The sequence below is a fragment of the Micromonospora sp. URMC 107 genome, from assembly GCF_051386315.1.
Taxonomy (GTDB): Bacteria; Actinomycetota; Actinomycetes; order Mycobacteriales; family Micromonosporaceae; genus Micromonospora.
Window position 1 is genome coordinate 55,827 of the sequence record NZ_JBPQTK010000004.1, and the last position, 53,166, is coordinate 108,992.

Consider the following 53,166-nt stretch of genomic DNA (forward strand, 5'->3'; position numbering starts at 1 on the left):
CACCACCTGCGCCTCCCGGGCGACCGGGCCGCGCCGGGACGGCTCAGTCGCCGACGCGGCGCAGCAGCCCCTCCTGCACGGCGCTGGCGATGTGCCGCCCGTCGGTGGTGAACATGCGGCCGGTGGCGAGCCCGCGCGCGCCGGAGGCGGACGGGCTCCAGCAGTCGTAGAGGAACCAGTCGTCGGCGCGGAACGGCCGGTGGAACCAGAGCGCGTGGTCGAGGCTGGCCCCGACCACGCCGCCCGGGCCCCACACCTCGCCGTGCACCGAGAGCACCGAGTCCAGCAGCGTCAGGTCGGAGGCGTAGGTCAGCGCGCAGGCGTGCAGCAGCGGGTCGTCGGGCAGCTTGCCGTCGATGCGCATCCAGACCCGCTGGTGCGGGTCGGCGGGGCGGTCGCCGGGGCGCACCCAGCCGGGCTCGCCGACGTAGCGGACGTCGATCGGGCGCGGGATCTGCGCCCAGATGCCGAGCCGCTCCGGATAGCGGGCGAGCCGGTCGGTCATCGTCGGGACCTCGTCGGGACCCGGCACGTCCGGCGGGGTGGGGGCCTGGTGCTCCAGGCCCTCCTCCGTGCGCTGGAACGACGCCGACATGAAGAAGATCGGCTTGTCGTGCTGGAGCGCCACCGAGCGGCGCACCGAGAACGAGCGGCCGTCGCGGACGTTCTCCACCTCGTACACGATCGGCTCGGCCGGGTCGCCCGGGCGGACGAAGTAGCCGTGCAGGGAGTGCACGAAGCGGGCCGGGTCGACGGTGCGTCCGGCGGCGACCAGGGCCTGGCCGGCGACCTGGCCGCCGTACACCCGCTGGGGACCGACCGGGGGGCTCATCCCCCGGAAGGTCATCCCGCCGGTGTGCTCCAGGTCGAGCACCTCCAGGAGCTGGTCGACCGCGGCCTGCCCGACCGCGACGTCCGCGTCGCTCACTGCAAGGCCCGCGCCGACGCCGCGTCGACCAGCGACCCGAGCTGGTGTACGCGCAGCGTGTTGGTCGAGCCGGGGGTGCCGGGCGGGCTGCCGGCGACGATCACGACGTAGTCGCCGGGGTTGGCCCGGTCGAGCCCGAGCAGCGCCTGGTCGACCTGGCGGAACATGTCGTCGGTGTGCTCGACGAACGGCATCAGGAACGTCTCCACGCCCCAGGAGAGGGCGAGCTGGTTGCGCACCTCGGGCACCGGGGTGAAGGCGAGCAGCGGCAGGTCGCAGTGCAGCCGGGACAGCCGCCGCACGGTGTCGCCGGTCTGTGAGAAGGCGACCAGGGCCTTCGCGCCGATGGCCCGGGCGATCGAGGAGGCGGCGACGGTGAGCGCGCCACCGTGCGTACGGGGGTCGTGCTGCAGGCGCGGCACCCCGATCGAGCCGGACTCGGTGGTGGTGACGATCTTCGCCATGGTGCTGACGGTGAGCACCGGGTACTTGCCAACGCTGGTCTCACCGGAGAGCATCACCGCGTCCGCGCCGTCGAGCACGGCGTTGGCCACGTCGGAGGCCTCGGCGCGGGTCGGCCGGGAGTTCTCGATCATGGAGTCGAGCATCTGGGTGGCCACGATGACCGGCTTGGCGTTCTCCCGACAGAGCTGCACGGCACGCTTCTGCACCAAAGGGACCTGGTCCAGCGGCAGCTCCACGCCGAGGTCGCCGCGGGCGACCATGACGCCGTCGAAGGCCAGCACGATCTGCTCCAGGCAGTCGACCGCCTCGGGCTTCTCCACCTTGGCCAGCACCGGCCGGTGCACGCCCTCCTCGGCCATGATGCCGTGCACCAGCTTGATGTCGTCCGCCGAGCGGACGAAGGAGAGCGCGATCAGGTCGACGCCCAGGCCGAGCGCGAAACGCAGGTCCTCGGCGTCCTTCTCGGACATCGCCGGCACGCTGACCGCCACGTTCGGCAGCGAGACGCCCTTGTTGTTGGAGACCGGACCGCCCTCGGTGACCAGGCAGCGGATGTCGTTGCCGGTGACGTCGGTGACCTCGACGGCGACCCGGCCGTCGTCGATCAGCAGCCGGTCGCCGGGCTTGACCTCCTGAGGAAGCTTGCGGTAGGTGCAGGAGACCCGCTCCTTGGTGCCGAGGACGTCGTCCCCGGTGATGACGACCGAGTCGCCGGTGCGCCACTCGTGCGGGCCGTCGGCGAACCGGCCGAGCCGGATCTTCGGGCCCTGCAGGTCGGCGAGCACGGCCACCGGTCGGCCGGCCGCGTCCGCGGCCTCGCGGACCAGCCGGTACACCGCCTCGTGGTCGGAGTGGCTGCCGTGGCTGAAGTTGAGTCTCGCCACGTTCATGCCGGCCTCCACGAGGCCCCGGATGCGCTCCGGCGACGAGGTGGCGGGACCAAGAGTGCAGACGATCTTCGCGCGGCGTGTCACGCCCATCAGGCTAGTCTCTCCTCCGGGTCGGGCTGTGGGCCGACCCCTTGCGGACTGCGGAACATTGTCCAACGACGCGCGGCACGCGCGCAGCCGGCGGGCGGAACCCACGCCGGAACGTTGAGGCGGCGGGCATCGGCGACCGCGCGCCGGAATCGTACGCCCCCGGCGCGAACGGACAGCCGGGTGCTCCCCGCCGGCCGACCCGGCGCCCGGGTCGACGGCGTCCTCGGCACCGCCCCGAAGACGCCGCGGGGGTCGGGTCGGCGCCGGGTCGCGGGTGGCGGCCGCCGACGGCTCAGCTCTGCGTCTTGACCAGCGGGAAGTCCAGCGAGCCCTCCGGGCAGAGGAAGGTCATCACGTCCACCCGGTAGAGCCCGGCCTGCACGGCCGGGTCGGCCTCCATCACGCTGCGCACGTCGTCCACCGATCCGGTGCGGGCCAGGCCGAAGCCGATCGGCGGGTCGGGTTCACGGGCCGGGCCGTCCACCGAGCCGGCGACCAGGATGATCCCCCGCCGTTGCAGGGCCTGCATGTGCGCGAGGTGCTCGGCCTGCAACCGCTGCACCGTCTCCGCCGGCAGCGCCCGCCCGGCCGCGCCGGGATACAGCACGATGCACTCGTACGTGTCGAGCGCGAAGTCGACCTGCGGCACTCCCGTCATGGCGCTCCCTCCCGCGTCGCGCCGCCCGCGACGACCCGCGGTCGACGCCGAGCCGGCACGGGCCCAGCGTCGCACGGGCGGCCCGCCGGCACGGGCGCTCCGGTCAACTTCGTCGGCGGCGCGGCCCGGTTGCGGCCCCGTCGCGCCGTTTTCGCCGGCGGGGCTGCGGAGGCACCGGTCTCGGCGGCCGGACGCTGTCCCACCCCCGGCCTACGCTGCCGGCGTGGGCACGAGCTACCAGACGATCCTGGCCGTGGGCGGCCTGGCGGAGATCCGCAGGGTGCTGACCGACGTCGGCACCGAGGCGTACGTGACGGAGGTCGGCGAGCGCCGCTGGGCGGTCGCTCCACGCGAGGAGGAGGGCGGCTACGCCGAGGTCGACGACCTGGCGCAGCTGATCACCCTGCTCACGGGCGAGCCGGCGATCGCCTTCGACGTCTTCGACTCCAGCGTCATGCGGGCCAGCGTGCACGCAGGCGGCCGGGAGGCGCACCGCTACCTCTCCGACCGGGGCTGGGTGACGGAATACTGGGACGACGACAACGAGGTGCTCGCCGGCTTCGACGGCACGATCTACCCGCTGGACGCCCCGCCGCCGCCCGGCCCGAGCGGCGACGACCCGGGCGTCTTCGCCCCGCTGGGCGTCGGCGCGGTCGACACCGTGGGCCTCGGCGCGGCGCTGCGCGGGGAGGTCCCGCTCGACGGCGTGCCCCGCCTGTTCGCCGAGTGCCAGCACCAGGCCATCCTCGAAGCCCTGCGGCTCGACCCGTGCCCGCTGACCCGGCCCTTCCGGCACACCCACCTCGACCACGTGCCGGCCCCGGTGCACGTACGGCCCGACGGCGGGTGATCCCGGTCTCGGTCCGTCCCGGCGGTGGTGCGGGCGACGATCGGCGGGAAAGCCCCACCGGTGGTGGCTAGATTGGCCGCTGGGGACGAAGAGAGACAGGATGGGGAATCCACGCATGGCGAACGACGCCGGCAAGCAGCCCGCCAAGGCCTCGGGGACGTACCGGATCGGGGGCGACCTCCAGGTCGACCGGCTCGGCTACGGGGCGATGCAGATCACCGGCCCCGGCGTGTGGGGCGACCCGAAGGATCCGGCCGAGGCCGTACGGGTGCTGCGCCGGGCCTACGAGCTGGGCGTGACGTTCATCGACACGGCCGACTCCTACGGCCCCTTCGTCAGCGAGCTGCTGATCCGGCAGGCCCTGCACCCGTACGCCGACGACCTGGTCATCGCGACCAAGGCCGGCCTGACCCGCTCCGGCCCGGGCGACTGGCGGCCGGTGGGGCGCCCGGAATACCTGCGCCAGCAGTGCGAGCTGAGCCTGCGGCACCTCGGCCTGGAGGCCATCGGGCTCTACCAGCTGCACCGGATCGACCCGCAGGTGCCGCTCGCCGACCAGCTCGGCGAGCTGGCGCTGCTCAAGCAGGAGGGCAAGATCCGCCACATCGGCCTCTCCGAGGTGACCGTCGAGCAGATCGAGGCGGCCCGCGCCGTCACCCCGATCGTCTCGGTGCAGAACCTCTACAACCTGGCGGACCGCGGCGCGGAGTCCGTGCTGGAACACTGCGAGCGCAACGACCTCGCGTTCATCCCCTGGTTCCCGATCGCCACCGGCAACCTGGCCCGGCCGGGCGGCCCGCTGGACGCGATCAGCACCGGGCACGGGGCGACGCCCGCCCAGCTCGCCCTCGCCTGGCTGCTGCGCCGGTCGCCGGTGATGCTGCCGATCCCGGGCACGTCGTCGGTGGCGCACCTGGAGGAGAACGTGGCCGCCGCCGAGGTGCGGCTGACCGACGACGAGTACGCGGCCCTCACCAGGGCCACCTGACGTGGCGCGGGGACGGACGACGCCCGGCCGCCCGCCCGCGACCGGCGCTACAGGGCGAGGCAGTGCGGGCGGACCGCCTCCCCGCGCAGCGCCTGCCGCACGATCGAGTACGCCGTGCCGTCCAGCACGAGGCCGAGGTGGCCGACCGCGCGCAGCGGGCACGCGGCCTGGATCAGCACGTTGGTCGCGCCGTCGGCCAGCGTGGCGTTGTCGACGGGGCGGACCAGCTCGTCCTGCCACGACCGGACGGTGGTCCAGCGGACCGCGCCGGGGGTGTCGTCGCCGGCGTTCAGGTCGGCCAGGAAGCCGGAGCCGATGGACATCTGCTGGCAGGCGACGACTCCGGCGCAGCTGCCGAGCCCGACGACGCGCAGGATGTTGGCCACGTAGGTGCCCTGTTGGGGGCTGCCGAGGCTGACGTAGCGCGCGACGGCGTCCGCGCCGCCGAGGAACTTGACGTACCAGCGGGAGACCAAGCCGCCCTCGGAGTGGGCGACGACGTCCACCCTGGCCGCCCCGGTGGCCGAGCGGACCTGGTCCACGAAGCCGGAGAAGGCGCGGGCGGAGTCGCGGATGTCGCCGAAGCCGAGCCCCGGCAGTTGGTAGACGTAGACCCGGTGGCCGTCGGCGCGCAGCCGCGCGGCGATCGGCTCGTACGCGATGGAGACGCCGATCAGGCCGCCGACGACGATCACGGGATTGCCGGCGGCCGTGGTGGTGGTCGTGGCGGCGGCGGACGTGGCGGCGGCGGGGCGGTCGGGGGCGGCCGTCGCGGCGGTGGCCGGCACGAGCAGCGCGGCGACGACGGTGGCGGTGAGGACGATCTTTCGGAGCAGCATGGCTGCACCTCCGGCGGGAGGTACCCGGTGGGCCGGGAACGGCGGGTGGGGATCCGATCGATCGTGGGACGATGATGCTGTCCGTGATCCATCGTCGTCAATGACAAGTTACGGGCCGGTAACCTCTTGTCGCGCCAGGGGCACGAACCGGCAATCCCGGCGGTCGCCGTCCATGAGGGACGGTGCCCCACGTCGGGCCGAGCGCGGTGGCATGCTGTGACCCGTGCGTCCGACACCACCCCGCGAAGAGCCGCTGCGGGTGATGCCGTGGTGGCTGGTGCTCGTCGGGCTGCTGGTCGCCGGGCTGCTCGGCTGGCTGGTGCTCGACTGGCTGCTCGGCGAGGCCGACCGCGCCGCCCAGCCGGACACCCGCGCGACGCTGCGCATCGACGCCATCCGCACCGGGCTGACCGTGGTCGCCGGCACCGGCGGCGGGCTCGCCCTGCTGCTGGCCGCCCGGCGACAGTGGATCGGCGAACGCGCCCAGCGGCACCAGGAGGCCGTCGCCGCGCAGGACCAGGCACACCGGGAACGGGTGCAGGCGCACGCGGAAGCAGTCGCCGAGGCCGGGCAGCGCCACCAGGAACGGCAGGCCGAGGCCGCCGAGCACGACGCCGCCGAGCGCCGGCTGACCGAGCTGTACACCAGCGCCGTCGAGCTGCTCGGCAACGACAACGCCGCCGTACGCCTGGGCGGCCTGCACGCCCTGGAGCGGCTCGGGCAGGACAACCCCGCCCAGCGGGAGACGATCGTGGCGGTGCTCTGCGCGTACCTGCGGATGCCGGCGCCGGAGGACGACGCGCGCGAGGCGGAGGTGCGCCGCACCGCCCAGCGGGTCCTGACCCGGCACCTGCGCGCGGACGACGACGCCTACTGGCCGGGGGTCAGGCTGGACCTGACCGGCGCCCGGCTCGACGGGTTCGACGCGACCGGCTGCACCCTGCACGACGCGGACCTCACCGGCGCGGTCTGCGCCGGCACCACCAGCCTTGTCGGCGCGACCGTGCGCGGGCGGCTCTCCCTCGGCGCGACCTTCGCGGACCTGGCCTGCGACGACCTGCGCGGCGACGCCGAGATCGTCCTCGACCACGCCCGGGTCACCGGCGGGGTCAGCTTCGAGGGGGCCGACCTCGCGGGCGGGCTGTCGTGCCGGCAGGCCACCATCGCCCGGGCCTCCTTCCGGGGCGTCACCTTCCACCGGACGGCGAGCTTCGACGCGGCCCGCTTCACCGACAGCGCGACCTTCCGCGAGGCGGTCTTCCTGAGCGGCGTCTCGATGGACCACGCCGCGTTCGCCGGCTACGCCGGGTTCCGGCAGGCCCGCTTCGCGGACCTGGCCCTGTTCCGGTGGACCGAGTTCGGTGACCAGACCTGGTTCGAGCGGGCCCGCTTCGAGGGGGCGGCCAACTTCGGCCGGGCCCGCTTCCACGGCCCGGTGACCTTCGAGGGGGCGACGTTCGCCCGCCGTCCCCTGGTGGACCAGGCGCGGGCGACGACCGCCGGCTCGCACGTCTGGCCCGAGGGCACGACCGTCGCCCCGCTCGACGACGACTGGCTGCTGCTCACCGATCCCTGACCGGCGCCCTTCCCCCTGCTTCCGCGCCGCCCGACGGGCCGACGATCACCGCGGGGAGGCCGCTAGGCTGGCCGGATGTCGGAGACCATCGAGGACAGCCCGGTCGAGTGGGTGGCCAGCCACGTGCGCCGCTACGTGGCGAGCGACGGCGCCGACGGCGGGAAGTACCACGGCTACGACGCCCTGCTGATCACCACCCGGGGGCGCCGCTCGGGCACGCTGCGGCGCACCGCGCTCATCTACGGCCGCGACGGCGACCGCTACCTGCTGGTGGCGTCGAATGGCGGCGCGGCGCGGCACCCCGCCTGGTATCTCAACCTGTGCGCCGACCCGCAGGTGGAGGTGCAGGTCGGGGCCGAGAAGTTCCGGGGCACGGCGCGCACCGCCACCGCCGAGGAGCGGCCCCGGCTGTGGCAGGTGATGACGCAGGTCTTCCCGACGTACGCCCGCTACCAGAAGGAGACCGAGCGGGAGATCCCGGTGGTCGTCGTCGAACGGGTCTGACCGCTGCCAGCGGGGCGCCGGCCTGGCCGCACAGGTCCTGCTGGCGACCGTACTTCTCGGCGATGTGCGGGTCCGCTGGCAGACGCTGATCGTCGGCGGCCTACAGGTTGTTGATCCGGGCCAGTAGCTCTGCCTCGGTCAGGTTCTCCAGTACCGCGTCCTGCTTGCGGGCCAGGGCCGCCAGCAGCTTCTCCTTCTCCAGCTTGTTGGCCGCCGCCGCCTTCGCCGCCTGGTCCTCTGCGAGGCGGACGGCGATGACGTGCTTGACGACCTCCAGCTTGGTTTCCAAGGTTGCCTTGGCCGGATTGGCCTCGGTGGCCACGAACGACTCGGTGTCGACGGCCTTGAGTTCGGCGTTGACCGCCTTGGCCACATCATCGAGGCTGAAGCCGGACTTGGCGGTCAGCGGAAGCTCCCACAGCTGTTCCGTGGTCAGCAGTCCCTTGGCCGACGGGTAGCGGAACTTCTCCCGTGTGGCCTTCTCGAAAATGGTCACGGTAGCCTCTCTGAAATATCTGGGTAGGGAATCAGAACTGGATGCTGATGAGGCGGCGCCGGCCGCCGGTCATGGTCACCTTGGCGACCACAGAGTTGCGGACCGTGGAGCTGAAGCCGAGGCCGGACAGCTGATCCGGAGACGGCTCGCACTTGGTGCGGTCGCCGAGAACCTCGAACACCTTGCGGTGCGGTTGCAGGTCGCTGCGGAGGAATTCGTTGTAGATCCCCCGCGTCGGCTGGTCGTTCACGCACCCCTTGAGGATGAAGAAGTAGTGCCGGTTGCCGACCTCGTTGTCGTCGAAGTGGTTCGGCGAGTACATGATGGTGGACACCGGTACGAACTGTTCGGTGGCGATGCCCCACAACTCCTTGCCCGCACTGCCCGGCTGCACGTCCCTACCCGGCCGGAAAGCGGTGATCACCCCGCCGGCAACCGTCATCCGGCCCACCTCGACGGTCTCCTTGTGGCCGACTGCGCGCTCGTGGCTGTAATGCTCGATCTTCCCGTTGCTCTCGGTCTCGATCACGAAGCCGACCTGGGCGCTGTCCCGCTTGCGGTACTGGTTCACCTCGATCCGGTACTCACCGTCGGGGACGCGGTCGGTCCAGGTGACGTTCTCCACCGGCTCGCGGGAGAGCGGCCCGCTGGCGTTCATGTCGACATCCAGCTTGTCGCGCTTCTCCTGGTACCAGATGTGGTCGCCGTTGGGTTCGTACACGTGCAGGTCCAGGTCGTCGTGGTTGAACCAGGACAGGCTCACCCGCAGCTTGCCGGTGACGTTGCCGCCGGCCCGCTTGACCTTCTCCCTGATCGAGTCGGTGACGTTGCCGCCGTACGACCAGCCGAAATCGTTGTCCCACTTGAACAACCGCGGTGCAGTCGGGTGCCGGCCGGTCGTGAGACTGACGAGGTGCGGCTCGTAGGTGTTGGCGACCCACAGGTCGATGGTGGCGGCGCCGGGCAGGATGTCCTTCATGAAGGAGACCACGGGAATCTCCTCCGGCTTGGCGTCACGAAGGCGCGCACCTGCCGAATTAATGGTGGCCGCCTGCATGAGCAGCCCTTCGAGGCCGTCCTTCATCCGTGCCTGGGTGTCGTTGTCGACCCACAGCACGTTGGTGACCGACAGGTCGGACAGCCGGGCGAACCGTCGCTGCAACGACTCCTCGATACCCAGCTCGGCAATGGTCCTCATGGCGGCCTTGACCATGCCCGGGGTGATCAACGCCGTGGGGCGCTGGTAATTCTGCGGCGCCACCTTCGCCTCGAACGACCGGACCGCCTGCTCCAGGTCGACGCCTGCGGAGAGATCCTGGACGAGGGTGCCGATCACCGTGTTGCGGAACCGGGCCGCCGGGTTCATGGCGTTGGCGAAGACGAAGGCACGTCGGTCGGTCGCCTGGGTCCACCCGTTTTGCAGCGAACGGAACTCGGTCACCGCCCGGCGATGCTCCGCGCCACGGTAGAGGGCGTTGTCGTCGACGAGGTCGACGACGGTGTCCAGAGCGTGCCGGGTCAGCTCGGCCAGGCCACGCTGGAAGACCTGCACCGCGGCGTCAAAGTTGCCCTGTGCCGCGCCGACGTCTCCGGTGCGATGCCGCTTCTCGACCCGGCCGTGCAGGTGGTGCCACACCTCGACCTGGCCGTCGCGCAGCGTTCGGGTGGTCTTCGTCCCGTACTGCGCCTGAGTGGACCGGAAGATGGTGGACAACGGCAGCGAAAGAACGAACTCGTCCAGAGCGGCGGCGACGACGGAGAAGACCGGGTCGGATGCCGACACCCCGGACCAGACGGTACGGACCCGCCCGTCGTGGATCTCGACGACGTTGCCGAAGTGCTTGATGAAACTGCGGCAGGTCGAGCAGTCGTACTCGGATCGCTCACGGAACCGCAGATTGGTGCCGGCGGGGAAGGAATCGAGAAAGGTGAGCCAGAGTGAGTCCCGGTCGAGACCGTCGCCGACGACGTACAACTCGCCCCTGGACATCGTGGACAGACGCGAAGTCACATCCGTCACGAACTGCTGGAAACCGCCCACCGTTTCATCCCCCTTGATCGCCGGAGATCCTACGCAGGCGACGCCAATCGAAGAAACGCGTTTCCGGCTGTCCGCACGGTCACGGACGGGCGCCGGTGGCCGGCGGTCAGTCGACCCGGAGCGCGTACGGCAACTGTCCGAAGTCGTGACGTTCCTGCGCAACCGCCAGCTGCGCGTGTAAATCCGGAGGCATCGTGAAGCTCTTGCTGACGTCCGGCGGCGTCACGAACCCGAGCATCTACTCGGCGCTCGTACAGCTGCTCGGCAAGCCGATCGATGAGTGCCACGCCCTCTGCGTCCCGACAGCACAGTGGGGTCACCCGATGTGCGGTCCGACATCGGTACGGGACTTCGTCGCCGCCGAGCCCAAGCCTGACTGGCAGTGCGTGTCCGGCCTGGGCTGGGCGTCACTCGGTGTCCTCGAGCTCACCGCACTGCCCACCATCGGCGCGGAACGATGGTTTCCCTGGGTCCGGAAGGCCGACGTGCTCCTGGTCGACGGAGGCGACGCGACATGCCTGTGTCACTGAATGCGCGAGTCTGGGCTAGCCGGTCTGCTGCCTTCGCTGCCCGACAAGGTCTGGGTGGGAGTAAGCGCCGGAAGCATGGTGATGACGCCCCGGATCGGGGACTACTTCGTCGAGTGGCCGTCCGCACCAGATGACCGCACCCTGGGAGTTGTCGACTTCTCGATCTTCCCGCACCTGAACCTCTTCCCGACAAACACCATGGCTCATGCGGAGCGATGGGCCGCCGACCTCGGCGTCCCGGCCTACGCCATCGACGAACAGACGGCTATCAAGGTGGTCGACGGCTCGGTCGAGGTGGTCTCCGAAGGGCACTGGACGAGGTTCGGGTGATTGTCCCCGGGCGATCATCCGGATCTGCCGCGATGCGCGCGGCGGCTCGGGTGCCAGAACAGCCATCCTCAGCAATCGCGATCCCGGGCCGACGCGTGCAGCGGTAGTCGTCGAAGTCGATGGCCGGGTCGCGGGCAGGGCGCCGGTCCTCCGAGATCCCACCGTTGCGCGTCACGCGGCCTGGAGCACCGCCGTCTGACGGGTGGCGACGTGCGATCGTGCCGACAGGGCGAACCGCCTGCCGTTTCCACGGTTTACCGAGGTGACCGTGAGGTTCCACCCTGCGCCCCGACAGCCACAACGGCAAGCGCCGTAGCCAGGAGCTGCCCCCGGTCCACCTGAGCGGGGTCGACCAGCACGTTGACGGCGACGCCAGGCTCAGCGAGCCAGAACGCCTGGGAGTCGTCACGAAGTCCCGCAGACCCACCGTGCGCGAAGTCGATCAACGGCCAGTCGCCAGGGTCGCGCTCGTGATACTCGGTGAGAAAGTCGCGCAGCGCGGCGAGGTCGGTCAACCGCTCGCCCCGCAGGACGTGGACGCGCAGGTCGACCTGGTGACCGTCGTCGGTCTGCCGCTCCCAGACCCGCGTGGCGAACCGGACGTCGTCCCATTCGCTGGCGAAGTCGGAGACCTCGGTGCCGATGTCACCCGGCACCTGCCGGATGTGGAACCCGTCCAGCACCCCACCGTCACGCGTCACCGGCTCGACACCCCGGTCATCCCGCCGCCTCGATCGCGGCCTCGGCACGGTCCAGATAGTCCCACCACTTCTCGTCGTCACGGCGGCAGGACGACAACAGGTTCGCGGCAACCACGAAGGCGAGCACAATGATGTTCTCGATCGGAACAGCCTCACCGAATGGCTCCCCGCTCATGAGCTTCGAGAGGAAGACCTCGACCTCATCACGGGTTGGCTGCGCCCATGATTCTGCCTTGGCGATCTCCGTAGCAATCGCCGCCACCTGCTCCCGCGTTGGCCTGCCACCGTGCACGTCCGTCATCAGGTAGCCCACGACCGCAAGTGTCAGTTGCACGGTCGAACGGGCAAGTTCGTCACTTCTGAGTGTCTGAAGTTGCTGGTCGAGCATCCCGAAGTCCCGCTTGACGGCGGCGTGGATGGTGATCCGCATGGCGGCCTCTACCGAACTGTCAATTCTCACCGCGATCCTCTCGACGCTTCTTCAACCAGGACTTGCCAGCGCTGACCGAGGCAGCCCCCGCCAGGAGAGTCCCCGCCACGGCCTTCGGTAGCACCGGCATGAACTCGGAAACTGTTGCCCAAGTAGCTGCGCCCGCTGACGCCCAGAACCCGATGGCCTCAGCACTGATTCGCTCACGCCGAGGTGCTGGCGGCTCGTCGCTACGGGCGTCCGCCGCTCGTCGGGCAGCAGCGGCCGGTCCAGCGTTCGGCACTGCCTGCCGCAGCACATTGGGTGGTTGGCTGGTTGTGCCGCCACCACCCGTGCTCAGTTTCCCAACGCGTGCACCTTGGCGATCGTCTCCTGCACCTGCTGCTTGGCCGGCTCGCTGCCCTGCGCGGCCCGCATCAGCGCCTCGCGGTACGAGTCGATCATGCCGATCAGCGGCCCGGCCCCGATGCCCTGTAGTGCACCCGCAACGAGCTGCCGCGCCTCGGCCGCGTCCTGGGCAGCCGCCGCCGTCTTCGCCTTCGCCTCGTCCAGCTTCTGCGAGGCCGCCGCCAACCTGGCGATCATCTCCGCTGCGCTCACGTGCCCTCCCCCGGGCCGTCCACTGACACCCGTCGCGCCCCGCACGAGCCACGACAACTGAGGAGAGTACGAGATCAGCGCACGCAGCGCGACCGTCCGATCACCAACGGAAAGCGGTGGAACTAGCCTTCGGGAGCAGTCAGTCCGCTTGCCGTTCGGCGACGAAGACGCCCAGCCCGTGGACGCCTTGCACCCAGCCCTGCGTCTGCAACACCAGGATCGCTTGTCGGACGACCGTCGTGGAGACATTGTGTTGGGTCGTGAGCTGGACGGTAGAGGGCAGCCGGTCTCCCGGCTGAAGTTCGCCTGACTCGATCTGACCACGGATGCGGTCCGCGAGTTGTTCCCATTTGGGCTTCACGGGCATATGGACTCCCAGGTCTGCCCGTCCATTCGATCACGCGTGACTACTCATGACAAGCAACGTGTTCCTGTCCTTGCTTTCCGTGACTACATGTGTAAAGTTGGCCTCGACCGGCTCCCAGGTCTGCAAACCCGGAGTTGGTTCTTCCCCACCGCACAGAGCGCCCGGCTGGTCGATCCCCCCGGCCGGCCGGGCGTGCCGTGGCCGCCGCACGCGACCCCGGATTGGATTCCGCACCGCCACCGACGGACGGGAGACACACTCGTGCCCCACGAACCAGACCCGCCACCCGGCGGCCGCGTACCGATGAACGACCACGCGCCAGCGCCGAACGACACGTCACCCGCTGCCGGGCGGTTATTGGCGTCGGCGCAGGACGTCGAGGACGCCGACGACGTGCTGTTCGCCCACCCGCCCCGGCCCGTGACGCGCTGGATGTGCGGGTGCGGCGAGCCGTACCCGTGCCCGGAGGTGAGCTTCGCCCGCCTGGTGAAGCACGCCAGGGTCGCCCGGTGAACGCCGACGAGCTGCGCCACCACGTCCTACGCGAGCTGGCCGAGGCGCGGCGGACGGTGGTCGAGCACGACACGGAGGCGTACACCGGGATCTGCCGCAGGTGCGGACGGCCCGGCCCTTGCGACACGCAGCGCGCCGCGCGGGCCCGACTCCACGACCAGCGCGACGCCCCGCCGCCAATCCGCCCGGCGTCGCCCGTGCTGCCGGCGCCCCGAGGCCGGGCGGTGCCGCCGGACCTGCCGGGGCACGCGCATGCCGTCGACCGGCTTCGTGACGCCTGGCTGGCGACCATCGCGGCGGCCGACCGGGCCGGCGGGCTGCTGCACGGCGCGGGACCGCCCGGCCGGCGGCTGCCCTGGCAGGATGCCGTCACCGAATGCTGGCGGGCGCTGAGCCTCGTGCACGCCGGGCTCGGCGTGGCCCGGGCCGGTACCGGCAGCGCCGGTGACCTGCTCGCCGGGCTGCGGGTGGCTCGCGCCGACGCGGACCGGGCCGCCGCCGAGGCCGCCAGGACCCGATGGTGGCTGGCTGCGGCCGAGGACCGGATCCGCCGCAGCCACCACCGGGAGGCTTCCGGCCCCACCGGCGGGGGCGCCGTGCCGCAGCGGCCCGGCGCGGCGCGCGACCCGAGCGACCTGGCCGCGGCGGGCCGGTTTCGGGCGGCCGTGGCCCGGCTCGACCTGGTGGCCGCGCGGTTGGCGCACGGCGGCCGGGCCATCGACCGGTGGGCCGCAGCCCTGACCGGCACGCCAGAGCCGGCACCCACGCTGCCGCCCCAGCCGGCCGCCCCGGCGCGGGCGGACACGTCAGCGACCGCACAGGCAACGGCCCAGGGGGTACGGGCTGCGGCCGACCTGGTCTTCGCCAACACCAGGCGGCACGCCCCGAAGGCCGGAGCGGGCCTGCCGCGCAGCCGACAGAACCGAGGAAGGTGGAACCGCCCATGACCGACGACCCGACGACCGCCCTGCGGAGCCTGCTCGACGGGCGGCTCGGCCGGCACGACCGCCGGTTGCGCCGCTTCACCGAGCCGCAGTGGCTGCGGTACGCCGACCTGCTCGCCGGGGCGCTGCTGGTGGCCGCGCGCCGCCGGTTCGCCGCCGGGCAGGACCGCGCGCCGCTGATCAGGTTCGTCGCGGCGGCCCGGGAACGCTACGACCTGACCGGCGTGGACGTCGACCCGACGCTGGCGGAGACGCTGCTCGGCGCGGCCCTGGGCGAGCGCCCGCCGCCGCCCGGCACCGCCGGAGCGGTGACCGCCGGCACGGTGCTACTCCTGGCGCTGCTGGAGGACGAGGGGCTCACCTCCGCCGAGTTGGACGCCTTCCTCGCCGCCACCGAGACCGCCGCGCGGCATGACAGCGCGGCGTCAGCGCAGGGCGCGGAACATCAGCAGGTAGCCGCAGTAGGCCAACGGGACGGCCAGGAAGCAGACCAGGATCCCCAGCAGGGGATAACGCGGTGGCGTGCCGGCGACCACGACGGGCGTGCCCCAGCGACCGAGGATGAGCCAGCCGGCGATCAGCGACACGGCGGGCAGCCCGGCGCACATCCACGTGTAGAGCGTGCCGAGGCCGAGCGCCCCGACGCCGGAGGCGAGCACCATGACCAGCATCAGCAGCACGCCGACGCCGGCACAGCCGAGGTAGACGGCGAGCGCCCGGGCCATCGCTGACCAGCTCGGCAGGAGCGCCGGGCGCTGGGCCAGCAGCTCGACCTGCTGGCCCAGCCGGTCGGCCTCGTCGGCCCAGCGCCGCGCCGACTCCAGCTCCGCCGCCGGGTCCAGCTCCCCGGCGCGTGGCGTGGGCACCCCGCCCGGCACCGCCAGCGCCGTCTCCCCCGGGCTCCCCTGGGCGTACGCCCCGGCTCCCGGCGGCCCCGGCGCGGCGGCTGCGCCGCCGACCGACCCCGCCCCCGGTTGCGGCAACCCGTCGGGCCGCCCGGCCGACGGCACCCCGACAGCCGACAGGCCGCCCGAGGTGGGCGCAGCCGCCACCGGCCCGCCCGACGTCGGCGCAGCCGGCACCGGGCCGCCCGGCGCAACGCCGGGGGTCGACTGGCCGGGGGGCGGGGGTGGACTGCCGATCGTGCGGCCGAGCTGGTCGAGGCGCTGCCCCTGCGCGGTGAGCCGGCGGTCGAGGTAGTCGACGGCGGCGTGCAGGTCCCGGTGGCGGGCCGACTCGGCGGCGGCGCCCTGCTCGCTGGCCCGCCGCTGGGCGGCGAGATGGCGGGCCAGCGCCGCGTAGTCCTCGAAGGTGGACACTCAACTCTCCCCGTCCGGCGGGTGCCCGTCGCGGGTGAACGGCACGATGAGGCGTACCCGCTGGTCATGCCGGTCGACCAGCAGCGCCCGGTCGGCGCGCGGCTGGTAGGCCAGATCGTGCACGCCCAGGTGCAGCCCCAACTCGGCGCCGGTCACGTTCAGCGCGACCAGGCAGGCCACGTCGTCGCGGTTCTGGGTGCCACCGAGGTCGTCGGCGAGCCGGCGCAGGCCGCGCCACCAGCCCAGCAGGTGCACGCCCCGCCCCGGCCCCTGGCGCAGCAGGGCACGCAGGTCCTCGTGGGCGGAACGGAACGTCACCGGGTCAGCGGCGGCGAGCACGGCGGAGGCGGCATCCATCCCGAACACGACCAGGTAGCTGCGGGCCGGCCCCGCACCGGTGGATCCCGCCGCGCCAGCAGTCGTGTCCGTGCCGGGCGCCGCGTGCGGGGCGGCGGTTGGCGCGGCCAGCGCCACGATCCGGTCGCGCAGGGCGTGCGCGTCGAGGCGTTCCACGGTGTGGCCGGCGGCCACGAGCGCGGCGACGGTGTCGTCGACGGCCGGGTCGGCGGCGGCCACGAGGGGTGCGAGCAGGAACCGCGCCTCGCCGGGGCCGTGCTGGCGGGCGAGGCTGAGAGTGGCCGCGCGCAGCACCTCGGCGGCGGTGACGGCCGTGCCCACGACGGCCAGGTGCCGGCCGGGGCTGGTGTCCATCATGAACAGCGCGGACGTACCGTCCATGTCGACGGTGCGGCCGACCAGCGCCAGGGGACGCCGGCCGCCGGGGCGCAGACCGGCGAACGTGGTGTCGTCCTCGACGCGGGCACCCTCGTAACCCCGGAACACCGACGGCGGGCGGGCGCCCGCCGGCCGGGCCTGCCACAGTTCGTGGCGCAGCCGGGCCAGCACGGCGGTCTCGGCGTGAGCATCGGGAAAACGGACGACCGTGTCGGCACCAGTGGCCCCGGCGGCGGTGTTGAGCACGGCCGTGCCGACGCTCAGGGTGGCGGCGGAGGGGTTGTCGCGGTCGAGCACGCCGCCGCCGCCGGGCAGCGCCACCCGCAGGGCGAACTGCCCGAAGACGGCCTCGGCCCGCCCGTAGAGAGCCTCGATACCGGTTGTGCTCTGGCTGGCCAGCACCAGGTGCACCCCGTAGGAGCGGCCCTTGCGGGCCAGTTCCTCCAGCAGGTCCACCGAATCCCGGGCGATGGCGTCCCTGCCGGCCAGCAGCACCTGGAACTCGTCGACCACCGCCACGACCCGGGGCGCCGCGACGTCGGCGGGCAGGTCGGCGAGCTTCGTGACGCCGTGCCGCTTGAGCAGGGTGGCCCGGCGGTTCAGCTCACGGCGCAGCTCGCGCAGCACGGCGACGCCGTACTCGCGGTCGCTCTCGATGCCCACAGTGCGGGCGTGCGGCAGCCAGGCGGGGTCGCGCTCGGTCGGCACGAACTCGGTGAAGCTCACGCCCTCCTTGAAATCGAGGAGGTAGAGCTGAAGCTCGGCCGGGGAGTAGCGGGCGGCCAGCCCGTAGAGGACGTCGAGCAGGAAGACCGTCTTGCCGCCGCCGGTGCGCCCGCCGACGAGCCAGTGCGGGGTGGCGTCGTCGAAGGCGACCGAAACGGATTCCCGGCCGGCGCGCCCAACCACGGTACGCAGGCCGGCTCGGCCGGACTCCGTCCACCGGTGCGGGGGCAGCAGCTCGGCGAAGCCCACTGCGGCGTGACGGCGGGCGGCGGCGTCGAGGTGCCCCGCGAGGGCCGACACGGCCGCCGGCGGCGGATCACCGTCGAGCAGCACCGGCACGGCCAGCCCGCTGCCGTCGGCGCTGAACGGCGCGCCGGGCGGGTCGCCGACGTGGGCGTACCCGTCGGGGGTCAGGCGCAGCGCGGTGGTGGTGCCCAGCGGCGGCGGTGGGGTGGCCGACGGCCCGGACGGCCAGCCGCCGACCAGGACGCAGACGGCGGCGGCCGGGCCGGCGTGGGTGAGCGCGGCGAGCCGGGCAGCCTCGCGGGGTGAGGGGGCGGACGCGGCCACCACCAGCAACAGTTCCTGGTCGTCACGGTCGCCGTTCCGGGCGGCGCGGGCGTGCCGCTCCGCGTCGTCGAGCAGCGCGGCCACCTCCGCCTCGGTGGTGGCGGGCGGGTCGAGCACGCCGGCGTCGACCAGTGGGCGCAGCGGCCCGAAGGTGGCCCCGAGGGCGGCGGCGTCGAGCCCGGCGACCCGCAGCCCGCCGGGCGGCGCGGTGGCCAGCATCCGCAGGACGACGGCCCGCAGCAGCGCGGCGGCACGCGGGTCACGGGCGTCGACGTCGACGGACAGGTGGTGGCCGCCGCCGAGGGGCACCAGCACGGGGAACCCGCCGCCAGCGGTGATCGCCTCACCGAGGCGGACCGGCAGGGGCGTGCCGGCCAGCGGGGTGCCCGGGGCGGGGGCGGCGAGCGCGCCGCCGACCCGGGCCAGCCGGGCGACCAGGTCGGGGTCCGCCTCCGGTGGGGCAGGCGGTGGCGCGGCACGCCACGCGGCGCGGGCGTTTTCGAGGTGGGCGCGGGCGGCCCGGTGGGCGGCGACCGCCTGCCCATACGCCGACGCGAGCCTGCCCACCCTCTACCCCTCCGCCGAGCGCCCCTGGTCGTCGCAAACCCTAACGGACGGCGGCCCGGGCATGACAGTGTGGAGCGACGGGACACGCCGCGGGGGCGGCCCGCCGGTCCGGCGTGGACCGACGTGCCGCCCCCGGGTGGATCAGCGTGGTCAGCGTGCCGCGAGGGGCTGGCGGGCCGGGTCCACCGGGGCGGGCAGGAAGCCCGTCCCGCCCAGGTAGGCGTGGATGGCGGCGGCCGCGGCGCGGCCCTCGGCGATCGCCCAGACGATCAGCGAGGCGCCCCGGTGCATGTCGCCGGCGACGAAGACGCCGTCGGTGTCGGTCTGCCAGTCGGGCCGGGCGTCGATCGCGCCGCGCGCGTTGCGGCCGACCCCGAGCTGGTCGAGCAGCGGCTGCTCCTCGGTGCCCTCGAAGCCGATCGCCAGCAGCACCAGGTCGGCCGGCAACTCCCGCTCCGAGCCGGGCAGCGGGGTGACGATGCGCCGCCCGTCCCGCTTCTCCACGGTCACCTCGGCGATCCGCACCGCCCGCACCTGACCGGTGCCGTCGTCGACGAACTCCTGCACCGCGACGGCGAAGACCCGCTCGCCGCCCTCCTCGTGCGCCGGGTAGCTGCGCAGCAGCCACGGCCAGGTCGGCCACGGGTCCCGGGCCTCGTCCCGGGCCTGCGGCGGCTGGGGGTAGAGGTCCAACTGGTGTACGCCGGCCGCGCCCTGGCGGTGCGCCACGCCCAGGCAGTCCGCCGCCGTGTCGCCGCCACCGATGATCACGATGTGCTTGCCGGCCGCGTCGATCGGGTTGCCGTCGGGCAGGACCGCCGTGTCGGGCCGGCCACCCGCCGCCGCGGCCACCACGCGGTTGGCCGCGACGAGGTGGTCCATCGCCTGGTGCACGCCGCGCAGCCCGCGACCCGGGGTCTCCGGGGTGTCCCGGCCCCGCAGCGCGCCGCAGGCGAGCAGCACGGCGTCGTGCTCGGCGCGCAACTGCTCGGCGGTGACGTCGACGCCGACGTTCACGCCGGTGCGGAAGCGCACGCCCTCGGCGGAGAGCTGGGCCAGACGCCGGTCGATGTGGACCTTCTCCAGCTTGAAGTCGGGGATGCCGTACCGCAGGAGGCCGCCGATCGCGTCGTCGCGCTCGTACACCGTCACGGCGTGACCGGCGCGGGCGAGCTGCTGCGCGGCGGCGAGGCCGGCGGGCCCCGAGCCGACCACGGCCACCGACCGGCCGGTCGGCGCCGGCACCGGACGCGGCGACAGCCCGCCCCGCGCGACGGCCGCGTCGGCGATCTCCACCTCGACCTGCTTGATGGTGACCGGCTCGCCCCCGCCGATGCCGAGCACGCAGGCCGCCTCGCAGGGCGCCGGGCAGAGCCGGCCGGTGAACTCGGGGAAGTTGTTGGTGGCGTGCAGCGAGTCCACGGCGGCGTCCCAGCCACCGGTGCGGACCAGGTCGTTCCAGTCGGGGATGCGGTTGCCCAGCGGGCAGCCGTCGTGGCAGAACGGGATGCCGCAGTCCATGCAGCGGGTCGCCTGCTCGCGGATCAGCTCCTCGCCGGCGGGCGGGTACACCTCACGCCAGTCGCTGATCCGCACCGGCACGGGGCGACGCGCGGGCAACCGCCGGTTGTAGCGAAGGAAACCGTTCGGGTCAGGCACGAGCCACCTCCTGGACCGTCACCCGCGGGGCGGGCACGGTCGGCACGGACTTCGCGGCGGGCGCGGAGAGCGCGCTCATCACCGCGTCGTCGACGTCGCGGCCGGCGGCTTCGGCGGCCCGCATGATCTCCAGCACCCGGCGGTAGTCCCGGGGCACCACGGCGGTGAACTCCGCCACCGCTTCCGGCCAGCGCTTGAGCAGCCCCTCGGCGACCGCCGAGTCGGTCTCGGCGAAGTGCCGCTGCACCAGCTCGTGCAGCACCGCCTGCTCCTCCTCGGACAGCGGCGCCAGGTCGACCAGCTCCGCGTTCACCCGGCGGCGGTCCAGCCGGTGCACGAAGGCCGTGCCGCCGGACATGCCGGCGGCGAAGTTGCGGCCGGTCGGGCCCAGCACCACCACGGTCCCGCCGGTCATGTACTCGCAGCCGTGGTCGCCGACGCCCTCGACGACGGCCACCGCGCCGGAGTTGCGTACCGCGAACCGCTCCCCCACCCGGCCGCGCAGGAACAGCTCACCCGCGGTGGCCCCGTAGAGGATCGTGTTCCCTGCGATGGTCTGGTCCTCGGCCCGCTGCCCCGGCGCGGCCTCGCCGTCGAGGAAGGGGGCGGCGGCGTCCGGCCGCACGATGAGCCGGCCGCCGGAGAGGCCCTTGCCCACGTAGTCGTTGGCGTCGCCGTGCAGCCGGAGGGTGACCCCGCGCGGAAGGAACGCGCCGAACGACTGGCCGGCGGTGCCGCGCAGGGTGAACTCGATCGTGTCGGCGGGCAGGCCGGCCCCGCCGAAGCGGCGGGTCACCTCGCCGCCGAGCATCGCGCCGACGCTGCGGTGCTCGTTGCGCACCGCCACCTCCACCCGCACCGGCGTACGGTCGGCCAGCGCCGGCCCGGCCAGGGCGATCAGCTCGTTGTCCAGCGCCAGCTCCAGGCCGTGGTCCTGGGCGCGGACGCCCCGGCGCGCCGCCCCGGCCGGCAGCTCCGGCAGGTGCAGCACGGGGGTCAGGTCCAGCCCGCCGGCCTTCCAGTGCGCGATCGCCGGGGCGACGTCGAGCAGCTCGGCCTGCCCGATGGCCTCCTCGATCGACCGGAGGCCCAGCTCGGCCAGGTAGCCGCGGACCTCCTCGGCGAGGAACAGGAAGAAGTTCTCCACGAACTCCGGCCGGCCGGTGAAGCGTTCCCGCAGCACCGGGTTCTGGGTGGCGATGCCGACCGGGCAGGTGTCCAGGTGGCAGACGCGCATCATCACGCAGCCCTCGACGATCAGCGGCGCGGTGGCGAAGCCGAACTCCTCGGCGCCGAGCAGCGCCGCGACCAGCACGTCCCGGCCGGTCTTGAGCTGCCCGTCGACCTGCACGGTGACCCGGTCGCGCAGCTTGTTGAGCAGCAGCGTCTGCTGCGCCTCGGCCAGCCCCAGCTCCCACGGGGTGCCGGCATGCTTGAGCGAGTTCAGCGGGGACGCGCCGGTGCCGCCGTCGTGGCCGGAGATCAGGATGACGTCGGCCTTGAGCTTGGCCACGCCCGCCGCCACGGTGCCGACGCCGACCTCGCTGACGAGCTTGACGTGCACCCGGGCGGACGGGTTGACGCACTTCAGGTCGTGGACGAGCTGCGCCAGGTCCTCGATGGAGTAGATGTCGTGGTGCGGCGGCGGGGAGATCAGGCCGACGCCCGGGGTGGCGTGCCGGGTACGGGCGATCCACGGCCAGACCTTGTTGCCGGGCAGCTGACCGCCCTCGCCGGGCTTGGCGCCCTGCGCCATCTTGATCTGGAGGTCGTCGGCGTTGACCAGGTACTCGCTGGTCACCCCGAACCGGCCGCTGGCGATCTGCTTCACGGCGGAGCGGCGCGCCGGGTCGTGCAGCCGCTCGACGTCCTCGCCGCCCTCGCCGGTGTTGGACTTGCCGCCGAGGCGGTTCATCGCGATCGCCAGGGTCTCGTGCGCCTCCGCCGAGATCGACCCGTACGACATGGCGCCGGTGGCGAACCGCTTGACGATCTCGGTGGCCGGCTCGACCTCGTCGAGCGGCACCGGGGGGCGCACGCCGGTGCGCAGGGTGAACAGCCCGCGCAGCGAGCCCGCCTTCGCGGCCAGCTCGTCGACCTTGGCCGTGTACCGGCGGAAGACGTCGTACTGGCGGCTGCGGGTGGCGTGCTGGAGCAGGAAGACCGTCTCGGGGTTGAACAGGTGCAGCTCGCCCTCGCGGCGCCACTGGTACTCGCCGCCCACCTCCAGCCGGCCGGTGGGCTCGACGCCCGGCGGCGGCCAGGCCACGGCGTGCCGGGCGGCGACCTCGGCGTGGACGCCGTCCAGCCCGATCCCGCCGATCTTGCTCGGGGTGCCGCGGAAGTAGCGCTCGACCAGCCGGGAGTCCAGCCCGACGGCCTCGAAGACCTGCGCCCCGCAGTACGACGACACCGTCGAGATGCCCATCTTGGACATGATCTTCAGGACGCCCTTGCCGAGGGCCTTGACGTAGTTGCGGACCGCCTTCGCCGCTTCGACGCCGACGAGCGCGCCGGTGGAGATCATGTCCTCCACGGACTCGAACGCCAGGTAGGGGTTGACCGCCGCCGCGCCGTAGCCGATCAGCACCGCCGCGTGGTGCACCTCGCGGCAGTCGCCGGACTCGACGACCAACGCCACCTGGGTGCGGGTCTGCTCGCGCACCAGGTGCTGGTGCACGGCGGCGGTGAGCAGCAGCGACGGGATGGGGGCGAGGTCGGCGTTGGAGTCGCGGTCCGACAGCACGAGGATGCGTACGCCGTCCTCGATGGCCTCGGAGACGTGCCGGCAGATCTCCGTGAGCCGGGCCTTGATGCCGGCGCCGCCCTCGCGGATCCGGTAGAGCCCGGAGACCCGGACCGCCTTGAAGCCGGGCAGGTCGCCGTCCTCGTCGATGGAGAGGATCTTCGCCAGCTCGTCGTTGTCGATCACCGGGTACGGCAGCACGATCTGCCGGCAGCTCGCCGGGCCCGGGTCGAGCAGGTTGCCCTCCGGGCCGATGGTCGACGCCAGGCTGGTCACCAGCTCCTCGCGGATGGCGTCCAGCGGCGGGTTCGTCACCTGCGCGAAGAGCTGATGGAAGTAGTCGTAGAGCAGCCGCGGCCGGGTCGACAGCGGGGCGATCGGGGTGTCGGTGCCCATCGAGCCGAGCGGCTCGACGCCCGTGCGCGCCATCGGCGCGAGCAGGATCTTCAGCTCCTCCTCGGTGTAGCCGAAGGTCTGCTGGCGGCGGCGCACCGAGTCGTGGGTGTAGACGGTGTGCTCGCGCGGCGGCAGGTCGGTCAGCTCAATCAGGCCGGCGTGCAGCCAGTCGGCGTACGGCTGCTCGGCCGCCAGCTCCGCCTTGATCTCCTCGTCGTGCACGATCCGGCCGGCGACGGTGTCGACCAGGAACATCTTTCCCGGCTGGAGGCGGCCCTTGGCGACCACCCGGGCCGGGTCGAGGTCGAGCACGCCCGCCTCGCTGCCCAGCACCACGAGCCCGTCGTCCGTACGCCACCAGCGGCCCGGGCGCAGCCCGTTGCGGTCCAGCACCGCGCCGACGACCTCGCCGTCGGTGAAGGCGACCGAGGCCGGCCCGTCCCACGGCTCCATCAGACTCGCGTGGAAGCGGTAGAAGGCCCGCTTGTCGGCGGCCATGTCCGGGTCGTTCTCCCACGCCTCGGGGATCATCATCAGCACCGCGTGGGGCAGGCTCCGGCCGGCCAGGTGCAGCAGTTCGAGGACCTCGTCGAAGTTCGCCGAGTCGGAGGCGGCGGGGGTGCAGACCGGGAAGACCCGGCGGATGTTGCCGGGGATGTTCGGGGTACGGACCAACGCCTCGCGGGCCTGCATCCAGTTCCGGTTGCCCCGGATGGTGTTGATCTCGCCGTTGTGCGCGATCAGCCGGTACGGGTGCGCCAGCGGCCAGGACGGGAACGTGTTGGTGGAGAAGCGGGAGTGCACCAGCGCGATCGCGCTCTGCACCCGCGCGTCGGTCAGCTCCGGGTAGAACGCCGGGAGCTGGTCGGGGGTGAGCATGCCCTTGAAGACCATGGTCCGCCCGGACAGCGACGGGAAGTAGGCCGGCACGCCCCGCTCGGCGCTCTCCCGCTCGGCCTGCTTGCGCACGCAGAACGCGACCCGCTCCAGCTCGACGCCGCCCAGCGGCGACCCGGCCGGCCCGGCCGACGAGCCGGTGAGCCGGTGCGCGGCGAGGAAGAGCTGCCGGACCCGGGGCATCGCCGCCAGGGCGGTCTCGCCGAGGCCGCTCGGGTCGACCGGCACGTCCCGCCAGCCGAGCACGTCGGCGCCCTCGACCAGCGCGTACTTCTCCACCACGCGGCGGGCGCGCTCCTCGGCGGCGTCGTCGTCGGGGAGGAAGACCAGGCCGGTGGCGTACTCGCCGGCGGGCGGCAGCGGGAAGTCCACCACCGCGCGCAGGAACGCGTCCGGGATCTGGATCATGATGCCCGCGCCGTCGCCGGTGTTCGGTTCCGCGCCCCGGGCTCCCCGGTGGTCCAGCCGGCAGAGCGCGTCGAGGCCGTTGACCACGACCGCGTGCGAGCGCCGCCCGTGCAGGTCCGCCACGAAGGCCACGCCGCAGGCGTCGTGCTCCTGCGCGGGGTCGTAGAGCCCGGCCGCGGGCGCTCCCGGGCCGAGGTGCGGGGCCTGCTTCGGGCTGCTGTGAGGGTACGGAAAGGCCACCGGGCCTCCTGTCGTCGCTCAGGGTGGATCTCGATCGGGACGACGTCGGCCCTCAAGGGTCTATTGAGTCTACGTTAGGGTCCGCCGCGCAAGACCAGTGCGGATTGATCACACCTTCCAGACTCTGGGACGTGTAGTCTCGCGCGGTGGATCTTCTGCACATGGATCTGTTCGGTCGGTTGGAGCGTTTCTACGACGCGGTGCCCCGGGACGCGGCCCGTGCGGAGGAGCACGGGGCCCTCGTGCTGTTCGTCCGGGAGGGCGCCGGTTGGCCGTTCTACGCCCGGCCCCGGCTCGACGCCCCCGAGCCGCCGTCGCTGGCCGACGTCACGGCGGTACGCGAGCGGCAGCGCGAGCTCGGCCTGCCCGAGGCCCTCGAGTGGGTGCACGAGACCACGCCGGAGCTGCTGGCCGTGGCCCGCTCGGCGGGGCTGTCGGTGCTGGAGGCGCCGCTGATGGTGCTCGACCCGGCCGCCCTGCCCGACCCGGGGACCCTCACGGACGTACCGCTGCGGATGCTGGACGCGGCGGCGCCCGGCTTCGCGGCGGACGTCGCGGCGCGGCGGGCGGTCGCCGGCGTCGGGTTCTCCGCGGCCGGCACCGAACCCGGCGAGGCCGGCCCCGCGCAGCGCGACGCCGCGCTGGCCGAGCTGGACGAGGCGGCGCTGGACGAGGAGCGGGCCCGCCTCGCCGACGGCCGCCGGCTGTCGGTGCTGGCGGAGACGCCCGCCGAGGGCGCGCTGGCCAGCGGGATGGCGATGCGGGTCGGCGACGTGGCCGAGATCGCCGGGGTGGCCACCCTGCCGGCCGCCCGCCGCCGTGGCCTGGGCGCGGCCGTCACCGCCGCACTGGCCCGCGAGCTGCTGGCCGCCGGCACCGACCTGGTCTTCCTCTCGGCGGGCAGCGAGGACATCGCGCGGGTCTACCTCCGCGTCGGCTTCCGCCGCGTCGGCACCGCCTGCATCGCCGAACCCACCCCCGTCACCCCCTGACCGGCGGACCCAGGCCGCGTCGATCCCAGGCCCGCCCCGGCCGCGTCGATCATGCAGTTCTGGTGCCCGGTTCAACCCGATTCACGGCTTCCATCCCCCACCACAACTGCATGATCGGCAGCAGCCAGGGGTCAGGTCGGGGGGCGCCACTGGGCGGCCGTGGTGGCGGCCGTCGACAGCAGGCGCGGGCTGAGGGCGCCCAGGGCGGCGTCGCGCGCGCGCAGCGCCAGTGGGCCCCGGGCCTTCAGCACCGCCGACATCCGGCGGGTCTGCCGGACCACCGTCGCCGCCCGGGGCCGGCGCACCCGGTCGTACGCCACCACCGCGTCGGGCAGCCGGGACTCGCGCAGCAGCGAGGCGAGGGTGGCGGCGTCCTCGAAGGCGAGGCAGGCGCCCTGGCCGAGGTGCGGCGGCATGGCGTGCGCGGCGTCGCCGAGCAGCACCACCCCGCCCGGGCCGGCCGGGAAGCCGTACGACCTGGGCAGCGGTCGCAGCTCGCGGATCTCCTGCTGCACCAGGTCCGTCGGGTCGGTGGCGTCGAGCAGCTCGGCGATCGGCGCGGGCCAGCCCGCGTACCAGCGGCGCAGCAGGGCGAGCTGGGTCTCCGGCGGCTCCGGGCGGGGCGCGCCGACGGCGGTGGCCACCCAGTAGATGCCGCCCCGGCTGGAGGCGCCGGAGGAGCCGCGCTCGCCGAGCGAGGCGGACACGAACCGGTAGCCGGCACCGAGCACCTCGCCGCCGACGGGTCGGTCGGCGGGCAGCTTCGGGGCCCGGTACCAGGGAATCACCGCCCGCCAGGCGGCGCAGCCCGAGCTGACCACGCCGGACTCGGGGGCGAGCTGCCGGCGGACCTCGCTGTCGGTGCCGTCGGCGGCGACGACCAGGTCGGCCTCGATGGTGTGCCGGCCGTCCCCGACCGAGGGCCGCTGCCCGGACACGGCGCGGACCGTCCGCACGGTCACCCCGGTGCGCAGCTCGACCTCGTCGCCCAGGCCGGCGATCAGCGCGTCGTGCAGGTCCTCCCGGTGCACCACCACCGGCATCCGGTCGGCCGGGGTGGGGCGGGGCTGCACCAGCCAGTGCCCGTCCGGGCGGCGCACGCCGCCGTCGGCGAGCGGAGTGGCGATCGCCTCCAGGCCGGCGCCGAGGCCCAGGGCGCGCAGCGCGCGTACGCCGTTGGGCCAGAGCGCCACGGCGGTCGGCTCCGGGCGGACCCGGTCGGCCCGCTCCAGCAGGGTGACCCGCCAGCCGGAGCGGGCCAGCGCGCCGGCGACCGCGAGGCCACCGATTCCGGCGCCGACCACGACCGCGCTACGCATGGGTGCTCCCTCTCAACTGTCGCGCTCGGCGGGCCGGGTGCCCGTGGCCCCGGCCCGGTCCTCCGGGGTCTGTCCGGTGGACGCGGCGCCGTCACCGGCGGATCCGGGGGCGGCATCCGCACCGGCCGTCGGCGTGTCGACCGGGCCGGGCCGGGCCTCCCCGTCCGACTCGGCCGGCGTCTCGCCGGTCTCCCGCCAGTGCCGGTACTGCTCCTCGCTCACCACGCGGTAGCCCTCCGGCGCGGCCGGCTGGGCGCCGGCCTCCCGCGCGGACAGGTCGACCTGCGACACGTCGGAGTCGACGGCCGGGTCGGGCGTCGCGGCGGCGCCGATCGGGACGAGGTACTCCCGGGGGCCACGCACCCGCACGAAGTAGGCCAGGGCGCCGAGGAAGACCAGGCCGGCGGTCCAGACGTTCAGGCGTACGCCGAGGATGGTGTTCGCCTCGTCGGTGCGCATCAGCTCGATCCAGAACCGCCCGGCCGTGTAGCCCATCACGTAGAGCGCGAACGCCCGTCCCCGGCCGAGGCGCAGCTTGCGGTCGAGGACGAGGACGAGCGCGACCACGCCGAGGTTCCACAGCAGCTCGTAGGCGAACGTCGGGTGGTAGAGGCCCGGTTCGAGGATCGGCTGGCCCGCGTCGTCGCGCAGCGCGTGGCCCGGATTGTCCGGGTCCATCCGATGGATCTCCAGCCCCCAGGGCAGGCTGGTCCGGCCGCCGTAGAGCTCGTTGTTGAACCAGTTGCCGAGCCGGCCGATCGCCTGGGCCAGCGGCAGGCCGGGGGCCAGCGCGTCGGCGACCACCGAGAACGGGATGCCGAGCTGCCGGGCCGCGAGCCAGGCGCCGACGGCCCCGCCGGCCACCGCGCCCCAGATGCCGAGACCGCCCTCCCAGATGGCGAACGCCTTCAGCGGGTCGCCGCCGGTGCCGAAGTACTTCTCCGGCGAGGTGATCACGTGGTAGATGCGGGCGCCGATGATGCCGGCCGGCACCGCCCAGACCGCGATGTCGAGCACCGCGCCGGGGGCGACGCCGCGCTGGCGCAGCCGCCGCTCGGTGACCCAGCAGGCCACCACGATGCCGACGATGATGCACAGCGCGTACGCCCGGATCGGCACCGGTCCGAGCTGCCAGACGGCGGTGCTGGGGCTGGGCAGGGCCGCCTGGGGGGTCAGCGAGGCGAGAGTCACGGGTGCACACGCTACCGCCGCCGGCCCCTTCGGCGGCACCCCGGTCCGCCGTCCGCCGGTCCCGGTGACTTCTGGTTTGCACCGCCGTAGGCTCTTTGTCCATGAGCGCGCTCACCTGGGCGGTCGCCGCGGTCGTCACCGACGACGCCGGTCGGGTGCTGCTGTGCCGGCAGGGCCGGGGCGAGCGGCGCTACGGTCTGCCCGGCGGGCGGCTGCGCCCGGCCGAGAGTCCCGTGCGGGCGGCCAGCCGCGACATCCGGGCCGAGACCGGGTGGGAGGTCGAGATCGTCGACCTGGTCGGCCTCTACCACCTCGCCGGGCGGTGCGGGCCGTCGTCGGTGGGGCCCGGCGTGCCGGTGCCGGCGGCCGGGCGCGCCGGGCCGCTGCCCGACGTCCTGGTGCACGTCTTCCGGGCGCGCACGCGGGGGCCGGGGCCGGCCGGCGACCCGGTGGGCGGCTGCCGGCTGTCCTGGCACCACCCCTCGGCCCTGCCCGAGGCGCTCACCCCGACCACCCGGGCGGCGCTCACCGACGCCCTGGCGGGCCGCTCCGGCGTCCTGCGCGACGCCGTTCCGGCGCCGGCGGCGGGCCAGCCGCCGGGCCAGCGGACCACGCCGCCGGCCGACCGGACACCGCGGCACTGACCCGACCGGGCACCGCGGCGCTGAACCGGGCGGCGGGCGGCGAGGGGTCAGCGGGTGGGGTTGCGGACGCCCTCGGCGAGTTCCGCGCTCAGCGCGCGCAGGGCGGCCAGCCCGGACGCCTCGTCCGGCGCGTCGAGCAGGCAGCGGATCAGGGCGCTGCCGACGATGACGCCGTCGGCGTACCCGGCGACGGTGCCGGCCTGCGCGCCCGTGCCGACGCCCAGCCCGACGCCGACCGGCAGGTCGGTGACCTCCCGCACCCGGGAGACCAGGACGGGCGCCGCGTCGGACGTCTGCGCCCGGGCGCCGGTGACCCCCATGATGGCGGTGGCGTAGACGAAGCCCCGGCAGTGCCCGACGGTCATCGCCAGCCGCGCGTCGGTCGACGACGGCGAGACCAGGAAGGTGCGGTCCAGCCCGTACGCGTCCGAGGCGGCGAGCCACTCGCCCGCCTCCTCCGGGATCAGGTCCGGGGTGACCAGCCCGGTGCCCCCGGCCGCGGCGAGGTCCCGGGCGAAGGCGTCGACGCCGTACCGCTCGACCGGGTTCCAGTAGGTCATCGTGACCACGGGCGCCCCGGTGGCCGCGACCGCCTCGATGACGCGCAGCGTGTCCCGGGTGCGTACGCCGCCGGCGAGGGCGATGTCGCTGGCCTTCTGGATCACCGGGCCGTCCATCACCGGATCGGAGTACGGGATCTCCACCTCGATGACGTCGACGCCGGCGGAGACCATCGCGGTCATCGCGGCGATGCTGCCCTCGACGGTCGGGAAACCGGCCGGCATGCAGCCCACCAGCACGGCCCGCCCGTCGGCGCGGGCCTTGTCGAAGGCCACCCCGATCCGGCTCACGTTCTCACTGCTCCTTGTCGAGGATGCCGAAGTAGTCGCCGGCGGTGTGCACGTCCTTGTCGCCCCGGCCGGAGAGGTTGACCACGATGGTGGGCTCCCGGCCCAGCTCCGCGGCGAGCTTCGGGGCGACCTTGAGGGTGCCGGCGAGCGCGTGGGCGCTCTCGATCGCCGGGATGATGCCCTCGGTGCGGCAGAGCAGCTCGAACGCGGCCATCGCCTCGTCGTCGTTCACCGGCAGGTAGGTCGCGCGGCCACTGTCGTGCAGCCAGGCGTGCTCCGGCCCGACGCCCGGGTAGTCCAGGCCGGCGGAGATCGAGTGCGACTCGCACGTCTGCCCGTCCTCGTCCTGGAGCACGTACGTCCGGGTGCCGTGCAGCACCCCGGCGGAGCCGCCGGTGATGCTGGCCGCGTGCCGGCCGGTCCCCACCCCGTCGCCGCCGGCCTCGAAGCCGTACAGCCGCACGTCCGGGTCGCCGACGAAGGCGTGGAAGATGCCCAGCGCGTTGGAGCCGCCGCCGACGCAGGCGGTGACGGCGTCCGGCAGCGCGCCGGTCAGGTCCAGGCACTGCTGGCGCGCCTCGTCGCCGATGCCCCGGACGAAGTCACGGACCATCGCCGGGAAGGGGTGCGGCCCGGCGGCGGTGCCGATCAGGTAGTGGGTGTCGTCGACGTTGGCGACCCAGTCGCGCATCGCCTCGTTCATCGCGTCCTTGAGGGTGCGCGAGCCGTTGGTGACCGGGACGACGGTGGCGCCGAGCATCCGCATCCGGGCCACGTTGAGCGCCTGCCGCTCGGTGTCGACCTGGCCCATGTAGACCACGCAGTCGAGGTCGAACAGGGCGGCGGCGGTGGCGGTGGCGACGCCGTGCTGGCCGGCGCCGGTCTCCGCGATCACCCGGCGCTTGCCCATCCGCCTGGTCAGCAGGGCCTGGCCGAGCACGTTGCGCACCTTGTGCGCCCCGGTGTGGTTGAGGTCCTCCCGCTTGAGCAGCACCCGCGCGCCGACCTTGGCGGAGAACCGCTCGGCCGTGTAGAGCAGCGAGGGGGTGCCGGCGTAGTCGCGCAGCAGGGCGGCGAACTCGGCCCGGAACGACTCGTCGGCCATCGCCGCGCGGTGCGCGGCGTCCAGCTCGTCCAGCGCCGCGACCAGCGCCTCCGGTACGAACCGGCCGCCGAACCGGCCGAAGTGGCCGGCGGCGTCGGGCAGCGGGCCGACCGGGGCGGCCGCCGCGTCGGCGCTCATGCCGACACTCCGCTTCGCTCCGTGCGCTCGCTGCACTCGCTCATGGGATCGTCCTCTCGGTGCTGACGAACCGGCGCGGGGTCAGCGCACCGGGCGGGGCGTGGCCGGGTGGTTGCCGGCGTTGACCAGCTCGGCCACCGCCTCGCGGGGGCTCTTCTGGGTGACCAGGCCCTCGCCGACCAGGACCGCGTCGGCGCCCGCCGAGGCGTACCGGATGAGGTCGTGCGGTCCGCGCACCCCCGACTCGGCGATCTTGACGATGCTGCTGGGCAGGCCGGGCGCGATCCGCTCGAACACCGAGCGGTCGACCTCCAGCGTACGCAGGTTGCGGGCGTTGACCCCGATCACCTGGGCGCCGGCCTCCAGCGCGCGGTCGGCCTCCTCCTCGTCGTGGACCTCGACCAGCGCGGTCATGCCCAGCGACTCGATCCGCTCCAGCAGGCCGACGAGGGCGTTCTGCTCCAGGGCGGCGACGATCAGCAGCACCAGGTCGGCGCCGTGCGCGCGGGCCTCGTGCACCTGGTAGCTGGAGACCACGAAGTCCTTGCGCAGCACCGGGACGTTGACGGCGGCCCGGACGGCGGCCAGGTCGTCGAGCGAGCCGCCGAACCAGCGCCCCTCGGTGAGCACGCTGATCGCCCGCGCGCCGCCGGCGGCGTAGTCGCCCGCCAGGTCGGCCGGATCGGCGATCTCGGCCAGCCGCCCCTTGGACGGCGACGAGCGCTTCACCTCGGCGATCACCGCGACGCCCGGCTTGCGCAGGGCCGCGTACGCGTCCAGCGGCGGCGGTGCGGCGGCGGCCAGTTCGCGGATCCGCTCCAGCGGAACCTGCTCCTGCCGCCGGGCGACGTCCTCACGCACGCCGGCCAGGATCTCGTCGAGCACGCCTACGGACGCCGCCGGACCGGCCTCGTCCCCCTCCGCGTGCGCATGCTCAGCAGTCACCAACGGACTCCCCTCTCCGGGTGTCATGGGCCGATGCTAGGGGGCGCCACCTGGCGACAGGTGCCGGGGGTATGGCGTGCCTCACGAGATGGGCTGGGGCATAATGGCCGACCTCCGGTGAACGGGGTGTCACGCTGGGCGACCACGCCCACCCGCGAGCGCCACCCGACCATCCCCGCCTCCGCCACCCTGGTCATCGACGTGATCCTATCCGTTGGCGCGGCCGGCCGCCCGCTCGGCGCCCGCCGCCGACGTCCGTCGATCCTGTGACGTACCTCAAGGCCGAACGGCCCTTTGCCTGGTGGCGGCCCCGGAAGCAGAGTTGACGTGTCCGTCACCACGGCGAAACGTGAACCAGCCAGCATCGTCCTCGGGCAGACTCGATGACGCGCCTGCCCCACCGTCACCAACGAACCTCTGCGGGGTGATCATGAGCACTGTCGAGTCGCACCAGCCCATCGGGCTGACGACCGTCTCGCGTACCGTCGCGTCGCTCGCCGTCGGCGTGGTCCACACCCTGGAGCGCGCCGTGGTGGGCGAGGCCCGGATGCGCACCGCGCGGGGCAACGCCTGGGAGGCGGTCTGCGCCGACCGGGCCCGGGCGGAGCAGCGGGCCGAGCTCGACCGCCTGGTGGCGGAGCTGGCGGCGGCCCGGGCCGCCGCCCGCGAGCGCCAGCCGGTCAGCTGAGCGTCGGGTCCTCGCCCCGGTCCAGCGCGTCCCACGCCTGGGTGGTGTGCCGGCCGGTGACCCGGCCGCCCTCGCCCCGGGCGGCCGGCGCGGCGTCGTCCGCGGGCCGCCGCTCGTAGCGGGCGCCCATCGCCGGCCACCCGCGCCCCCGCAGCGCCGTCAGCAGCCCGCCCGCCGTGGCGAGCACCCCGCCGAGCACGCAGAGCGCCGGCCAGTGCCGGGCGACCTCGCCGTCGAACGCCGCGACCAGGCCGTAGCCGCCGCCGGCCGCCACGGCCGCCCCGAGCCCGCACAGCAGCCCGCCCAGCAGCCGCCGCGCCCGGCCCCGGGTGGCGAGCACGGCCCCGCCGCCGGCCAGCCCGACCAGGGCCAACGCCGGCAGCCAGGGCAGCAGGCCGGCGCCCGTGCGGGCGTCGCGGACCGGCGGCAGCGGGGTGGGCCGGGCGGTCAGCTCGACCGCCCAGGTGCGGGTCGACGCCCACAGCGCCAGGCCCGCGCCGGCCACGCAGAGCAGCACGGCGTACGTCAGCTCGCGCCGGCGCGCGCCCCGGCCCGCGTCCGTCGCGGCAGTCGTTCCCGGCTCCCGGCCGCGCGGCTCGGCGGCCGTCATCGGGCGGGCCGGAGGGTCTCGGCGGCGGCGATGGCGGCGAGCACGGCGGCGGCCTTGTTCCGGGTCTCCTGGTCCTCGGCGGCCGGGTCGGAGTCGGCCACCACCCCCGCCCCGGCCTGCACGTACGCCCTGCCGTCGCGCATCAGCGCGGTGCGGATGGCGATCGCCATGTCCAGGTCGCCACCGAAGCCGAAGTAGCCCACGGTGCCGCCGTAGAGGCCCCGCCGGACCGGCTCCAGCTCCTCGATGATCTCCATGGCCCGCACCTTGGGCGCGCCGGAGAGGGTGCCGGCGGGGAAGGTCGCGGCCAGCGCGTCGAAGGCCGTGCGGTCCTCGCGCAGCGTGCCGACGACGGTCGAGACGATGTGCATGACGTGGCTGTAGCGCTCGATGGTGGCGAACTCCGGCACCTCGACCGTGCCCGGGCGGCAGACCCGGCCCAGGTCGTTGCGGCCCAGGTCGACCAGCATCACGTGCTCGGCGCGCTCCTTGGGGTCGGCGAGCAGCTCCGCCGCGAGGCGCGCGTCGGCCTCGGGCGTGCCGCCGCGCGGCCGGGTGCCGGCGATCGGGTGCAGCAGCGCCCGCCGCCGCCCCTGGGCGTCGCTGGTCACCTTCAGGTGCGCCTCCGGCGAGGAGCCGACGATGTCGAAGCCGTCGAAGCGCAGCAGGTACATGTACGGGCTGGGGTTCGTCGTGCGCAGCACGCGGTAGACGTCCAGCGGGTCGGCGTGGGTGTCCCGCTCGAACCGCTGGGACAGCACGATCTGGAAGCACTCGCCGGCCCGGATCGCCTCCTTGGCCGCCTCGACGGCCTTCGGGTAACCGCCCTCGGGCGTACGGCTGCGCACCTGGCCCGCCGGGGGCCGCTCGACGGTCGAGACCATCGGCGGGATCGGCCGCGACAGCGCGGTGGTCATCGCGTCGAGCCGCCCGACCGCGTGGTGGTACGCCGCCGCGACCTCGGCGTCGCGGTCCGGCTCGGACAGCGGCGGCAGGATCGCGTTGGCCACGAGGATCGCCGAGCCGTCGTAGTGGTCCAGCACCACCAGGTCGGCGGCGAGCATCATGCCCAGCTCGGGCACGCCGAGGTCGTCCTCGGTCAGCTCGGGCAGCCGCTCGAAGCGCCGGATCAGCTCGTAGCCCAGGTAGCCGACCATGCCCCCGGTCAGCGGGGGCATGCCGCTGGCCGCGTCCCACGCCGGGCCGGCGAGCGCCTCGACGGTCTCGCGCAGCACCCGGACCGGGTCGCCGGAGGTGGGCAGGCCGGCCGGGGGCCGCCCCGTCCACACCGCGACCCCGTCCCGCTCGGTCAGCGTGGCGCTGCTGCGTACGCCGATGAACGAGTACCGCGACCAGGCCAGGCCGGCCGAGCCGACGCCCTGCTCGGCGGACTCCAGCAGGAACGTCCCCGGACCGCCGGCGAGCTTGCGGTAGACGCCGACCGGGGTCTCCGCGTCGGCGAGCAGCCGGCGGGTGACCGGGACGACCCGCCAGCGGGCGGCCAGCCCGGTGAAGGCGGCCAGGTCCGGGCTGACCGCGCCGTCGGTGCCGGACCCGCCGCCGGGCGTCGCGCGCTGCCCGGTCACCGGGCCTGCGCCCCGTCCCCGCCGACCGGCAGCTCGGTGAAGAAGCAGGTGCGGTGCCCCGTGTGGCAGGCCGCGCCGACCTGGTCGACGTCGACCAGCAGCGCGTCGCCGTCGCAGTCCAGCGCCACCGCGCGGACGTACTGGTGGTGCCCGGAGGTGGCGCCCTTGACCCAGTACTCCCGGCGACTGCGCGACCAGTAGGTGGCCCGGCCGGTGGTCAGGGTGCGGTGCAGCGCCTCGTCGTCCATCCAGGCGACCATCAGCACCTCGCCGGAGTCGTGCTGGCGGACCACGGCGGCCACCAGGCCGTCGGGGGTGCGGCGCAGCCGGGCGGCGATGGCCGGGTCGAGCCGGGACGGACGGACCGTGCCGTCGGCCGCGGGCTGCTGCGGACTGGGGTGGGCGCCGGTCACGGGCGCGTCAGGTACGGGCACAGTGACCCATTGTCCCGCACGGGGCGCGGGCACGGGCGACGGCTCCCGCTGGGGCCGCGGCGGCCGGTGGGCGGGCCGGGTCAGCTGATCGACGTAGCGGTCCAGCCGGCCGTCGGTCAGGGCGTCCGCCAGGTCCGCGCCGGCGGCCCGCGCGACCTCGGCGGCGTACGGGCGGATCAGCGGCAGGACGCCGGTGACCAGGCGGGCCGCGGCGGCGCAGAGCTGGCCGACGGAGCCGGGCCGCAGCCCGAGGCAGAGCAGCAGGTCCTCCCGGTAGTGCGGGGGCGCCACCGGCAGGTCGAGGGCGGCGGCGAAGGCCGCCCGCCGGGACGTCACCCGGACCGTGGGGTTGGCCAGCCGCAGCACGGACGGGCAGAGCCGGGCCAGATCGGCGGCGGCCAGCCGGACGCCGAGGTGGTCGTCGGCGTCCCGCGCGCCGGCCACCTTACCGAGCGTCGCGATCAGCTCCTCCAGCTGCGGCTCGCCGGCGGGGTGGCAGAGCACCGGCAGGTCGATCCGGGGCCGCCAGTGCGGGTCCGCCCACAACAGCCGGGCCGGCGCCGTGACCGGCAGCCCGAACGCCCAGTCGGCCGGCTCGCCGAGGCGGGTCAGCCAGGAGCGGACGTCGCGGGCGGCCACCGAGACGTGGGTCAGCCGGCCCCCGTGCTCGGCCAGGAACGCCCGGCGGGCGGCGTACGGGGCGCCACCGAGCAGCACGTCGACGTCGACGTCGCTGTGCGCGGTGGCGGCCCGCCGGGCGTGGCTGCCGCGCAGCATGATGCCCACCACGGGCTGCTCGGCCCCGGCCCGCAACCGGGCCGCCCATTCGCCCAGGAACCCCTCGTCCGGTGACGCAGCGTGACCCACGGCGCCATCGTGCCGTACGTCCGATCAGCGCGCAATGCCCGATGCCACGCCTGATGCCCGTTGGCGGACCCGCTGTCCGGTCCGAAGGCTAATGCCCGACCAACCGCATCGCCGCTTCGGGGTACCGCGCGCCCGCGACCGCGCCGGGCGGCACCGCCTCGCCCAGCCGGGCGCGCTGGGCGGCGGTGAGCCGGATGTCGGCCGCCGCCGCGTTCTCCTCCAGCCGGTGCACCCGCCGGGTGCCGGGGATCGGGAAGACGTCCTCGCCCTGGGCGAGCAGCCAGGCCAGCGCCGCCTGGGCGGGGGTGCACCCGATCTCGCCGGCCACCGCCCGCACCTCGTCGACCAGCTTGAGGTTGGCGTCGAGGTTGCCCTCGGCGAAGCGCGGCGCCCGGGCGCGCCAGTCGTCGGCCGCGAGCTGCTCGCGGCCGGTGATCGTCCCGGTCAACAGCCCCCGCCCCACCGGCGAGTACGCGACCAGCGCCACGCCCAGCTCCCGGCAGGTGGCCGACATCTCGCCCTCGACGTCCCGGCTGAACAGCGAGTACTCCATCTGCACCGCGGTCACCGGGTGCACCGCGTGCGCCGCCCGCAGGGTCGCGGGGCTGACCTCGGACAGGCCGATGAGCCGCACCTTGCCGGCGGCGACCTGCTCGGCCATCGCGCCGACGGTCTCCTCGATCGGCGTCGCCGGGTCGCGCCGGTGCAGGTACCACAGGTCGACGACGTCCACCCCGAGGCGGCGCAGGGAGGCGTCGCACGCCTCGCGCGCCCAGGCGGCGCTGCTGTCCACGTACAACCCGGGGCTGCCGGTGCCGCCGGTCGCGTCGCCGCGCACCCGGTTGCCGAACTTCGTGGCCAGGAAGACCTCGTCGCGACGGGCCCGCACCACCGGGGAGAGCAGCTCCTCGTTGCGGCCGTGGCCGTACAGGTCGGCGGTGTCCAGGTGGTTCACCCCCAGGTCGAGCGCGCGGTGCAGGGTGCGGGTCGAGCCGGCGTCGTCGCCGGCGCCGTAGGCGTAGCTCATCCCCATGCAGCCCAGCCCGATCGCGGAGACCTCGGGCCCGGACGCGCCCAGCTTCCGGCGGATCATCGGCACCCCTCCGCCCGGCGATAGTTGTCGATCTTGTAGTTGAGCACCTTCAAGTCCTCCTCCAGCTCGGCCATCCGGGACAGCACGCGGGCCCGGTGCGTCTCGAAGAGCGCCCGCCGGGCGGCCAGGGTGGCGTCGCCCTGCCGGGCCAGCTCCGCGTAGCGGCGCATGTCCCGCACCGGCATGCCCGTGCGGCGCAGCCGGGTGAGCAGGAACAGCCAGTCGACGTCGCGTTCGGTGTAGCGACGGCGCCCGGCCGAGTCGCGTCCGACCGGGGCGACGAGGCGCTCCTGCTCGTACCAACGCAGCGTGTAGGTGGTCAGGCCGACCCGCTCGGCCGCCTCGCCGACGGTCAGGGTCGCCTCCCGGATGGTGATGTCCACGCCCTCCAGGCTTCCAGTTCGAGTGCACGCGAAGTCAACCGTTGCGGCCCGGCGAACATCTCCACTAGCGTCGAGTTCAACGCATGATGAGTTTCTCCGGGGAGGCGCCGGTGGACGAGGCGATCGCCGTCCGCGACCTGGTGGTGGAGCGGGGCGGGCGGCGGGTGCTGCACGGCGTCAGCGCGTCCGTGCCACGCGGCGTGGTCACCGGGCTGCTCGGCCCGAGCGGCAGCGGCAAGACCACGCTGCTGCGGTCGGTGGTCGGCGTGCAGGTGCTCGGCGCCGGCTCGGTGACCGTGCTGGGGCGCCCCGCCGGGTCGCCCGAGCTGCGCCGTCGCGTCGGCTACCTCACCCAGGCGCCCAGCGTCTACGCCGACCTGACCGTGCGGGAGAACGCGCGCTACTTCGCCGCGCTGCACGGCCGGGGCCGGGCCGAAGCCGACCGGGCGGTCGCCGAGGTCGGGCTCGCCTCGGCCGCCGGCCAACTGGTCGGCACCCTCTCCGGCGGGCAGCGCAGCCGGGCGTCGCTGGCCTGCGCCCTGGTCGGCGAACCGGAACTGCTCGTCCTCGACGAGCCGACCGTCGGCCAGGACCCGGTGCTGCGGGCCGACCTGTGGGCCCGGTTCCACGCCATGGCCGCCGCCGGCACCACCCTGCTGGTCTCCAGCCACGTCATGGACGAGGCGGCCCGCTGCGACCGGCTGCTGCTGATCCGCGAGGGGCGGCTGATCGCCGACGACACCCCAGACGCGGTCCGCGCCGCCGCCGGCACCGACGACCTGGACGAGGCGTTCCTGCGGCTGATCAGGGCCGGCGCGGCGGGCGCCGCCGGACGGGAGGCGTCGTGAACCCCCGGATCCTGGCCGCCACCACCGGCCGCATCCTGCGCCAACTGCGGCACGACCGGCGCACCGTGGCGCTGCTGCTGGTGGTCCCGTCGGCGCTGCTCGCCCTGGTCCACTCCATGTACGTCGACCAGCCGTCGACGTTCGACCGGGTCGCCCTGGTGATGCTCGGCTTCTTCCCCTTCGTGGTCATGTTCCTGGTGACCAGCATCGCGATGCTGCGCGAACGCACCACGGGCACGCTGGAGCGGCTGCTCACCACCCCGCTGGGCAAGCTCGACCTGCTCTTCGGCTACGGCATCGCGTTCGGGCTGGCCGCGGTGCTCCAGGCGGTCGTCGCGTCCGTGGTCGCGTACGGGGTCCTCGGCCTGGACACCGCCGGCCACAGCGGGCTGGTGGTCATGATCGCCGCGCTGAACGCCGTGCTCGCCGTCGCGCTCGGGCTCTTCTGCAGCGCCTTCGCCCGCACCGAGTTCCAGGCCGTACAGTTCATGCCGGTCGTGGTGGTGCCCCAGTTGCTGCTCTGCGGGCTCTTCGTGCCCCGGGGCGAGATGGCCGGTTGGTTGCAGGCGGTCAGCGACGCGCTGCCCCTGTCGTACGCCGTCGAGGCGCTCCAGGAGGTCGGCGCCCACGCCGAGCCGACCGGCACGATGTGGCGGGACGCGGCGGTGGTCGCCGGCGCGGCGGCGCTGGCGCTGGTGCTCGCCGCGGCCACCCTGCGGCGGCGCAGCGGCTGAGACGCCGTCCTGGCCGGCAGGCGCAACCGGGGCCGGCCCACGGCACGGCGGTTCCCCGGGCGGGCCGACGACGAGGCAGCACGACGGAGCGAAGGGCGGCGATGGCGCGGCGGACCGGACGACGACCCGGCAACCCGGACACCCGGCAGGCCATTCTCGACGCGGCCCGCGCCGCCTTCGCCGAGCGGGGCTTCGACGGGTCCTCGATCCGGGCCGTCGCCGCCGCCGCGCAGGTGGACCCGGCGCTGGTGCACCACTACTTCGGCAGCAAGGACCGGCTCTTCCTGGCGGCGATGCACGCGCCGGTCGACCCGGCCGAGCTGCTGCCGAGGGTGCTCGCGGGGGACCGCGCGGGTCTCGGGGAGCGGCTGGTGCGCACCTTCCTCGGCGTCTGGGACTCCCCGGCCGGCACCGCCGGCGTGGCCCTGCTGCGCTCGGCGGTGAGCAACGAGTGGACGGCCCGGCTGCTGCGCGAGTTCCTGGTCACCCAGGTGCTGCGCAGGATCCTCGACCAGCTCGACGCCGACCCGGCCGAGCTGCCGCTGCGCGGCTCGCTGGTGGCCAGCCAGCTGATCGGGCTGGCCATGATGCGGCACGTGGTCCGGCTCGAGCCGGTCGCCTCGGCCGCCCCGGAGACGCTCGTCGCGGCGGTCGGCCCCACCGTGCAGCGCTACCTGACGGGCGACCTCGCCGAGGTCTTCGCCGGCTGACCGGACGGCCGGGGCGGCACCTCCCGGTCAGGCGTGGTCGGCGTGCCGGGGCGCGGCATGGCGGCAGACCAGCGGGTGCAGGAGGCGGGTCAGCTCCGCCTGGCAGTCCAGCGGACGCGGGAACGCCAGCCGGACGCGCCGGCGGGCGCCGGGTCGCCCGTGGGTGACAAGCAGGCCGTACCGGTCGATCCGGACCACCCGGGGCGCGGTGCCGGGTGCGCCGTCGGCGAGGCCGAGCTGGCGGCGCAGGTACCCGGCCACCTCGGTGGCGTGGTGGTCGGCGAGGTCGGCCAGGAGTTCGGCCTCGACCGCGTGCAGCGGGTCGGGCTCCGCCTCGGCGTACGCCTCCGGGTCGATGCGGCGGACGGTGTCGCCACGCTCCCAGCGGGCCTCGACCACCTCGAAGCGGTGCAGCCGGAACCGGGTGCCGACGTCGAGCAGGTCACCGGCCGGCTCCACGGCCGCGAAGTCCAGCGCGGCGCGGCGCTCCTCCTCCCCGTCCAGCCGGGCCGTCCAGCCGGAGACCCAGGCCCGGCCGAGGCTCGGCGCGCCGGCGGCGGGCGGCAGGTCCAGCACGTCCAGCACCAGCGCCACCTCGGACTCGCCGTCGGCGGGGCGCAGCGCGGCGGCGAGGTCGCTGACCACCGGCACGAGCAGCAGCACCCGTCCGTCCGGATCGGTCACGTGCCGGACCTGGTGCGGGCCGGGCCGGTGCGCGACGTGGGCGATGCCGGGCAGCCGGCCGGCGACGAGGGTGCGGACGATCTCCGCCGGGCTGGGCCGCATGGACGACTCCTTCATAGGTTAGCCTTACCTAACTCGGAGACTAGAGCACCGGATCGGAGACGTCCAGCGTGAACCACCCCAGGCCCAAGGCCCGACTCTCCCGCGCCCTCGGCATCCCGCTGACCCGCAAGTGCGTGCGGTACGTCGAGCGGCGCCCCTTCCCGCCCGGCGTGCACGGCCGGCAGCGCCGCAAGACCTCGGACTACCAGGTGCGCCTGCTCGAGAAGCAGCGCCTGCGCCACCAGTACAACGTCAGCGAGACCCAGCTGCGGCGCGTCTTCGACGAGGCCGCCCGCAGCGCGGGCAAGACCGGCGAGAGCCTGGTCGCGCTCCTGGAGCGACGGCTCGACGCGGTGGTGCACCGGGCCGGCCTGGCCCGCAGCATCTACCAGGCCCGGCAACTGGTCGCGCACGGCCACTTCACCGTCGACGGGCGGAAGGTCGACCGGCCGTCGTACCGACTGCGCCCGGGACAGGTGGTGGCCGTGCGCGAACGCAGCCGCGCGTCCCTGCCGTTCCAGCTCGCCGCCGCCGGCGCCAACGCCAGCGAGGGCCCCGGCCAGCCGTACCTGTCGGTGGAGCTGGCCGAGCTGCGGACCACGTTGCTGCGCGAGCCCGCCCGGCACGAGGTGCCGGTGATCTGCGACGAGCAGCTGGTGGTGGAGTTCTACTCCCGCTGACCACCGCGCGCGGCCCGGCACCCGCCCGGGCCGCGCGCCGCCGGTGCGTCGGGTCCGCTCAGCGGGTCTGCTCCAGCCAGGAGGCGTAGAGCAGGCCGTAGACCGACTCCGGGTCGCGGACCAGCTCGTCGTGCGGGCCGCGCTGCACGATCCGGCCCCGGTCCACCACGATCACCTCGTCGGCGGCCTGCGCCGTGGAGAGCCGGTGCGCGATCGCGAGGGTGGTACGCCCCCGGGTCACCGCGTCCAGGGTGCGCTGCAGCCGCACCTCCGTGGCCGGGTCGACCGCGCTGGTCGCCTCGTCCAGCACCAGCAGGTCCGGATCGGCCACGTACGCACGGGCCAGCGCGACCAGCTGCCGCTCCCCCACGCTCAGCGCCTCGCCGCGCTCCCCCACCGGGGTGTGCAGACCCGACGGGAGCCCGTCCAGCCAGTCCGCCAGCCCCAGCTCGGTGAACGCCGCCGCGAGCTGCTCGTCGGTCAGCTCCGGGCGGGCGAAGCGGACGTTCTCCGCCACCGTGGCGTCGAAGAGGAAGCCGTCCTGCGGCACCATCACCACCCGCGAGCGCAGCGAGGCGAACCGGACCCGCTCCAGCGGCACGCCGGAGAGCAGCACCTGGCCGGCGGTCGGGTCCATCAGCCGGGTGAGCAGCTTGGCGAAGGTGGTCTTGCCGCTGCCGGTCTCGCCGACCACCGCCACCCGGCTCTTCGCCGGGATCTCCAGGCTGACGTCGTGCAGCACGGGCGGACCCCCCGGGTACGCGAAGCGCACCCCCGCGAAGCGGATGTCCAGCGGACCGGACGGCAGCTCCCGCCCCTGCTCGCCCGGGTCGGCGACGTCGGGCTCGACGTCCAGCACGTCCAGCACCCGGCGCCAGCCCGCGATGGCGTTCTGCGCCTCGTTGAGCACCTCGGTGGCGATCTGCACCGGCTGGATGAAGAGCGTGACCAGGAAGAGGAAGGCGGTCACCTCGCCGACGCTCAGGGTGCGGTCGGCGCCGAGGGTCACCCCGAGCACCACCACGCCGGCCAGCGCCAGGCCGGCCGCCAGCTCCCCGACCGAGCTGCCCATGATGCTGATCCTGATCGCCCGCTGCTGCGCCCGCCGCTGGCCGTCGATCGCCTCGTCGAGCCGGCGGGCCGTCCGGCCGGCGATCCCGTAGGCCCGGATCACCGGCGCGCCGACCACGCTCTCCCCGATCGCGCCGAGCAGCGTCCCCGTGCGCTGCCGGACCACCCCGTAGGCCCCCGCGAGGCGACGCTGGAGCAGCCGGATCACGAAAACGGCGGGCAGGAAGGCGGCGAAGACCACCAGCGTGAGCTGCCAGGAGTACGCGAACATCACCAGCGTGGTGACCGCCAGCTGACCGAGGTTGATCACCAGGATCACGCCGCCCCACTGGAGGAACTGGGTGATCTGGTCGACGTCGCTGGTCACCCGGGAGACCAGCGAGCCGCGCCGCTCCGACTGCTGGTGCAGCATGGACAGGTCGTGCACGTGCCGGAACGCCCGGATCCGCACGTTGGCCAGCGCGGTCTCGCTGACCGTGAAGAGCCGGCGCATCATCAGGTAGCCGCAGAGCGTGGTCACCACCAGCACCCCGACGGTCACGGCGACCACCGTCCAGACCACGCCCAGGTCCAGGCCGCCGACGATGCCGTTGTCGATGCCCTGCTGCACCGCCACCGGGACCGCCGCCCGGCCGACCATGTAGACCAGGGCCAGGCCGAGCGTGCCGGCGAGGCCGACCCGCAGCTCCGGGGAGAGCGCCAGACCGCGGCGCAGCGTCTGCCAGGTCGTCTCGGGGGTCTCCGGGGTCTCGGCGTCCCCGGACGTCTCGGCCGCCCCGGTCTTCCTCGCCGTGTCGGTGGTAGTGGTCACCGGGCCCGCCTTTCGTTCGCGACTGCGGGGCTCCGCTCCGCTGCACTCCTCGCGCTCACCGGGCCCGCCTTTCGTTCGCGACTGCGGGGCTCCGCTCCGCTGCACTCCTCGCGCTCACCGGGCCCGCCTTTCGTTCGCGACTGCGGGGCTCCGCTCCGCTGCACTCCTCGCGCTCACCGGTCCACCTCGATCTCCAGGCCCGACGTCAGCGGGGCGACCTCGTCGTACGTCTCGTCCTTGGCGTGGTCGACCTCGGCCTGCTCGTAGGCGGTGACCAGGTCGGCGTAGCCCGGCACCGTGGCCAGCAGCTCCGCGTGCGGGCCTCGGGCGAGCACCCGGCCCTGTTCCAGGTAGACCACCTCGTCGGCCAGCGCGATGGTGGCCTGCCGGTAGGCGACCACCAGGATCGACGCGGCCGGCTCGCCGGCCTCCCCCGCCGAGGAACGCAGCCCGGCCAGGATGGCCGCCTCCACCCGGGGGTCGACGGCGCTGGTCGCGTCGTCGAGGACCAGCAGGCGTGGCCGGCCCGCGAGCGCGCGGGCCAGGGTGAGCCGCTGCCGCTGGCCGCCGGAGAGCGAGGTCCCCCGCTCGCCGACCTTCGTGTCGAGACCGTCGGGCAGGGCCGCGACGAAGCCGTCCGCCTCGGCCAGCCGCAGCGCGGCCCAGACGTCGTCGTCGCCGATGCCCGGCCGGTCCAGGCTGACGTTGGCCCGCACCGTGTCGTCGAAGACGAACGGCACCTGGGCGACCAACGCGGCGTTGTCCGCCAGCGACGCGGCGGTGAGCCGGCGGACGTCCACCCCGTCCAGGCGCACCGTGCCGGCCCTGGGGTCCACCAGCCGCACCGCCAGCGCGGCGATCGTCGACTTGCCGGCGCCGGTCGGCCCGACCAGGGCGACGGTCTTCCCGGCGGGCACGGTGAAGGAGACCTCGCCCAGCACCTCCGTGCCGGGCAGGTGCGCCTCGGCCGGCTCGTAGCCGAAGCGGACGCCGGAGAACGCGAGGGTGGCCGGGCGGGGCTGCGTCCCGTCGAGCGTCGTGTCGCCGTACGACATCTCGCCGGTGGCGTCGAGCACCCGGCTGACCCGGTCCCAGCCGGCGACGCTGCGCGGCAGCTCGGCCAGCACCCAGCCGATGGCCCGGACCGGGAACGCCAGCACCGTGAAGAGGAAGGCGACGCTGATCAGCTCGGCGACGGTGAGCTCGCCCTGCCGCAGCCGGATCGATCCGACCACCAGCACGGCGAGGGTGCCGAGGCTGGGCAGGGTCTCCAGCAGCGGGTCGAAGACGCCGCGCAACCGACCGACCGCCACCAGCGAGTCGCGCAGCTCGCCCGCGCGGGCGGCGAACCGGTCGGTCTCCTGCGCCTCCCGGCCCATCGTCTTGACCACCAGGGCGCCGTCGAAGCTCTCGTGCGCGATGCCGCTGACCTCGGCGCGCAGCCGCTGGGCCCGGGCCTGCCGGGGGGCCATCCGGCGGGAGTAGGCGACGTTGAGGGCGAAGAGCGCCGGGAAGACCGCGAGACCGACCAGGGCCAACGCCCAGTCGGTGACGAAGAGCGACGCCACCGCGCCGACCAGCATCACCAGGGTGCCGACCGCGAACGGCAGCGGGGCGATCGGGTACCAGGCGGCCTCGACGTCGGAGTTCGCGTTGGACAGCAGCGTGCCGGTGGCGTTGCGGTGGTGCCAGGACAGCGGCAGCTCCAGGTAGCGGCGGGTGACCCGGCGCCGGTAGGCGGCCTGGAGGCGGTACTGCATGTAGCCCGCGCCGAGCCGGCGGCCGAAGATGCCGGCCACCCGCAGCACGCTGATGCCGAACAGCGCGACGGCCGCCAGGGCGAGCCCCCCGACCCCGACCGCACCGCGCTCGATCGCCGGCACCACCACGTCGCCGACCACGGCGCCCACCACGTAGGCGCTGGCCACCGTCATGGCGCCGAAGAGCACGCTGCCGGTCACCGCGACCGCGAAGATGCGCGGCTCCTCCCGGATCGCCCGCCCGAGGACGGCCAGCCCCCGAACCAGCACGTCCCGACTCGTCCTGCTCGCCACGCTCTCCCCTGCCGTAAGCCGCAATTATCTACCTTCATCCTTACCGGTCTGGGCCAGCTCCGCCGCCCCGGTCCGCTATGTCCACCGTCACGGCCGCCCCGGCCGACTCGGCGCGCCGAGTGCCCCCCACGCGCCTACGATCGGTGCCATGCCGCGGTACGCCCGATCGGAGCGCGAGGCGCTCGCCGACCTGATGCAGACGCTGGGACCGGACGCCCCGACGGTCAACGAGGGATGGACCACCCGCGACCTCGCCGCCCACCTGGTGCTGCGGGAGCGCCGACCCGACGCCGCCGGCGGCATCCTGCTCCCGCCGCTGCGCGGCTACTCCGAGCGGGTGCGCCTGCGCGTCGCCGCGCGCCCCTGGCCGCGCCTGCTCGACCAGGTGCGCCGGCCGCCGGTGTGGAGTCCCGTCAGCAACCCGGTCACCGACGAGCTGGCCAACACGCTGGAGTTCTTCATCCACCACGAGGACGTGCGCCGCGCCCGCCCCGGCTGGCTCCCGCGCGACCTGAAGGCGGGGCTGAACGCGGCGCTCTGGAAGCGGTGCGCAGGGCTGGCCCGGCTGGCGCTGCGCCGGTTCCCGGCCGACGTCTTCGTCCAGGCACCCGGCTACGGCGAGCTCTCCGTCGGCCGGGGCGGCGAACCCGTGCGGGTGGTGGGCGCGCCGGGCGAGCTGGCCCTGTTCCTCAGCGGCCGGCAGCGGGTGTCCCGGGTGCAGATCGACGGGCCGGCGGCGTCCGCCGAGCGACTCCGGGGCACCGACCTGGGCATGTGACGCCGTGTGCATAAGCAGTCACATTCCGGCCTGAGAAGACCTCTCCCCAACGATCGCGGCCGATCCCTGCTGCCGTACGCTGTCTCGCGCCGTCCCGTCGGGGGACGGAGCGACAGGGGGCACCATGCGGACCTTTGCGGTCTCGGCGCTACGGGAACCCCCCTTTCCCTCGCGCCAGCACGACGCCACCGGACGGGTGGCGCAGGAGAGCACCGAGTGGGCGCTCGACCAGGGGCTGATCAGTAACGGGCACCGGCTGCACCGGCTACGCCGGGCCGACGCCGCCGGGCTGGCGGGGCGGGCATGCCCGGAGGGCCCGGTCGACGGCCTGCGGCTGCTCGCCGACCTGATCTCCTGGCTGTTCGTGGTCGACGACGCCTGCGACGAGGACGGCCTCGGCGACTCCCCCACCCGGCTGGCGCCGACCGTCGCCGCCCTGCTGGACGTGCTCGACGGGCGGGAGGGCCGGACCGACGGGCCGGGCGCCGCGGCCGGGCCGCTCGGCGCGGCGCTGGGCGACCTGTGCCGGCGGGCCCGCGCCGCCGGCGGGCCGGTGGCGCTGCTGCGCTTCGTCGGCGACGTGCGGGAGTACCTGCTGGCACTGCTCTGGGAGGCGGCGAACCGGGAGCACGGGCGGGTCCCGGGGCTGGCCGAGTACGTCCAGATGCGCCGGCACACCGGCGCGGTCCACCCCAGCTTCACCCTCACCGAACTGGCCACCGGGGCACTGCCGGACGCGGCGCAGCGCACCGAGCCTTCGCTGGTCGCCCTCGACCTGCTCGCCGCCGACCTGGTCTGCTGGTGCAACGACGTCTTCTCGTACGGCAAGGAGCACCTCGGCCAGCCGGACGCGCACAACCTGGTGGCGGTGATCGCCGCCGGGCGGACGGACGGCGACCAGTCGTCGGCCCTGCGGGCGGCGGCCGACCGGTTCAACGAGGCCCTCTCGGCGTACCTGGCGACGGAGGCGGCGCTGCTCGCGACGGGCGACGACGGCGTGCGGTCGGCCCTCACCGCGCGGCGCAACTGGATCCGGGCCACCTACGACTGGTCACTGCGGGCGGCCCGGTACGCCTGAGCCGGGCGGCCCATCCGCCGAGACGTGGCCCAGCCGTGATCGACAGGGCTAGCCGATGCCCGGGCGCAGGCAATACCCTTCGGTAACGAACACCCGACGTGACCGTGGTCACGTCTCCACCCCCCGAAGGCGGCTACAGCGATGGCTCTCGATGTACCGTACCGTTCCATCCCCGACATGTTCCTCAAGCGCGTGGCGGCGTCCCCCGACCGCGACGCCTTCGCCCACCCGGCCCCCGACGACTCCGGGCCGGTCTGGCTGAGCTGGGAGCAGATGGCCCGTCGCGCCAAGGCGGTCGCCGCCGGGCTGCACGGGCTCGGTGTCGGCCTGGAGGATCCGGTCGCGATCCTGGCGAACACCCGGCTCGACTGGGTGATCGCCGACCTCGGCATCATGTGTGCCGGTGGCGCGACCACCACCGTCTACCCCACCACGGAGCCCGACGACGCGACCTACATCATCGCCGACTCCGGCTCCCGGGTGCTGTTCGCCGAGAACCCGGCCCAGGCCGCCAAGATCGCCGGCGCTGACCTGCCCGCGCTGACCCACGTCGTGCTCTTCGACGGCGCCGCCGACCCGGCCGCCGCCGTCCCCCAGCTCACCCTCGCCGAGTTGGAGGAGCAGGGCGCCCGCGCGCTGGCCGCCGAGCCCGACCTGATCGAGATGCTGGTCGCCGGGATCGGCCCCGAACACCTGGCCACGCTGATCTACACCTCCGGCACCACGGGGCGCCCGAAGGGCGTCGAGCTGCTGCACGGCGGCTGGTGCTGGGAGGGCGTGGCGCAGGCCGAGCTCGGGCTGCTGCGCGAGAACGACCTGCAGTACCTCTGGCTTCCGCTGTCGCACTCGTTCGGCAAGACCCTGCTCTGCGGGGCGATCCACGTGGGCCTGCCGACGTACGTCGACGGCCGGGTGGACAAGCTGGTCGAGCTGCTCTCGGTGATCCGGCCGACGCTGATGTGCGGCGCGCCCCGGGTGTTCGAGAAGGTCTACAACAGGGCGGTGACGACCGCGCAGGACGCCGGCGGCGCGAAGGCGAAGATCTTCGCCTGGGGCGTCCGGGTCGGCAAGGAGAAGGTCGCCCTGGAGCAGGCCGGCAGGCCCGTCCCGACGGGGCTGCGGCTGAAGTACACCGTGGCGGAGAAGCTGGTGTTCAGCAAGCTCCAGGCCCGCCTCGGCGGCCGGATCCGGGTGCTCGTCTCCGGCGCCGCCCCGCTCAGCCCGGAGATCGCGACCTTCTTCGCCGCGGCGAACCTGCCGATCTCCGAGGGCTACGGCCTCACCGAGACCAGCGCCGGCAACTTCGTCAACCCGCCGGACGGGCTGCGGATCGGCACCGTCGGCAAGGCGATGGGCGACCTGGAGTGCCGGATCGACACCGACGGCGAGATCCTGGTGCGCGGCCGGCCGGTGATGCGCGGCTACCACAACCTGCCCGAGGAGACCGCGGCCGCGTTCACCGAGGACGGGTTCTTCCGCACCGGCGACATCGGCACCCTGGACGCCGACGGCTACCTGAAGATCACCGACCGGAAGAAGGACCTGGTCAAGACCTCGGGTGGCAAGTACATCGCGCCCTCGCACATCGAGGGAATGTTCAAGGCCACCTGCCCGTACACCTCGCAGGCGGTGGTGATCGGCCAGGCCCGCAACTACTGCACGATGCTGGTCACGCTGGACCCCGACGCGATCAAGGGCTGGGCCGCCGGCACCCCGCTGGAGGGCCGCGACTACACCGAGATCGTCGCCTCGCCAGAGGCGAAGGCCATGGTCGAGGGCTACGTGGCCGAGCTCAACGCCAAGCTCAACCGCTGGGAGACGATCAAGAAGGTCGCCATCCTGCCGCGCGACCTGACCATCGAGAACGGCGAGATCACCCCCTCCCTCAAGATCAAGCGCCGCGGCGTGGAGAGCAACTTCGCCAGCGAGATCGAGAAGATGTACGCGGGGTCGCTCGCCGAACTCTGAGCGCGCGACGCCGGCGGCCCCCGTTCCGACGCGGGGCCGCCGGCCGCCCGGGTGACGGCCGCCGGACTCAGAGGTGGTGGCCCCGCCACCGCGTCTGCTCGGCCTCGGAGGCGAGCTGTTCCTCCAGCGCCACCTGCCGCACGCGCCGCCGACGTGGGGCGTCGACGACCGTCTGCACGGCGACCGTCAGCACGGCGGCCACCGCCAGCATGGCCAGGGCGACCAGTTCCGGCAGCCGCCCGGCCACCGGGGTCAGCGCGGTGAGCAGCGCCACCCCGCCGATCGTCGGCCAGCGCGCCGCGCCCAGCATCCGGCTCCCGAGCATGATCAACGTGAGCAGGTAGAGCGCGACCCCGCCGAAGAGGGCGAGCATGTCGAAGCCGGGCAGCGGCACCCCCCACTGCGGGGTCGTTGGGTCGGCCCCCTCGTAGATCAGCCCCTTGAGACCCAGGGCGAACAGGATCACGCCCGTGATCAGCGGCAGGTGCAGGTAGGTGTACACGTCCCGGGCCAGCCCGGCGCGGGTGCGCCGCTCCCGGGTGCGGTGCAGCACCTGCTCCATGGCCAGCGCGAGGGTGTCGAAGTACGCCCACCACAGCGCCGCCACCACCGCGATGCCGAGGAGCGCCGCGATGATCACCGGCCAGGTCAGCGGCAGGGCGGCGTCGGGGCCCGGCCCGAGCCCCAGCGCGATGATCGACTCGCCGAGCGCGACCATGATGATCAACGCGTGCCGTTCCGCCCAGTGCCCCGCCGAGAGCACCGTCCACCCGGCGCGGTGCTGGGCCAGGCCGGCGCCGTACTCCACGCCGAGCGCGGTGACCCAGAACGCCAGCCGCAGCCCCGCCTCGGCGCCGCCGTCGAAGAGCCGCTGCGGCACCAGCGCGGCGGCCAGGATGAGCCCCGTCGCCACCAGGAAGGGCAGGACCAGCACGGGGGTGCGCCGGCGCACCTCCCGGTCGGTGCGCACGGCCCAGAGGAAGACGGTCACCTGGGTCGCGCGGACCAGGAAGTAGCAGAGGGCGAAGACCACCGGGCCGGGCAGCCCGCCGGGGCGGTCGACGAACGCCTTCGGCAAACTCAGCGCGAGCACGAAGACGGCGGCGGAGACCGCGAACCCGACCAGCGGCGCGATCCCCTGGTCGGTACGGACCACGTTGCCCAGCGCGGCGAAGCCGCTCCAGCACCACCAGAGCAGGGCGAGCACCACCAAAAACCGGACCAGCCCGCGGGTGTCCAGGTTGCCGGCGGTCACCGTGGTGACGTTGAGGAAGGCGAAGACGAAGACGAGGTCGTAGAAGAGTTCGAGCCGGGTGGTGCGGGACCCCGGTGCGTTCGGCAGGATGCCGCGCGGCCACCGTATCCCCCGCACGTCCTCCACCTGCGCAGTCTCGCAGCCGCAGGACTGGGCGCAGGCGTGATTGACCGACCCGGCAGGGAGCCCCCGGCCGGCGCGCCGGCCCCCTCAGGCGATGACCGCGGGTTCCCGCCACTGCGACCGACCGCCCCGGTCCAGGTCGTACCGGACGGCGGCGATGCGGCCGACCGCCTCGACCAGGTCGGCGGCCGGCAGGGTGAACGGCAGCCGCAGGAAGCGCTCCAACGTGCCGTCCAGGCCGAAGCGGGGGCCGGGCGCCAGGCGTACGCCGACCTCCTCGGCGGCCCGGGACAGCGCGCTGGAGATCGGCCCGTCGAGTTCGGCCCAGAGGGTCACCCCGCCGTGCGGGACGGTGACCCGCCACTCGGGCAGGCGCTGCGCGAGCGCCGCCAACAGCGCGTCGCGCTGGGCGGTCAGCTGGGCCTGGCGCGCGGCGACGATGGCCGGCGCGTCGGCGAGCAGGTGGACCGCGACCAGCTGGTCCAGGACCGGGCTGGCCATGTCGACGCCGACCCGGGCGGCGGCGAGCCGCTGCACCTGCGGGGCGGAGGCGCGGACCCAGCCGATCCGCAGACCGCCCCAGAAGGGCTTGCTCATCCCGCCGATGGTGACCACCCGGGAGTGCCGGTCGAAGCTGGCGGTCGGCGGGGGCAGCATCGTCCCGTCCAGCGGCAGGTCCACGAAGGACTCGTCGACGACCAGGTCGGTGCCGACGGAGTGCGCCGTGGCCACCACCCGCTCCCGCAGCGCGGCCGACATCAGGTGCCCGGTCGGGTTCTGGAAGTCCGGGATCAGGTACGCCAGCTTGGGCCGGGCCTGTCGGAGGCCGCCGAGCAGCAGGTCGGCGTCCCAGCCGGGCTCCTCGACGGCCAGGCCGTGGGTGGTGATCCGGGCCCGGCGGGCGGCCAGCGCGGCGAGCGCGTTCGGATAGCTGGGCGCCTCGACCAGCACGTTGCCGCCGGGGGCGAGGGCCAGGCGGAGCACCAGGTCGAGGGCGTGCTGGGTGCCGTTGGTGACCATGATCTGGTCGGGCGAGGTGGGCAGGCCCCGGTCGGTGTAGGCGCGGGCCACCGCCTCGCGCAGCTCGATGATCCCGGTCGGGTGGTAGCCGGCGCCGCCCAGGTAGCGGGGCAGGTCCTCGGCCGCCGCGCGGGCGGCCGGCAGCAGCTCGGGCGGCGCGGCGAGCGCGGCGACCCCGAGATCGATCATGTCCCGGTCGTCCAGCGGGGTCCAGAGCCCGGTGCTCGCCACCCGGTGGGTGCCCGGGAGCATCGTCCAGCTGCCGGCACCCCGCCGGCTGGCGAGGTGCCCGCTCTCCCGCAGCTCCCGGTACGCGGCCGTGACCGTGGTCCGGCTGATCTTCAGCGCCTCGGCCAACTCCCGCTCGGCGGGCAGCCGCACGCCCAGCGGCAGCCGGCCGTCGGCGAGCAGCCCGCGGACGGCGCCGGCCAGGGCGGCGTAGTCGGGGCTGCGCCGCCGGCCGGGAAGCGCATGCCACTGACCGAGGAGCCGGGCCAATTGGACACCCCGAACCTGACTCGTCATGGCCACTCCTCCAGGATTGGCTCTTACGTTGCGCCAATTGGCCTTTAGCGTGGCATGGGTGACACCGATTGGCAATCTCCGGCATCGCCCCGCGCGGCGGCTCACCCAGCTCTACGCGGGCCTCGTCCTCTACGGCGTGAGCATGGCCCTGATGATCAACTCGGAGCTGGGCCTGGACCCGTGGGACGTGTTCCACCAGGGTCTGTCCGAGCTGACCGGGCTCTCCTTCGGCACCGTCACCATCGCGGTGGGCGCGCTGGTGCTGCTGCTCTGGATACCCCTGCGTCAGCGCCCCGGCCTCGGCACGGTCAGCAACGTCCTGGTGGTCGGGCTGGTGGTGGACGCGACGCTCGCGCTGCTGCCGGCCGGCGGGTCGCTGGGCGTACGGGCCGGGGTGCTGGTCGCCGGCATCGTGGCCAACGGGGCGGCGACGGGCCTCTACCTCGGGGCCCGTCTCGGGCCCGGCCCCCGCGACGGCCTGATGACCGGCTACGTCGCCCGTCGGCCCGGCCGCTCGATCCGGCTCGTCCGCACCGTCATCGAGATCACGGTGCTGGCGCTGGGCTGGCTGCTCGGCGGGACGGTGGGCATCGGCACGGTCGCCTACGCGCTGGCCATCGGCCCGCTGACCCAGGTCTTCCTGCCGCTGTTCACCGTCCCCGGGCCGCAGCACCCCGCCCCGGGCCCGGCCGCGCCGCTGCCCGCCGCCTGAGCCACCCGGCCACGCCGCTGCCCGCAACCTGACGCGGCCGGCGCCTGGCGTGGCCGCGCACCTGCCGCCCGCCGTGGCCCGCGCCTGGCGTGGCCGCGCACCTGCCGCCCGCCGTGGCCCGCGCCTGGCGTGGCCGCGCACCTGCCGCCCGCCGTGGCCCGCGC

The 53,166-nt window shown here is 74.3% G+C and carries 46 protein-coding genes and 2 pseudogenes; 18 read left to right on the forward strand and 30 right to left on the reverse strand.

What is annotated here, in order from left to right:
• Positions 1–43 precede the first annotated feature (43 nt).
• The 3 genes from ACSNN9_RS01585 to ACSNN9_RS01595 all read right to left on the reverse strand — a co-directional run bounded on the left by ACSNN9_RS01585 (position 44) and on the right by ACSNN9_RS01595 (position 3,031).
• Positions 44–928, reverse strand: a complete 885-nt coding sequence (locus ACSNN9_RS01585) for an acyl-CoA thioesterase (protein WP_436670826.1) — start codon at positions 926–928, stop codon at positions 44–46.
• Positions 925–2,373, reverse strand: coding sequence for a pyruvate kinase (pyk, locus tag ACSNN9_RS01590; RefSeq protein WP_436670827.1), 1,449 nt, complete (start codon positions 2,371–2,373; stop codon positions 925–927). The genes ACSNN9_RS01585 and pyk overlap by 4 nt, the downstream gene beginning before the upstream one ends.
• A 292-nt stretch (positions 2,374–2,665) precedes the next feature.
• Positions 2,666–3,031: a YciI family protein gene (locus ACSNN9_RS01595; protein ID WP_358092945.1), complete on the reverse strand. Its 366-nt coding sequence runs from the start codon at positions 3,029–3,031 to the stop codon at positions 2,666–2,668.
• A 223-nt stretch (positions 3,032–3,254) separates the two neighbouring features.
• On the opposite strand from ACSNN9_RS01595, the gene ACSNN9_RS01600 reads away from it, so the two are divergent.
• Together ACSNN9_RS01600 and ACSNN9_RS01605 are read left to right on the forward strand one after the other, a co-directional pair.
• The gene (locus ACSNN9_RS01600) at positions 3,255–3,881 is read left to right on the forward strand and encodes a hypothetical protein (protein WP_436670828.1); all 627 of its coding nucleotides are present in this window, start codon (positions 3,255–3,257) and stop codon (positions 3,879–3,881) included.
• A gap of 115 nt (positions 3,882–3,996) precedes the next feature.
• The gene (locus ACSNN9_RS01605) at positions 3,997–4,869 is read left to right on the forward strand and encodes an aldo/keto reductase (protein ID WP_436670829.1); all 873 of its coding nucleotides are present in this window, start codon (positions 3,997–3,999) and stop codon (positions 4,867–4,869) included.
• 47 nt (positions 4,870–4,916) lie between these two features.
• On the opposite strand, the gene ACSNN9_RS01610 is transcribed toward ACSNN9_RS01605, so the two are convergent.
• Positions 4,917–5,708, reverse strand: a complete 792-nt coding sequence (locus ACSNN9_RS01610) for a lipase family alpha/beta hydrolase (RefSeq protein ID WP_436670830.1) — start codon at positions 5,706–5,708, stop codon at positions 4,917–4,919.
• Between the two features lie 223 nt (positions 5,709–5,931).
• Between ACSNN9_RS01610 and ACSNN9_RS01615 the strand changes: the two genes are divergently transcribed.
• On the forward strand, positions 5,932–7,284 hold the full coding sequence (locus ACSNN9_RS01615; RefSeq protein WP_436670831.1) for a pentapeptide repeat-containing protein: 1,353 nt from the start codon (positions 5,932–5,934) through the stop codon (positions 7,282–7,284).
• Between the two features lie 75 nt (positions 7,285–7,359).
• On the forward strand, positions 7,360–7,788 hold the full coding sequence (locus ACSNN9_RS01620) for a nitroreductase family deazaflavin-dependent oxidoreductase (protein WP_436670832.1): 429 nt from the start codon (positions 7,360–7,362) through the stop codon (positions 7,786–7,788).
• 100 nt (positions 7,789–7,888) lie between these two features.
• Here ACSNN9_RS01620 and ACSNN9_RS01625 read toward each other — a convergent pair whose 3' ends face one another.
• Positions 7,889–8,284, reverse strand: coding sequence for a hypothetical protein (locus ACSNN9_RS01625; protein WP_436670833.1), 396 nt, complete (start codon positions 8,282–8,284; stop codon positions 7,889–7,891).
• 31 nt (positions 8,285–8,315) lie between these two features.
• Entirely contained in the window at positions 8,316–10,325 is a 2,010-nt protein-coding gene (locus ACSNN9_RS01630) for a hypothetical protein (protein WP_436670866.1), read from the reverse strand.
• Positions 10,326–10,519: 194 nt separating this feature from the next.
• Between ACSNN9_RS01630 and ACSNN9_RS01635 the strand changes: the two are divergent.
• A pseudogene (locus tag ACSNN9_RS01635) lies at positions 10,520–11,185 on the forward strand (Type 1 glutamine amidotransferase-like domain-containing protein).
• 254 nt (positions 11,186–11,439) lie between these two features.
• Here the strand turns inward: ACSNN9_RS01635 and ACSNN9_RS01640 are convergent.
• The 4 genes from ACSNN9_RS01640 to ACSNN9_RS01655 form a co-directional block, all read right to left on the reverse strand.
• Complete coding sequence (locus tag ACSNN9_RS01640; RefSeq protein ID WP_436670834.1) at positions 11,440–11,868, reverse strand: hypothetical protein; 429 nt, start codon at positions 11,866–11,868, stop codon at positions 11,440–11,442.
• A 34-nt stretch (positions 11,869–11,902) separates the two neighbouring features.
• Positions 11,903–12,316, reverse strand: a complete 414-nt coding sequence (locus ACSNN9_RS01645) for a hypothetical protein (protein ID WP_436670835.1) — start codon at positions 12,314–12,316, stop codon at positions 11,903–11,905.
• Positions 12,317–12,652: 336 nt separating this feature from the next.
• Positions 12,653–12,916 carry a DUF6244 family protein gene (locus tag ACSNN9_RS01650; RefSeq protein WP_091076450.1) on the reverse strand — a complete coding sequence of 88 codons (264 nt, stop codon included), beginning with the start codon at positions 12,914–12,916 and terminating at the stop codon, positions 12,653–12,655.
• Positions 12,917–13,055: 139 nt separating this feature from the next.
• Positions 13,056–13,283, reverse strand: coding sequence for a winged helix-turn-helix domain-containing protein (locus tag ACSNN9_RS01655; protein WP_436670836.1), 228 nt, complete (start codon positions 13,281–13,283; stop codon positions 13,056–13,058).
• Positions 13,284–13,640: 357 nt separating this feature from the next.
• Here ACSNN9_RS01655 and ACSNN9_RS01660 point away from each other — a divergent pair, with 357 nt between their 5' ends.
• On the forward strand, positions 13,641–13,796 hold the full coding sequence (locus ACSNN9_RS01660; protein WP_436670837.1) for a hypothetical protein: 156 nt from the start codon (positions 13,641–13,643) through the stop codon (positions 13,794–13,796).
• Positions 13,793–14,743, forward strand: a complete 951-nt coding sequence (locus ACSNN9_RS01665; RefSeq protein ID WP_436670838.1) for a hypothetical protein — start codon at positions 13,793–13,795, stop codon at positions 14,741–14,743. The genes ACSNN9_RS01660 and ACSNN9_RS01665 overlap by 4 nt, the downstream gene beginning before the upstream one ends.
• A gap of 422 nt (positions 14,744–15,165) precedes the next feature.
• Here the strand turns inward: ACSNN9_RS01665 and ACSNN9_RS01670 are convergent, their stop codons facing one another.
• The 4 genes from ACSNN9_RS01670 to gltB all read right to left on the reverse strand — a co-directional run bounded on the left by ACSNN9_RS01670 (position 15,166) and on the right by gltB (position 25,003).
• Positions 15,166–16,059, reverse strand: a complete 894-nt coding sequence (locus tag ACSNN9_RS01670; RefSeq protein WP_436670839.1) for a hypothetical protein — start codon at positions 16,057–16,059, stop codon at positions 15,166–15,168.
• Positions 16,060–18,657: an FtsK/SpoIIIE domain-containing protein gene (locus ACSNN9_RS01675; protein WP_436670840.1), complete on the reverse strand. Its 2,598-nt coding sequence runs from the start codon at positions 18,655–18,657 to the stop codon at positions 16,060–16,062.
• A 150-nt stretch (positions 18,658–18,807) separates the two neighbouring features.
• Positions 18,808–20,316 carry a glutamate synthase subunit beta gene (locus ACSNN9_RS01680; protein ID WP_436670841.1) on the reverse strand — a complete coding sequence of 503 codons (1,509 nt, stop codon included), beginning with the start codon at positions 20,314–20,316 and terminating at the stop codon, positions 18,808–18,810.
• Entirely contained in the window at positions 20,309–25,003 is a 4,695-nt protein-coding gene (gltB, locus tag ACSNN9_RS01685) for a glutamate synthase large subunit (protein WP_436670842.1), read from the reverse strand. Before gltB ends, ACSNN9_RS01680 begins: the two co-directional genes overlap by 8 nt.
• Before the next feature lie 161 nt (positions 25,004–25,164).
• Here gltB and ACSNN9_RS01690 point away from each other — a divergent pair, with 161 nt between their 5' ends.
• Positions 25,165–25,995 (forward strand): GNAT family N-acetyltransferase, encoded by an 831-nt coding sequence (locus ACSNN9_RS01690; RefSeq protein WP_436670867.1) that lies wholly within the window; start codon positions 25,165–25,167, stop codon positions 25,993–25,995.
• 131 nt (positions 25,996–26,126) lie between these two features.
• Here the strand turns inward: ACSNN9_RS01690 and ACSNN9_RS01695 are convergent, their stop codons facing one another.
• Positions 26,127–27,314 (reverse strand): FAD-dependent oxidoreductase, encoded by a 1,188-nt coding sequence (locus ACSNN9_RS01695; RefSeq protein ID WP_436670843.1) that lies wholly within the window; start codon positions 27,312–27,314, stop codon positions 26,127–26,129.
• 12 nt (positions 27,315–27,326) lie between these two features.
• Entirely contained in the window at positions 27,327–28,505 is a 1,179-nt protein-coding gene (gene lgt, locus ACSNN9_RS01700) for a prolipoprotein diacylglyceryl transferase (RefSeq protein ID WP_436670844.1), read from the reverse strand.
• A gap of 101 nt (positions 28,506–28,606) precedes the next feature.
• On the opposite strand from lgt, the gene ACSNN9_RS01705 reads away from it, so the two are divergent.
• Positions 28,607–29,149: an NUDIX hydrolase gene (locus tag ACSNN9_RS01705; protein WP_436670845.1), complete on the forward strand. Its 543-nt coding sequence runs from the start codon at positions 28,607–28,609 to the stop codon at positions 29,147–29,149.
• A 47-nt stretch (positions 29,150–29,196) separates the two neighbouring features.
• Here ACSNN9_RS01705 and trpA read toward each other — a convergent pair whose 3' ends face one another.
• The 3 genes from trpA to trpC form a co-directional block, all read right to left on the reverse strand.
• Positions 29,197–30,000 (reverse strand): tryptophan synthase subunit alpha, encoded by an 804-nt coding sequence (trpA, locus tag ACSNN9_RS01710; protein ID WP_436670846.1) that lies wholly within the window; start codon positions 29,998–30,000, stop codon positions 29,197–29,199.
• A gap of 4 nt (positions 30,001–30,004) precedes the next feature.
• Positions 30,005–31,243 carry a tryptophan synthase subunit beta gene (trpB, locus tag ACSNN9_RS01715; protein ID WP_436670847.1) on the reverse strand — a complete coding sequence of 413 codons (1,239 nt, stop codon included), beginning with the start codon at positions 31,241–31,243 and terminating at the stop codon, positions 30,005–30,007.
• A gap of 81 nt (positions 31,244–31,324) precedes the next feature.
• Entirely contained in the window at positions 31,325–32,128 is an 804-nt protein-coding gene (gene trpC, locus ACSNN9_RS01720; RefSeq protein ID WP_436670868.1) for an indole-3-glycerol phosphate synthase TrpC, read from the reverse strand.
• Positions 32,129–32,618: 490 nt separating this feature from the next.
• Between trpC and ACSNN9_RS01725 the strand changes: the two genes are divergently transcribed.
• Positions 32,619–32,876, forward strand: coding sequence for a hypothetical protein (locus ACSNN9_RS01725; RefSeq protein WP_436670848.1), 258 nt, complete (start codon positions 32,619–32,621; stop codon positions 32,874–32,876).
• On the opposite strand, the gene ACSNN9_RS01730 is transcribed toward ACSNN9_RS01725, so the two are convergent.
• The 6 genes and pseudogenes from ACSNN9_RS01730 to ACSNN9_RS01755 all read right to left on the reverse strand — a co-directional run bounded on the left by ACSNN9_RS01730 (position 32,869) and on the right by ACSNN9_RS01755 (position 37,849).
• Positions 32,869–33,486, reverse strand: coding sequence for a Trp biosynthesis-associated membrane protein (locus ACSNN9_RS01730; RefSeq protein WP_436670849.1), 618 nt, complete (start codon positions 33,484–33,486; stop codon positions 32,869–32,871). The two genes, ACSNN9_RS01725 and ACSNN9_RS01730, sit on opposite strands and share 8 nt — an antisense overlap.
• The gene (locus tag ACSNN9_RS01735) at positions 33,483–35,072 is read right to left on the reverse strand and encodes an anthranilate synthase component I (protein WP_436670850.1); all 1,590 of its coding nucleotides are present in this window, start codon (positions 35,070–35,072) and stop codon (positions 33,483–33,485) included. Before ACSNN9_RS01735 ends, ACSNN9_RS01730 begins: the two co-directional genes overlap by 4 nt.
• On the reverse strand, positions 35,069–35,506 hold the full coding sequence (gene hisI, locus ACSNN9_RS01740) for a phosphoribosyl-AMP cyclohydrolase (protein WP_436670869.1): 438 nt from the start codon (positions 35,504–35,506) through the stop codon (positions 35,069–35,071). The genes ACSNN9_RS01735 and hisI overlap by 4 nt, the downstream gene beginning before the upstream one ends.
• 180 nt (positions 35,507–35,686) lie before the next feature.
• Positions 35,687–36,283, reverse strand: a pseudogene (locus ACSNN9_RS01745) (phosphoribosyl-AMP cyclohydrolase); the annotation flags it as partial.
• Positions 36,284–36,461: 178 nt separating this feature from the next.
• A complete protein-coding gene (locus ACSNN9_RS01750) occupies positions 36,462–37,466 on the reverse strand; it encodes an aldo/keto reductase (RefSeq protein ID WP_436670851.1) in 1,005 nt (334 codons plus the stop codon).
• Positions 37,463–37,849: a MerR family transcriptional regulator gene (locus ACSNN9_RS01755; RefSeq protein WP_436670852.1), complete on the reverse strand. Its 387-nt coding sequence runs from the start codon at positions 37,847–37,849 to the stop codon at positions 37,463–37,465. The genes ACSNN9_RS01750 and ACSNN9_RS01755 overlap by 4 nt, the downstream gene beginning before the upstream one ends.
• 110 nt (positions 37,850–37,959) lie before the next feature.
• Here ACSNN9_RS01755 and ACSNN9_RS01760 point away from each other — a divergent pair, with 110 nt between their 5' ends.
• The 3 genes from ACSNN9_RS01760 to ACSNN9_RS01770 all read left to right on the forward strand — a co-directional run bounded on the left by ACSNN9_RS01760 (position 37,960) and on the right by ACSNN9_RS01770 (position 40,141).
• Positions 37,960–38,697, forward strand: a complete 738-nt coding sequence (locus ACSNN9_RS01760) for an ABC transporter ATP-binding protein (RefSeq protein ID WP_436670870.1) — start codon at positions 37,960–37,962, stop codon at positions 38,695–38,697.
• The gene (locus ACSNN9_RS01765; protein ID WP_436670853.1) at positions 38,694–39,431 is read left to right on the forward strand and encodes an ABC transporter permease; all 738 of its coding nucleotides are present in this window, start codon (positions 38,694–38,696) and stop codon (positions 39,429–39,431) included. The genes ACSNN9_RS01760 and ACSNN9_RS01765 overlap by 4 nt, the downstream gene beginning before the upstream one ends.
• Positions 39,432–39,532: 101 nt before the next feature.
• A complete protein-coding gene (locus ACSNN9_RS01770; protein WP_436670854.1) occupies positions 39,533–40,141 on the forward strand; it encodes a TetR family transcriptional regulator in 609 nt (202 codons plus the stop codon).
• A gap of 27 nt (positions 40,142–40,168) precedes the next feature.
• On the opposite strand, the gene ACSNN9_RS01775 is transcribed toward ACSNN9_RS01770, so the two are convergent.
• Positions 40,169–40,927, reverse strand: a complete 759-nt coding sequence (locus ACSNN9_RS01775; RefSeq protein WP_436670855.1) for a DUF2470 domain-containing protein — start codon at positions 40,925–40,927, stop codon at positions 40,169–40,171.
• A gap of 68 nt (positions 40,928–40,995) precedes the next feature.
• On the opposite strand from ACSNN9_RS01775, the gene rpsD reads away from it, so the two are divergent.
• Positions 40,996–41,607 (forward strand): 30S ribosomal protein S4, encoded by a 612-nt coding sequence (rpsD, locus tag ACSNN9_RS01780; RefSeq protein ID WP_436670856.1) that lies wholly within the window; start codon positions 40,996–40,998, stop codon positions 41,605–41,607.
• A 58-nt stretch (positions 41,608–41,665) separates the two neighbouring features.
• Here the strand turns inward: rpsD and ACSNN9_RS01785 are convergent, their stop codons facing one another.
• Together ACSNN9_RS01785 and ACSNN9_RS01790 are read right to left on the reverse strand one after the other, a co-directional pair.
• On the reverse strand, positions 41,666–43,393 hold the full coding sequence (locus tag ACSNN9_RS01785) for an ABC transporter ATP-binding protein (RefSeq protein ID WP_436670871.1): 1,728 nt from the start codon (positions 43,391–43,393) through the stop codon (positions 41,666–41,668).
• 269 nt (positions 43,394–43,662) lie between these two features.
• Positions 43,663–45,543, reverse strand: coding sequence for an ABC transporter ATP-binding protein (locus tag ACSNN9_RS01790; RefSeq protein ID WP_436670857.1), 1,881 nt, complete (start codon positions 45,541–45,543; stop codon positions 43,663–43,665).
• Between the two features lie 148 nt (positions 45,544–45,691).
• On the opposite strand from ACSNN9_RS01790, the gene ACSNN9_RS01795 reads away from it, so the two are divergent.
• The 3 genes from ACSNN9_RS01795 to ACSNN9_RS01805 all read left to right on the forward strand — a co-directional run bounded on the left by ACSNN9_RS01795 (position 45,692) and on the right by ACSNN9_RS01805 (position 49,367).
• Complete coding sequence (locus tag ACSNN9_RS01795; protein WP_436670858.1) at positions 45,692–46,321, forward strand: TIGR03085 family metal-binding protein; 630 nt, start codon at positions 45,692–45,694, stop codon at positions 46,319–46,321.
• A gap of 124 nt (positions 46,322–46,445) precedes the next feature.
• Positions 46,446–47,399: a terpene synthase family protein gene (locus ACSNN9_RS01800; protein ID WP_436670859.1), complete on the forward strand. Its 954-nt coding sequence runs from the start codon at positions 46,446–46,448 to the stop codon at positions 47,397–47,399.
• A 141-nt stretch (positions 47,400–47,540) separates the two neighbouring features.
• The gene (locus ACSNN9_RS01805) at positions 47,541–49,367 is read left to right on the forward strand and encodes an AMP-dependent synthetase/ligase (protein WP_436670860.1); all 1,827 of its coding nucleotides are present in this window, start codon (positions 47,541–47,543) and stop codon (positions 49,365–49,367) included.
• 67 nt (positions 49,368–49,434) lie between these two features.
• Here ACSNN9_RS01805 and ACSNN9_RS01810 read toward each other — a convergent pair whose 3' ends face one another.
• Entirely contained in the window at positions 49,435–50,748 is a 1,314-nt protein-coding gene (locus ACSNN9_RS01810; protein WP_436670861.1) for a low temperature requirement protein A, read from the reverse strand.
• An 84-nt stretch (positions 50,749–50,832) separates the two neighbouring features.
• Entirely contained in the window at positions 50,833–52,290 is a 1,458-nt protein-coding gene (locus ACSNN9_RS01815) for a PLP-dependent aminotransferase family protein (RefSeq protein ID WP_436670862.1), read from the reverse strand.
• Between the two features lie 58 nt (positions 52,291–52,348).
• Between ACSNN9_RS01815 and ACSNN9_RS01820 the strand changes: the two genes are divergently transcribed.
• Complete coding sequence (locus ACSNN9_RS01820; protein ID WP_436670863.1) at positions 52,349–53,002, forward strand: YczE/YyaS/YitT family protein; 654 nt, start codon at positions 52,349–52,351, stop codon at positions 53,000–53,002.
• Positions 53,003–53,166: the final 164 nt, after the last annotated feature.

Coding starts and splice junctions, on each gene's coding strand:
- ACSNN9_RS01725 (WP_436670848.1), top strand. CDS start 32,619: ATGAGCACTGTCGAGTCGCACCAGCCCATCGGGCTGACGACCGTCTCG.
- ACSNN9_RS01795 (WP_436670858.1), top strand. CDS start 45,692: ATGCCGCGGTACGCCCGATCGGAGCGCGAGGCGCTCGCCGACCTGATG.
- ACSNN9_RS01605 (WP_436670829.1), top strand. CDS start 3,997: ATGGCGAACGACGCCGGCAAGCAGCCCGCCAAGGCCTCGGGGACGTAC.
- ACSNN9_RS01705 (WP_436670845.1), top strand. CDS start 28,607: ATGAGCGCGCTCACCTGGGCGGTCGCCGCGGTCGTCACCGACGACGCC.
- ACSNN9_RS01645 (WP_436670835.1), bottom strand. CDS start 12,316: ATGCGGATCACCATCCACGCCGCCGTCAAGCGGGACTTCGGGATGCTC.
- ACSNN9_RS01595 (WP_358092945.1), bottom strand. CDS start 3,031: ATGACGGGAGTGCCGCAGGTCGACTTCGCGCTCGACACGTACGAGTGC.
- ACSNN9_RS01730 (WP_436670849.1), bottom strand. CDS start 33,486: ATGACGGCCGCCGAGCCGCGCGGCCGGGAGCCGGGAACGACTGCCGCG.
- ACSNN9_RS01655 (WP_436670836.1), bottom strand. CDS start 13,283: ATGCCCGTGAAGCCCAAATGGGAACAACTCGCGGACCGCATCCGTGGT.
- ACSNN9_RS01800 (WP_436670859.1), top strand. CDS start 46,446: ATGCGGACCTTTGCGGTCTCGGCGCTACGGGAACCCCCCTTTCCCTCG.
- trpB (WP_436670847.1), bottom strand. CDS start 31,243: ATGAGCGCCGACGCGGCGGCCGCCCCGGTCGGCCCGCTGCCCGACGCC.
- ACSNN9_RS01695 (WP_436670843.1), bottom strand. CDS start 27,314: ATGCGTAGCGCGGTCGTGGTCGGCGCCGGAATCGGTGGCCTCGCGGTC.
- ACSNN9_RS01815 (WP_436670862.1), bottom strand. CDS start 52,290: ATGACGAGTCAGGTTCGGGGTGTCCAATTGGCCCGGCTCCTCGGTCAG.
- pyk (WP_436670827.1), bottom strand. CDS start 2,373: ATGGGCGTGACACGCCGCGCGAAGATCGTCTGCACTCTTGGTCCCGCC.
- ACSNN9_RS01770 (WP_436670854.1), top strand. CDS start 39,533: ATGGCGCGGCGGACCGGACGACGACCCGGCAACCCGGACACCCGGCAG.
- ACSNN9_RS01750 (WP_436670851.1), bottom strand. CDS start 37,466: ATGATCCGCCGGAAGCTGGGCGCGTCCGGGCCCGAGGTCTCCGCGATC.
- ACSNN9_RS01610 (WP_436670830.1), bottom strand. CDS start 5,708: ATGCTGCTCCGAAAGATCGTCCTCACCGCCACCGTCGTCGCCGCGCTG.
- ACSNN9_RS01620 (WP_436670832.1), top strand. CDS start 7,360: ATGTCGGAGACCATCGAGGACAGCCCGGTCGAGTGGGTGGCCAGCCAC.
- ACSNN9_RS01775 (WP_436670855.1), bottom strand. CDS start 40,927: ATGCGGCCCAGCCCGGCGGAGATCGTCCGCACCCTCGTCGCCGGCCGG.
- ACSNN9_RS01690 (WP_436670867.1), top strand. CDS start 25,165: ATGGATCTGTTCGGTCGGTTGGAGCGTTTCTACGACGCGGTGCCCCGG.
- ACSNN9_RS01805 (WP_436670860.1), top strand. CDS start 47,541: ATGGCTCTCGATGTACCGTACCGTTCCATCCCCGACATGTTCCTCAAG.